30 protein-coding genes (2 of these 30 cut by a window edge) are annotated in these 57,671 nt (G+C 41.2%); 20 read left to right on the forward strand and 10 right to left on the reverse strand.

The window, feature by feature from the left end; genetic code table 11:
* Positions 1-216: the start of a hypothetical protein gene (locus tag H6G41_RS14170; RefSeq protein ID WP_190746822.1), read on the reverse strand. It extends 672 nt beyond the left edge of the window; 216 of the gene's 888 nt are visible here — the first part of the coding sequence; its start codon is at positions 214-216; the stop codon falls past the left edge of the window.
* A 222-nt stretch (positions 217-438) separates the two neighbouring features.
* Here H6G41_RS14170 and H6G41_RS14175 point away from each other — a divergent pair, with 222 nt between their 5' ends.
* Positions 439-1,371: a hypothetical protein gene (locus tag H6G41_RS14175; RefSeq protein ID WP_190746823.1), complete on the forward strand. Its 933-nt coding sequence runs from the start codon at positions 439-441 to the stop codon at positions 1,369-1,371.
* Between the two features lie 194 nt (positions 1,372-1,565).
* On the opposite strand, the gene H6G41_RS14180 is transcribed toward H6G41_RS14175, so the two are convergent.
* A complete protein-coding gene (locus tag H6G41_RS14180) occupies positions 1,566-1,970 on the reverse strand; it encodes a hypothetical protein (protein ID WP_190746824.1) in 405 nt (134 codons plus the stop codon).
* Positions 1,971-2,283: 313 nt separating this feature from the next.
* Between H6G41_RS14180 and ppsA the strand changes: the two genes are divergently transcribed.
* From ppsA to H6G41_RS14220, 8 genes are all read left to right on the forward strand, one after another.
* A complete protein-coding gene (gene ppsA, locus H6G41_RS14185; protein WP_190746825.1) occupies positions 2,284-4,737 on the forward strand; it encodes a phosphoenolpyruvate synthase in 2,454 nt (817 codons plus the stop codon).
* A gap of 402 nt (positions 4,738-5,139) precedes the next feature.
* Entirely contained in the window at positions 5,140-6,597 is a 1,458-nt protein-coding gene (locus H6G41_RS14190) for a dolichyl-phosphate-mannose--protein mannosyltransferase (protein ID WP_190746826.1), read from the forward strand.
* Positions 6,598-7,402: 805 nt separating this feature from the next.
* The gene (locus H6G41_RS14195) at positions 7,403-9,706 is read left to right on the forward strand and encodes an ATP-binding protein (protein WP_190746827.1); all 2,304 of its coding nucleotides are present in this window, start codon (positions 7,403-7,405) and stop codon (positions 9,704-9,706) included.
* On the forward strand, positions 9,654-10,100 hold the full coding sequence (locus H6G41_RS14200; protein ID WP_190746828.1) for a response regulator: 447 nt from the start codon (positions 9,654-9,656) through the stop codon (positions 10,098-10,100). Before H6G41_RS14195 ends, H6G41_RS14200 begins: the two co-directional genes overlap by 53 nt.
* Before the next feature lie 183 nt (positions 10,101-10,283).
* Positions 10,284-11,456, forward strand: a complete 1,173-nt coding sequence (locus tag H6G41_RS14205; protein ID WP_190746869.1) for a hybrid sensor histidine kinase/response regulator — start codon at positions 10,284-10,286, stop codon at positions 11,454-11,456.
* A 192-nt stretch (positions 11,457-11,648) separates the two neighbouring features.
* Complete coding sequence (locus tag H6G41_RS14210) at positions 11,649-15,029, forward strand: GAF domain-containing protein (protein ID WP_190746829.1); 3,381 nt, start codon at positions 11,649-11,651, stop codon at positions 15,027-15,029.
* Positions 15,030-15,034: 5 nt separating this feature from the next.
* A complete protein-coding gene (locus H6G41_RS14215; RefSeq protein WP_190746830.1) occupies positions 15,035-16,195 on the forward strand; it encodes an ATP-binding protein in 1,161 nt (386 codons plus the stop codon).
* Positions 16,196-16,972: 777 nt separating this feature from the next.
* On the forward strand, positions 16,973-18,655 hold the full coding sequence (locus tag H6G41_RS14220) for an iron uptake porin (RefSeq protein ID WP_190746831.1): 1,683 nt from the start codon (positions 16,973-16,975) through the stop codon (positions 18,653-18,655).
* 171 nt (positions 18,656-18,826) lie between these two features.
* Here H6G41_RS14220 and H6G41_RS14225 read toward each other — a convergent pair whose 3' ends face one another.
* The gene (locus tag H6G41_RS14225; protein WP_190746832.1) at positions 18,827-21,154 is read right to left on the reverse strand and encodes a VCBS repeat-containing protein; all 2,328 of its coding nucleotides are present in this window, start codon (positions 21,152-21,154) and stop codon (positions 18,827-18,829) included.
* A gap of 600 nt (positions 21,155-21,754) precedes the next feature.
* Here H6G41_RS14225 and H6G41_RS14230 point away from each other — a divergent pair.
* Positions 21,755-24,118 carry a hypothetical protein gene (locus H6G41_RS14230; protein WP_190746833.1) on the forward strand — a complete coding sequence of 788 codons (2,364 nt, stop codon included), beginning with the start codon at positions 21,755-21,757 and terminating at the stop codon, positions 24,116-24,118.
* Between the two features lie 184 nt (positions 24,119-24,302).
* Here H6G41_RS14230 and H6G41_RS14235 read toward each other — a convergent pair whose 3' ends face one another.
* On the reverse strand, positions 24,303-24,494 hold the full coding sequence (locus tag H6G41_RS14235; protein ID WP_190746834.1) for a hypothetical protein: 192 nt from the start codon (positions 24,492-24,494) through the stop codon (positions 24,303-24,305).
* 317 nt (positions 24,495-24,811) lie between these two features.
* On the opposite strand from H6G41_RS14235, the gene thrC reads away from it, so the two are divergent.
* Positions 24,812-25,903, forward strand: a complete 1,092-nt coding sequence (gene thrC / locus H6G41_RS14240) for a threonine synthase (protein WP_190746835.1) — start codon at positions 24,812-24,814, stop codon at positions 25,901-25,903.
* Here the strand turns inward: thrC and H6G41_RS14245 are convergent.
* Positions 25,900-26,721 carry a hypothetical protein gene (locus H6G41_RS14245; protein WP_190746836.1) on the reverse strand — a complete coding sequence of 274 codons (822 nt, stop codon included), beginning with the start codon at positions 26,719-26,721 and terminating at the stop codon, positions 25,900-25,902. The genes thrC and H6G41_RS14245 overlap by 4 nt on opposite strands.
* A gap of 290 nt (positions 26,722-27,011) precedes the next feature.
* Entirely contained in the window at positions 27,012-27,791 is a 780-nt protein-coding gene (locus H6G41_RS14250) for a DUF3120 domain-containing protein (protein ID WP_190746837.1), read from the reverse strand.
* A 393-nt stretch (positions 27,792-28,184) separates the two neighbouring features.
* Here H6G41_RS14250 and H6G41_RS14255 point away from each other — a divergent pair, with 393 nt between their 5' ends.
* Positions 28,185-29,147 carry an undecaprenyl-diphosphate phosphatase gene (locus H6G41_RS14255; protein ID WP_190746870.1) on the forward strand — a complete coding sequence of 321 codons (963 nt, stop codon included), beginning with the start codon at positions 28,185-28,187 and terminating at the stop codon, positions 29,145-29,147.
* Between the two features lie 59 nt (positions 29,148-29,206).
* On the opposite strand, the gene H6G41_RS14260 is transcribed toward H6G41_RS14255, so the two are convergent.
* Positions 29,207-37,621, reverse strand: coding sequence for an RHS repeat-associated core domain-containing protein (locus H6G41_RS14260; RefSeq protein WP_190746838.1), 8,415 nt, complete (start codon positions 37,619-37,621; stop codon positions 29,207-29,209).
* Positions 37,622-37,999: 378 nt separating this feature from the next.
* Here H6G41_RS14260 and H6G41_RS14265 point away from each other — a divergent pair, with 378 nt between their 5' ends.
* The 7 genes from H6G41_RS14265 (at position 38,000) to H6G41_RS14295 (ending at position 52,462) form a co-directional block, all read left to right on the forward strand.
* Complete coding sequence (locus tag H6G41_RS14265; RefSeq protein WP_190746839.1) at positions 38,000-39,328, forward strand: TIGR03279 family radical SAM protein; 1,329 nt, start codon at positions 38,000-38,002, stop codon at positions 39,326-39,328.
* Between the two features lie 249 nt (positions 39,329-39,577).
* Positions 39,578-42,418: a family 10 glycosylhydrolase gene (locus H6G41_RS14270; RefSeq protein ID WP_190746840.1), complete on the forward strand. Its 2,841-nt coding sequence runs from the start codon at positions 39,578-39,580 to the stop codon at positions 42,416-42,418.
* Between the two features lie 1,175 nt (positions 42,419-43,593).
* Positions 43,594-46,665: a PAS domain S-box protein gene (locus tag H6G41_RS14275; protein ID WP_190746841.1), complete on the forward strand. Its 3,072-nt coding sequence runs from the start codon at positions 43,594-43,596 to the stop codon at positions 46,663-46,665.
* 9 nt (positions 46,666-46,674) lie between these two features.
* On the forward strand, positions 46,675-47,868 hold the full coding sequence (locus H6G41_RS14280) for an EAL domain-containing response regulator (protein ID WP_190746842.1): 1,194 nt from the start codon (positions 46,675-46,677) through the stop codon (positions 47,866-47,868).
* 233 nt (positions 47,869-48,101) lie between these two features.
* The gene (locus tag H6G41_RS14285) at positions 48,102-50,420 is read left to right on the forward strand and encodes an NACHT domain-containing NTPase (RefSeq protein ID WP_190746843.1); all 2,319 of its coding nucleotides are present in this window, start codon (positions 48,102-48,104) and stop codon (positions 50,418-50,420) included.
* A 156-nt stretch (positions 50,421-50,576) separates the two neighbouring features.
* Positions 50,577-51,920 (forward strand): sorbosone dehydrogenase family protein, encoded by a 1,344-nt coding sequence (locus H6G41_RS14290; protein ID WP_190746871.1) that lies wholly within the window; start codon positions 50,577-50,579, stop codon positions 51,918-51,920.
* Positions 51,921-52,057: 137 nt separating this feature from the next.
* On the forward strand, positions 52,058-52,462 hold the full coding sequence (locus H6G41_RS14295) for a phosphomannose isomerase type II C-terminal cupin domain (RefSeq protein ID WP_190746844.1): 405 nt from the start codon (positions 52,058-52,060) through the stop codon (positions 52,460-52,462).
* Positions 52,463-52,592: 130 nt separating this feature from the next.
* Here the strand turns inward: H6G41_RS14295 and H6G41_RS14300 are convergent, their stop codons facing one another.
* From H6G41_RS14300 to H6G41_RS14310, 3 genes are all read right to left on the reverse strand, one after another.
* Positions 52,593-53,867 carry an O-antigen ligase domain-containing protein gene (locus tag H6G41_RS14300; protein ID WP_190746845.1) on the reverse strand — a complete coding sequence of 425 codons (1,275 nt, stop codon included), beginning with the start codon at positions 53,865-53,867 and terminating at the stop codon, positions 52,593-52,595.
* 117 nt (positions 53,868-53,984) lie between these two features.
* A complete protein-coding gene (locus H6G41_RS14305; RefSeq protein WP_190746846.1) occupies positions 53,985-55,382 on the reverse strand; it encodes a GumC family protein in 1,398 nt (465 codons plus the stop codon).
* A complete protein-coding gene (locus tag H6G41_RS14310; RefSeq protein WP_190746847.1) occupies positions 55,379-56,407 on the reverse strand; it encodes a polysaccharide biosynthesis/export family protein in 1,029 nt (342 codons plus the stop codon). Before H6G41_RS14310 ends, H6G41_RS14305 begins: the two co-directional genes overlap by 4 nt.
* Positions 56,408-57,085: 678 nt before the next feature.
* On the opposite strand from H6G41_RS14310, the gene H6G41_RS14315 reads away from it, so the two are divergent.
* On the forward strand, positions 57,086-57,671 hold the 5' portion of the coding sequence (locus H6G41_RS14315) for a polysaccharide pyruvyl transferase family protein (RefSeq protein ID WP_190746848.1). It continues 476 nt past the right edge of the window; only the first 586 of its 1,062 coding nucleotides appear in the window; its start codon is at positions 57,086-57,088; its stop codon lies beyond the right edge, outside the window.

Consider the following 57,671-nt stretch of genomic DNA (forward strand, 5'->3'; position numbering starts at 1 on the left):
CAGAGACTCAATATCAGCTTTAACCTGAGTTTTTAATTCCTCAGTTTGCTTTATTCTTTGTTCAGCTATATAGTCTAGTTTTTCAGCTAATGGGTTAACTTGTTTATCAAACAAGTCGTTTATTTCTTTACTACTAGAATTTACAAAATCTCGTGAAACTTTTTTTGCTGAACGCTCTAATTTTTTAACGAAACCACTAAAAACCCATCCCAGCATGTTGCATTTTTCCTGAAGTGATTGGTTACTGGTATACAGTCTCAAAAATAACACTCTTAAAAAAATGTGTCGAGTCAGGAGAAATATTTAAATATTTCAGTAAAATTGCGGTTGCAATTCACAGTGAAGATTATTAAAAGTTAGTAGATGATGTGGCGCGATCGCGTGGATTTGATATGATTGAGCATCAATTAACACATCGTCTCTGATCGATGCTCAATTATGCGCCTATCAGCAAAATTTAATCTATCTCGGTTCCTCAAGTTAGTCATCAGTTCCATAGTCTTATCAACACTGTTATTCCTCTGTCAGCGAGTTTGGGCGCAAGATTGGCTACCTGTGCGCGGTGGTATCCCATTTGGTATCAGTGGAATAGCGCTGATTGAACAACAAAGTGATTCCCTAAGTTTTCTTATTGTCCATGACAATAAAAAACCTAATCAAGGTCGTCTAGCAATTATTAATATTAAAGGTAAGCAGCAACCTGAATATTTAGAGTTAAACTGGCCAAGTAACGCAAAATTACCAGAAGATTTAGAAGCTTTAACATCCATTCCTGGGACAAATAATACTGCTTTTATAGCTTTAACTAGTTTAGGAAAAGCTTATTATTTAAAATTAGAGTCTGATAAAAAAACTATTTCTTTAGTTAAAGAGTTTAATTTACCACCATATCCAAAAGGTAGTAATTTTGAGGCATTTGCTCTACAGGATATAGATGGTAAATTAGTTGCAGTTTGGGCACATCGCGGCGAAGCAGAACAACCAGCAACTCTTTATTGGGGATTACTGGATTTGAATAAATATCAAATTGTTACCGCAGGTTATAACAATTTAGTAGTACCTTTTCCCTCTGGAAATGTGCGCCATATTTCCGATTTAAAAATAGATCCAGCAGGAGTTATATATATTAGTGCAGCTAGCGATCCTGGTGATAACGGGCCGTTTCAATCGGCTGTATATGTTGCGGGTTCTTTGGGATATCGTAATAACAAAATAGTCTTCAAGCAAAGTTTTCATTTTGTACCAATTTACCGGAATCATTATCACAAAATTGAAGCATTAGAGATTGTTGCTGGTGCTAAAGGCGGTATTGTTGTTGGTACTGATGATGAAAATTTTGGTTCTGCTGTGTATATTGTGGGCGGAGAATGAACAATTCAACACTCTTTAGTAATTTATAGGCTGAATTAACCTAATACCAATTCTAGAAAAAAATGAGACAGATACGTAGGTTGGGTAGAAGGTTGTGAAACCCAACAATTACAAAACTTTGGAGTGTTGGGTTTCGTTCCTCAACCCAACCTACATCCTGCGTAAGTCCTGACCAATTCTAGAATTTTGAATTGTTAATTATTCGGTTGAGCAATCCGCGCTTCGATATCTTCTAATGTTTGCAATAATAGACGCTTCGCTTGTAATTGCCAACCCCATTTTTGAATTCTAAAAGCACCGACAGAACCAGCGATGGCTGCTAATAATCCGATGGGTTGATTTAAAGAAATTCCTAATAATAAACCTAAGCCGGCGATTCCCCAAAATGGTAAGGCTACTACTTGTCTTTGTTCTTCAACAATTTGGGCTATTTGATTGGGTTGCATTATCGCTAATAATTCTGACTTGATTTGGCGTTGCTCGGCTAAAGATACTGATAAACCAATTTTGCGCCGCAGCTTTTCAATTTTACGAGCGTCAGTACTGTACTCAGTTAGCTCGTCTTCCGCCATTCTGAGGAGATTTTCTAATTGCGCCATCTTCAATTATATCTTTAATTTCCAATTTGTCTCAATAAGGTGATTATCTCAAATTATTGTTAATCTTTCTTGACTATATCTTGGTATTTTTATTACACAATCCCAAATTTAATCTTTAAAATTGAACATAGGCAAAATAAACTAGCACGCCAAGGCGCAAATAAAAGTTCTCGACAAACTTAGGAGAATTTCTGTAATGCTTGTTGTTCTCCTTGATCCCCGATGATTGCTGCTTGACTCTTATCCCCGGATGCTTAGGAGTACTAGCGATTTTGCACTTATAACCAGAGCATTTACTTGTGAGGTAATTCTGATGGTAACAGTAGCGAAGAATACTTTGTCTGTGGATACAAAAGAGCGATCGCTGATTCTTTGGTTTGATGAGGTGGGAATTGCGGATATTCCCTTAGTTGGTGGGAAAAATGCATCACTAGGGGAGATGATTCGGCAGTTGACACCTAAAGGCGTGAATGTTCCTACAGGGTTTGCAACTACGGCTTATGCTTATCGTTATTTCATCGAGTCTGCGGGGTTAGACGCCCAGCTACGGGAACTGTTTGCAGACTTGGATGTGGAGGATATGAAAAATTTACAAGAAAGGGGTAAAAAAGCACGCGCCCTATTAATGCACACACCATTTCCCCCAGAACTGCGTCAGGCGATCGCATCTGCTTACGAAACTCTCTGCGAACCTTACAATGCAGATACAGATGTCGCCGTCCGTTCTAGCGCTACAGCCGAAGATTTACCCGATGCTAGTTTTGCGGGACAACAGGAAACTTACCTCAATGTTGTTAGCGTTTCTGGCGTGTTAGCGGCTTGTCATCGTTGCTTTGCTTCTTTATTTACCGATCGCGCTATTTCTTACCGTCATACCAAAGGCTTTGACCATTTTAGCGTTGCTTTAGCTGTGGGCGTGCAAAAAATGGTGCGTTCCGATTTAGCCTCTGCTGGGGTAATGTTCTCTATTGAAACAGAAACGGGTTTTAAAGATGCAGCCTTAATTACCGCCGCCTATGGTTTAGGTGAAAATGTCGTGCAAGGTAATATTAATCCTGATGAATATTATGTATTTAAACCGACTTTAAAAGCTGGGTTCCGCCCAATTATTGATAAAAAATTGGGTAGTAAAGAACTCAAAATGGTTTATGATGATGGCTCTAAATTTACGAAAAATATTTTAGTTCCTCAAGTAGAAAGAGGTAAATTTGTTTTAAGCGATGACGAGATATTACAACTAGCAAATTGGGCTTGTGTAATTGAAGATCATTATTCGCGAGTCAATGGTTATTACACTCCAATGGATATTGAATGGGCAAAAGATGGGATTACCAATCAACTATTTATAGTCCAAGCTAGACCAGAAACAGTACAATCGCAAAAGCGGGGAAATATACTGCGGAGTTATCGCTTAGTTAAAACAGAAGAAGCTGCAAAATCTCCCCAGCCGCTTGTTACTGGGCGGGCTATTGGCGAAGCTATTAGTCAGGGAAAAGTTCGTCTAATTTTAGATGTAAATAAAATTGATCAATTCCAACCAGGGGAAGTATTAGTTACAGATAGAACTGACCCCGATTGGGAACCAATTATGAAACGGGCGAGTGCAATTATTACTAACTCAGGCGGACGCACTTGTCACGCAGCGATTATTGCCAGAGAATTAGGCGTACCGGCAATTGTTGGTTGTAATAAAGCTACAGAAATTTTAACAACTGGTCAAGAGGTAACAGTCTCTTGTGCAGAAGGCGATGAAGGACTAGTTTACCCCGGTTTATTACCTTTTGAAGTCCAGGAAGTGCTGTTAGAAAATCTACCCCGCACCCGCACACAAATTTTAATGAATGTGGGTAATCCTCAAGAAGCATTTAGTTTATCTGCTATCCCTAATGATGGGGTTGGTTTAGCGAGGACAGAATTTATTATCGCCAATCAAATTCAAATTCATCCAATGGCGTTAATTCACTACGATGATTTAAAAGATGAATTTGTCAAAGAAAAAATTAACGAAATTACTGCACTTTATGAAGATAAACCCCAATATTTTGTTGATAGATTAGCCCAAGGTATTGGCAGAATTGCCGCAGCATTTTATCCCAAACCTGTGATTGTGCGGATGTCTGATTTCAAAAGTAATGAATATGCCAATCTTTTAGGTGGTAAACAATTTGAACCTGATGAAGAAAACCCAATGCTAGGCTGGCGCGGTGCTGGACGTTACTACGATCCAGGTTATCGGCAAGCGTTTGCTTTAGAATGTCATGCGATTAAGCGAGTACGGGAAGAAATGGGTTTAACTAATGTAATTCCCATGATTCCTTTCTGTCGCACTCCCGATGAGGGACGCTTAGTGTTAGCAGAAATGGCAAAGAATGGTTTACACCAAGGCGCGAATGGGTTGCAAGTTTATGTAATGTGCGAGTTGCCAAATAATGTGATTATGGCGGAGGAATTTGCAGAAGTATTTGATGGCTTTTCTATCGGTTCTAATGACTTAACACAGTTAACATTAGGGCTAGATAGGGATTCTGCATTGGTGGCGCGATTATTTGATGAACGCAGCCAAGGCGTTAAACGTATGGTAAAAATGGCTATCCAAACGGCGAAAAAATGCGATCGCAAAATTGGCATTTGTGGACAAGCACCCAGCGATTATCCAGAATTCGCCCAGTTTTTAGTAGAAGAGGGAATCGACTCGATTAGTTTAAATCCCGATTCCGTCTTAAAAACAATGTTAGAAATTGCCAAAGTAGAGGCTCGTCAGATTTAACAACATTCCCTAATCGCTAAGTTACCCACCACCAATATCTCACTGATGCTTGGTGGTGGGTACTTCATGTTCACTTTCAAAATCACAATGGCAATTTGTAGAACTACATAATGGTAAGGTAGCAGTAGATAGCTTCCAAGCAGCATAAGTAAACAAATGACCAATGACGAATGCCTCAAGGCATAGCACCAACAAAATCAATTATGCCAAATTGTAGGGGCGGGATAACCCCGCCCTTACGAGTTACAGTCTTGGTAAAGTGATTATTGGAATGTGTTTTGATTTGTCAGTTACCAATAACAACTGACAACTGTACGGGCGGGTTTACAGATATCCTCAAATATCCATGACGATCTCCCATAAACCTGCCCCTACTAACAACTGACAACTGACAATTGACAAATGACTAAAAATTGGTTCCGAATTGGACTTGCGGCTATATTCATTTTCTCCTTTGCCTTGCGTTTCTGGGGATTAGATCGATTCAATACCCTAGTATTTGATGAAGTTTACTTTGCTAAATTTGGCAATAACTATCTCACTAATACTCCCTTTTTTAATGCCCATCCACCATTAAGTCAATACATTATTGGCATTGGCATTTGGTTGGGTAAACAATTTCCTTTTTGGCAGCAACCAGTTAATGGTTTAGCAGGTTCTTTACTATCGCCTTGGAGTTATCGTTGGATAAATGCTCTGACTGGTTCATTTATTCCCCTAGTAGTAGCTGGAGTTGCTTATCAAATTAGTCATCGTCGCAGTTTTGCTTTAATTGCCGGATTTTTTACAGCTTGTGATGGCTTATTTCTTGTTGAATCTCGCTATGCACTAAATAATATTTATATTGTAATTTTTGGTTTATTAGGGCAGTGGTTTTTATTATTAGCTTTAGAAAAAAATAAACAAAAACGTGCTTTATGGTTAATTGCTGCTGGTATTAGTTTTGGTGCGTCAATTGGCACCAAATGGAATGGTTTATGGTTTCTTTTAGGTGCTTATTTAATTTGGCTGACTGCTTGGGTATTCCGTTGGTTACATGCGTATTTAAATCGGCAATCTCGTGCTACTCATCAAGATGAAAAGGTACAAACACCACTACAAAAGCTGACGCAAATAAATATTTTTCAGATGGGGTTTTATTTAGGAATTATCCCAGCATTGATATACAGTCTAATCTGGATTCCTCACCTACAATTAGATACAAAATATGGTTTTATTGAAGTACATCGACAAATTTTAAACTTTCACTTGCAGTTGGGTGGTAATAGTCCAGATGTGCATCCTTATTGTGCGGCTTGGTATAAATGGCCGTTGATGACTCGACCAATGGCTTATTATTATCAAACTGCTCATAATTTTACCGATCCTTTACCTGTAATGGGGCCGAATTTATCTGCTGCTAATGGAAAAGTAATTTATGATGTTCATGCAATGGGTAATCCCTTTTTGTGGTGGACTGGGATGGTTGCTATGTTGTTTTTAGGAGGATGGCTATTATCAAAAGTCGTCATTCCTTGGAGAAAACATCAGCAATTGTCTGTACCTGCTAATCTTGCAGTTGATACTTGGATTGGTTTATTTATTGTCTTAAATTATGCTGCTAATTTATTACCTTGGGTAAAAGTCACTAGGTGCGTGTTTATCTATCATTATATGTGTGCTGTGGTGTTTGTATTTTTAGCGATCGCTTGGTTTGTCGATCAATGTCTGCGTAGCTATCATCGGGAATTCCGTGGAGTTGGGGTGACGATTATTTTTCTGATTTTGCTTGGTTTTATCTTCTGGATGCCGATTTATTTGGGCTTACCTCTGACTTCTGAAGGTTATAAACTGCGAATGTGGTTTACCAGTTGGATTTAATCAAACTGCTAGCAATTAACCAACTTTACAAAGATTATACAAATTCAAATAATGTTTGCGATAAATAAATTATTCGCCAGTACACAACTTTTTTGTGCATCTACTAATATGTTGCTTGATTTTCAGATGGGTAGCTTAAAATTACGGATAATTAATTGTTTTTTCCCATAAATTAGATAATTCACCGTAAAGCACCATTAATCAAACTCTTGGCGGTAAAATCAAATTATAAAAAATTATGTATTTTTTTAATCTTTTTCGGATTCATCTGTTAGTCGCTAAAATTTAGCGTACTCAACAATTAAAATGCTTAGTATTATGACATTATTGCCGATATAAATTTGTTGGCTTTCTTAATAGCAAACTTAGGTGTAACACAACTACATATTTAGCGGTTTATTTAATCACTTGTTTTTCATATATCTTATCCCTCGATGATGTGGCTGCCTGTTAAACTGTGAATTGCAAAGCAGAAAAGGGAGATACTGCGTGATGCTACTGAAAGTTAAAAAAATATCAGTATACAAATAATTAAGCTAGCGCAGTTAATGGGTCATGAAATATCAATAATTATATATAAAAGGTAATTTATAGTTTTTTAATTAGCTTTGTTTATTTCCTAAATCTAACAACTGGGAAATTTTGAAATCTATACTGCTGAAGACAAAATTCCCAATGAAGGTATTCATTTACCGAACTGTAACTTAATTGTAAACATCATCAGTAATGTGTAACCTTCAATAAGTAATTAACAACTTATTGATGCTTTACTTTTGATGCTCCCGCCCTATAGAGGAGAAGCGTAATGGTAATGGAATTAGATGTTCAAGGCATGAATGTTAGTAGCTTAAAAGAAGCAGCAATACACATTTCTAGCCGCATTCAGCCTCACGGCGTCCTGATGGTATTGGAGGAGCCTGAGTTAAAGATTCTACAAGTTAGTAATAATACATGGAATGTTTTCGGCATTGCTCCCGAAAATATTTTGCAAAAAAAATTAGAAGAATTACTCGACCCTTTCCAAATGGAGAGAATTAAAGCAGGGATATTGGAAGGGAATCTCGATTATATCAATCCGACTAAAGTTTGGGTGAGAAGAAAGGGCGATGACTATGTCGTATTTGATGCAGTTTTTCATCGCAATCCCGAAGGAATTCTAATTTTAGAATTGGAGCCAGCAATTTCTCAAGAAAATATCCCATTTTTAAGCTTTTACCATTTAGCAAGAGCTTCTATTAACCAACTAGAAAAAACCACAAACCTCCACGATTTTTGTCAAATAATCGTTCAAGAAGTCAGGAATGTGACGGGATTTGACAGAGTAATGCTTTATAAATTTGATGATGATGGGCATGGCTCTGTAATTGCCGAAGAAAAGTTAGATAGCATGGAACCTTACTTAGGGTTACATTACCCAGAGTCAGATATTCCCAAACCAGCGAGAAAATTATTTGCTTCTAATTTTATCAGGTTAATCCCAGATGCATATTCTGAACCTGTACAAATCATTCCCGTAGAAAATCCCAGTAGCCAACGTCCAATTGATTTAACTAATTCAATTCTCAGAAGTGCGGCTGCGTGTCATTTGGAGTATTTACATAACATGGGTGTAGGTGCTTCTTTGACGATTTCTTTAATTAAAGATGGCAAACTTTGGGGTTTAATTGCTTGTCATCATCAATCGCCTAAATATGTTTCTTACGAATTGCGGAAAGCCTGCGAATTTTTAGGTAGGGTGATATTTACAGAAATTTCTGCCAGAGAAGAAACAGAAGATTACGATTACCGGATGAATTTGGCATATATTCAATCAGTTTTGATGGAATATATGTCTCAAGAAGAGAACTTTATTGATGGCTTAATCAAACACCAGCCAAATCTTTTAGATTTAACTAGTGCTCAAGGTGCAGCTGTATGTTTTGGCGATAATTGTACAGTAATTGGTGAGACTCCTAACGAAGAAGACTTGAGTTTTTTAATTCAATGGCTCAAGAATAATGTGCAGGAAGAAGTATTTTATACAGATTCCCTACCCCAAATTTATCCGGATGCGGAAAAGTTTAAAAATGTCGCCAGTGGTTTATTAGCTATTCCCATTTCTAAACGGAATTACGTTTTATGGTTTCGACCAGAAGTAATTCAAACAGTAAATTGGGGAGGTAATCCCAATGAAGCTTTTGAAGTTAACCAATCAGAAGGAAATTTGCGCCTTGTTCCCCGAAAATCATTTGAATTGTGGAAAGAAACAGTTCGGTTAACTTCTTTACCTTGGCAATTTGCGGAAATCAAAGCGGCACTAGAACTACGCAAAGCCATCATCAATATTGTTTTGCGCCAAGCCGATGAACTAGCACAGTTAGCGCAAGACTTAGAACGTTCTAACGCAGAATTGAAAAAGTTTGCTTATGTTGCTTCCCATGATTTACAAGAACCATTAAATCAAGTAGCAAACTACGTGCAGCTATTAGAAATGCGCTATGAAGAAGAACTCGATGAAGACGCAAAGGAATTTATTAACTTTGCCGTTGAGGGAGTTAGTCTCATGCAAACGCTGATTGACGATGTACTAGCATACTCTAAAGTAGATATGCAAGCGATCGCCTTTGGGTTAACTGAGGTAGAAACACCTTTAAATCGTGCCCTCAGCAATTTACGTGGACGTATCCATGAAACTGGAGCGATAATTACCCACGACCCCTTACCCACTGTGATGGCTGATAGTACACAATTAATGCAGCTATTTCAAAATTTGATCGCCAACGCCATCAAATTCCGCAGCAAAAAACTACCACAAATCCATATCGGAGCCGAAAGATTAGAAGATGAGTGGTTATTCTCCGTGCGGGATAATGGTATTGGCATCGATCCCAGATTTAGCGATCGCATTTTCGTCATCTTTCAACGCCTACACACCAGAGAAGAATATCCCGGTACAGGCATGGGCCTAGCAATCTGTAAAAAAATTATAGAATGCCATCGGGGAAGAATCTGGGTGGAGTCACAGCTAGGTGCGGGTGCAAGCTTCTACTTTACGATTCCAGTCGGAGGCCGCGAGCGTGAGCGTAGAAACGGAAGAAAAACACAGAACAATCTTTTTGGTCGAGGATAATAAAGCCGATATCCGCTTAATCCAAGAAGCACTGAAAAAAAGTACAGTGCCACATCAAGTGGTAATAGTCAGGGATGGCATGGACGCCATGGCTTATTTACGCCAAGAAGGTGAATATGCTAATGCTCCACGCCCTGACCTCATTCTCTTGGATTTAAACCTACCCAAAAAAGATGGTCGTGAAGTACTAGCAGAAATTAAAAGCGACCCCAAACTCAAACGTATACCAGTAGTCGTACTCACAACATCCCGCAACGAGGATGATATTTTCCACAGTTACGACTTGCATGTAAATTGCTACATCACTAAATCTCGCAACCTGAGCCAGCTATTTCAAATCGTTAAGGGAATTGAAGAGTTTTGGCTCTCTACTGCCACGTTGCCGACAGAGTAGGTCTTAGGCAGAGAAGCAGGGACTCAGGAAGCAGAGGAAGCAGAGGAGGCAGAGGGAATAACTAAATAAATACTCAATGCCCAATGCCCAATGCCCCATGCCCAATGCCCCATGCCCAATGCCCAATGCCCCATGCCCCATACCTAATGCCCATTTTCAAAGAGGAGGTAGAACCAGAAAATGATGGCTACAGGCTCAGTAAAAATCTTGTTGATTGAGGACAACTTGGCAGAAGCGAGATTGTTACAAGAGTTTCTGAAGCAAGGCCAATCCCAAGACTTTAGTGTAGTTCATGTTCAACGCTTGCAGAATGCGCTCCAGGAATTAACTAGAGACCAGCCATTATGCTCTTATGATGTCATTTTGTTGGATCTGACTCTACCTGATAGTGAAGGATTGTCATCCTTGCCAACATTAATTAATTATGCGCCTAGCTTACCGATTGTTGTCCTCACCAATACCAATGATGAAGCATTAGCAATCGAAGCAGTCAGACAAGGCGCACAAGATTATTTAGTTAAGCGACAGGTAAATGTAGATGTGTTGATTCGCTCCCTACATTATGCGATCGCCCGCAAGCAAGTTTTAGAATCATTACGGTCAACTAATAAAACTTTAGAAACTCGCGTAGAAGAACGCACGGCTGAACTGGTAAAAGCTAAAGAAATCAACCAGTTCAAATCAGAATTTGTTTCGATGATTTCCCATGACATCCGCAATCCCTTAAACACTATTCTCCTAGCGGCTGGTTTGTTACAAAATAGCGATGATAAGTTGACAAAAGAAAAAAAAAGTGCTCATTTTCAAATGATTCGCTCAGCAATCAAAAACATGGCACAGCTATTAGATGAAGTTTCGTTAATTGGTCAAGCAGATTCAGGTAAATTGCATTGCGAACTCATCTGTCTAGATTTAGAGAATTTTTGCCGTCAACTTGTGGAAGAAGCGCAATTAAATCTTAAAGATAAGCAAATTAATCTTGTATTTACCAGTGCGGGAGAATTTACAGATGCTCTCTGGGATGAAAGCTTACTGCGGCATATTTTGGGTAATTTGCTGACGAATGCAATTAAATATTCCCTCCCCGGTGGTACAGTCAAATTTGAATTAATAGGTAAAGAAAAAGCGATCGCCTTTCGGATTCAAGATTATGGGATTGGCATTCCCGAACCCGACCAAAAACACTTATTCCAGCCATTTCAACGTGCAGAAAACGTCGGTTCTATTCCTGGTACAGGCTTAGGGTTAGCAATTGTGAAAAAATGTGTTGACGCACATGGCGGCGAGATTTTTGTGAATAGTACAGTGGGAATAGGTACAACCTTTACTGTTATACTCCCCCTACTAAAACTATAATCTCTGCATATGCGATCGCCTTGACTCTCACTTACCAGATACGGTTCTAACCAGGGTCAGAATCTGGAGACTTGACGCAAAAATGGTTAAATTTTTGATTGGTAACTGACTCCATCCACCAACAAACGTGGTAAAAGCTTAAGATCGACATCAAAATATACTCGTTCTTAAACTTATTGGAAGCTGACGATCATGAGCCGAGAGCAGTTATTGCAACGAATTTTGCTAATCGATGCTAACCCAGTCGATCGCGCTCTGATTGTCCAAGCACTGACTTGCGATTTACCAGGACTTGACATTAGAGAAATTGTTAATTCTGATGAGTTAACGCAGGCGATGGTAGAGCGTAACTTTGATTTGGTAATCAGCGATTATCAGTTAACCTGGACAACCGGACTAGAGGTTTTGCAGACTCTGAAAGCGCAGTTGGGCGATTGTCCTGTGATTATGTTTACAAATTCAGGTAACGAAGAAATCGCCGTCGCCGCCATGAAAGCAGGGTTGGATGATTATGTCATCAAATCGCCAACGAATCTGGCTCAATTGGTGCAAGCAGTTCGTAATGTCTGGTATCAAACTCAAACTCGTTGTCAAACAGCTAAAGCTTTACGCAAAAGCGAACGTCGCTTATCTACTTTGATTAGCAACCTACCTGGTTACGTGTACCGGGTTGCTAACGATCGCAATTACACTCCAGAATTTATCAGTGAAGGAGTAATTAACATCACTGGTTATTCTCAGGAGGAATACTTAATTGATCGCACAATTTCCTGTGGTCAGGAAATTCATCCCGATGACCGCGATCGCATTTGGCAATTGGTGCAGCGAGCAGTCGCACGCCAGCAACCCTATGAGTTTGAGTTTCGGATTATTACGAAATCGGGAACCCAGAAATGGGTTTGGGAGCGGGGACGGGGTGTATTTTCTGCCAGCGGTCAACTCCTGGCTTTGGAGGGTTTTGTTACAGATATTTCGGCGCACAAAGCTGCTGAAACTGCGCTGCAAGAATCGCAACAATTATACCAAACATTAGTGGAAAATTCTCCGGATATTATCGAACGTTTCGATACTCAGCTGCGGCATCTTTATACTAGTCCAGCCCTAACAAAAATTACAGGAATTCCCGCAGAGATGTTTTTCGGCAAAACCTGTCGCGAACTGGGAATGCCAGAGATGATGGTTAAAACCTGGGAAGCTGCTGCCCAAGCAGTCCTAACAACAGGACAAAAGCAGCTGATTGAATTTGAAACGCCAACCTTGAATGGAGTGCGTTGCTTTGAAATGGCGATCGCGCCAGAAGTGACTCGCGAAAACACCATCCAATCGATACTTTGTATTTCGCGAGATGTGACTGATCGCAAAGCAGCCCAAATTGCCTTGGAGCGTCAAGCAAAGCAAGAACAAAGCTTAAATCGAGTCATTCAAAGCATTCGCAGTTCCCTGGACTTAGCAACAATCTTCTCTACAACCATAGCAGAAGTCACAGAATTATTGGGCGTGCATCGAACTACTATCGTCCAGTATTTCCCTGAGCGCCAATGTTGGCAAGTTCTGGCGACCCATCGCCAAGATCCATCACTTTTAGATACAACAGGTTTAGAAATTCCTGATGAAGGCAATCCCTATGCGGCACAACTCAAGCAACTCCAAGTAGTACAGATAAATACTATTGATAGCGTTACAGATCAGATTAACCTGAAAATTTCCGAGATACTTCCGCCTGCTTGGTTGTTAACACCCATTATCGTTAACGGTACAATTTGGGGCAGCTTATCTCTGTCAAAGCCGATTGCAGAAGCTCCTTGGAGCCAGGAAGAGATAGAACTAGCGCATAAAGTCGCAGATCAATTAGCGATCGCCATTCAGCAAGCACAACTCTATCAACAAGTACAACAAGAACTCAGCGATCGCCAGCGCGCCGATGCTGCTTTACAACAACTCAACCAGGAGTTAGAACAGCGAGTTCAAGAACGCACTTCCCTACTAAAAATGGCGCTCTCTGCTGCCAAAATGGGCACTTGGCAGTTGAATCCAGAGACGAAAATGGTACATTGGTCGCCAGAAGAATATGCCTTATTTGGCTTTAAAACCGATGCCCAAGGACGTGTTCTCGATCAAAATGGCAGAGAAATTAGTCCCCATCCCACCTTCGAGTTATTTTTGAGTTGCGTTCATCCCGACGATCGAGACTATGTAGTCCAAAAAACTCAGCAAGCGATCGCACAAGGTTCTTCATTTGAAGTTGAGTATCGATTGCTACGCCGAGAAGGCTGTTGGTTGTACGCACGAGGTGCTTGTGTATTGAACGAACAGGGACAAGCTATTCGTCTAGCGGGAATTGCTATGGATATTACCAATCGCAAGCAAGCTGAAGAAATTCTCCGCCACCAAGCTAGACAAGAGCAAGTGTTGCGGCTAGTTACCCAAGAAATCCGTCAGTCTCTCAATTTGGATGCCATACTCACAACGGCTGTAACTGAAGTCAGGCAAACATTGCAAGCCGATCGGGTGGCAGTTTATCGGTTTAATGACGATTGGAGTGGAAATTTTATCGTCGAATCAGTTGCACTAGGCTGGGTTGAGCTAGTTAAACCCAATATCAAGAAAGTGTGGGAAGATACTTATTTGCAAGAAACTCAAGGAGGACGCTACAAAAATCGCGAAACCTTTGCCGTTGCCGATATTTACACAGTTGGGCATCAGGATTGTCATATTGCCCTGTTAGAACAGTTTCAAGCTAGAGCTTATGCGATCGCGCCAATTTTTAGCGGCGAAAATCTTTGGGGTTTGTTAGCCGTCTACCAAAACGCAGCTCCTCGTCATTGGCAGTCTTGGGAAATAGATCTGTTACAGCAAATAGCTAACCAATTGGCGATCGCTATTCAACAGTCTGAACTCTACAAGCAACTCCAAGTTGAACTGCAAGAACGCCAACAAATTGAAGAACAAATCCGCACCTCCCTCAAAGAAAAAGAAGTTTTATTGCGTGAAGTTTATCACCGGGTGAAAAACAATATGCAAATGGTTTCTAGCCTGTTAAGTCTGCAAGCCAGTAGCATTGACGATCCTGCCGTACTCAAATTACTCACTGAAAGCCAGGGTCGAGTCAAAACAATGGCACTGGTTCATGAACGGCTCTACCGTTCCCAAAACCTAGCCCGCATTAACTTTGCCACCTATGTGCAAAAACTTGCTCAAGACTTGGTGCGTTCCTATACATCAAGCAAATCATTTATCCGTGTTTTGCTGGATGTGGCAGACCTAGAACTAGACATAGATACAGCTGTTCCCTGTGGCTTAATCATCAATGAGCTAGTGTCTAATGCCTTGAAGTATGCTTTTCCCCAGCAAGCAGGCGAAATCACTTTGCAATTTTGGCAGCATGATACTGAGTATTATTGTCTAGTTGTCAAAGATAATGGAATTGGAGTACCTGCTCATATCGATCCCAAGCATACTACTTCACTAGGAATGCAACTTATCTACGGGTTAACAGAACAACTTGGAGGTAAGCTGCAACTAGATAGACAAGGAGGCAGTCAGTTTAAGATTTTCTTGAAAAAAAGGTTGTAATGTCTATGCCGCAAGTTTCTTCTCCGCCCACCATTTTGATTGTCGAAGATGAATGGGTAATTGCTCTAGATATCAAACAACATCTGCAAAAATTAGGCTATAGCGTTTCTGGAACTGCTAATTCTGCCGAAAAAGCTTTGGAACTTGTTGCTACCACCAAACCCGCTCTAGTGTTGATGGATATTTACCTGCAAGGCGACAAAAGCGGAATTGAAGCAGCAGAGCAAATTCGCCAACAGTTTCAGATACCTGTTGTATTTCTCACTGCCCATGCCGATGAAGCAACTTTAACACAAGCGATCGCTACCCATCCCTACGGCTATATCGTTAAACCTTTTGAAGAACAGGATCTGATTATTGCTATTCAGGTAGCCTTAGCCAACCATCTCGCCGAACAAGCTATCAGACAAGCACTACAGAAAGAAAAACAACTCAACGAGCTGAAATCTCAATTTGTTTCCATTGTCTCCCATGAGTTTCGCAATCCCTTAAGTTCCCTACTCATGACACTGGAACTGTTTGAACAGCCAGATCTTCTCACCCCCCAAAAGCGACAAGCTCATATCGAACGGGGAAAAGCGACTATCAAGCACATGGCGCAATTGATCACAGATGTTTTGGTTCTCGGCCAAGTAGAACAAGAGCAATTTCACTTTCAACCAACACTCGTCAATATTTCCCAGTTCTGCTCCTACCTAATAGAAGATATCCAATCCCGTTCGCAAAGCACAGATAGACTAGTATTTACCGTGAACGGATGCGACGAAACAGCAAATCTTACCTATGAGCTAGATCCAAATTTATTGCAACATATCCTCACCAACTTGCTGGAAAATGCTCTAAAATATTCGCCACCAACCAGCAAAGTTACCTTTAAGTTACGCTGTGAGCCAGATTACATTCAATTCGAGATTCAAGATCGAGGAATTGGACTAACCGATCAAGATCTGACAAAGCTATTTACGCCCTTTCATCGAGGAATGAATGTCAGCAACATTCCCGGTACAGGATTGGGGTTATCAATCACCAAAAAGTGTGTTGATGCACATAGGGGACAAATCTTAGTTGACAGTAATGTTGGTATCGGCACAACTTTTACTGTTATCCTACCAGCACTGAAAATTCTTAACTCCAATCCTAACCTCTACCAGCCCAACCATGATTAACTCTCATGCTCGATCAGGCTGTTGACCGTTGACCGTTGACAATCAACAGTTAACAGTCAACTTTTCCCCACCAGTAGTTGTGCAATTTTGACGCGCATTCGCTTACTAATTTTTACACGTCAAATCGGTTTATTTGATATAAAATATCACTGCTATAAACTAATGTTGTAAATATTAAATGTTCGTATAAGCCAAAAATCAAGCATATTTACCTCAAAATCAAAAAATATTAATGATAGGCTTTAAGTATTATTATCTATTACTGAGATATTCTTTTATTCATTGATACAATTTACCGATTGCTTTCGGGATTAAGAGAATATGTTTAATCAAAATTTTGTAAGTTTTGCTACAGAAAATCCAAATTGATTTTTTTGCATAAACCAAATGAATTTTCTGGAGAAAAAAAATGTATTTTGTGTAGAGAATAACTAATTTTTATGCATAATAGATACAAATATCAGGGGTGAAAAATTTTGATTCAGCAGAAGTTGCTAAGAGTTAATCGCTCTGTCTAGCTAATTTAAATGCGAATATTATTAACAACCCTTGGTAAAGGTTGCATGGAAGCAAATAAGTAAAATCAAGGATAAACAGCAGTTTACCTAAAGACGGTCAAAGCCAAGTTATTGGTCGAAACTTCATCTACTTAGGACTTGACTTTACATCGCAACCCAATGTAACATATACTACTTTATAGGTGTGCAGAAATTCCCACATTAATTGTTGCTTATAGCAATTAATTATGGATATTTCGTGGAGAGGAAAACGGAAAATATGTCTCATACATTGTGGAAGAATCTGGTATTACTACCAGTGTTTTTGGGTGCAAATGCATTAGCTTCGTCTAGTGTCATGGCTGCGGAAATATTAAATGCTTCTAACTCAGAAGCAGGAAAAAATACCATTGATACTGCCGTTGCAATAGAGCAACCAAAAGCTAGTCAGCAATTACTTGCTCAAGCGAAAACTGATGAGAACAAAGTTTTAATCAGTGACGCTAATAATCAAGATTCAATGTCTCAAGTTACGTCAGTTTCCCAATTTTCTGACGTACAACCAACCGATTGGGCATTCCAAGCATTACAATCTCTCGTTGAGCGCTATGGATGTATCGCCGGATATCCCAATGGAACTTATCGGGGAAATCGTGCTTTAACTCGGTATGAATTTGCTGCGGGTTTAAATGCTTGTTTAGATAGAGTTAATGAACTAATAGCCACAGCAACTGCTGACTTAGTCACCAAACAAGATTTAGCTACCCTCCAGCGTTTACAAGAAGAATTCTCCGCAGAACTAGCAACCTTACGCGGTCGAGTAGATTCTTTAGAAGCACGTACTGCGGAATTAGAAGCAAATCAATTTTCGACAACAACCAAGTTAATTGGTGAAGCAGTTTTTGTCGTCACTGATACCTTTGGCGAGAACAACAATAACAAAACTGTCTTTCAAAACCGGGTACGTTTAAACTTCCAAAGCAGCTTCACTGGTAGAGATACACTAAACACTAGACTTGCAACTAGCAATGCGGTGGGATTGACTTTACCAAATAACACATTTGAGGGTACTCAAACTTTTAACTTAGCACCCACTACCAATAACAGTGTTGCCGTAGACTGGTTGTCATACTATTTCCCTCTGGGTAACTCCCAAGTATACTTAGTAGCCACTGGCGGTATTCACTCCGATTACGCTCCTACCGTTAACCCCTACTTTGAGGATTTTGACGGCGGTAATGGTGCTTTGTCTACCTTTGCAACAGAAAGCCCAATTTACCGGATTGGTGGTGGTGCAGGTGCAGGTGTTAACTTCGTCTTTGGTGGTGAAAACAGTAGTTTCAAACCTTCCATTAGCTTAGGTTACCTAGCATCCCAAGGTAATAACCCAGCACCAAATGCAGGTTTATTTGAAGGTAATTATGCTGCTCTAGCACAATTAAACCTCAACCTTGGCAATCGTCTGAGCGTGGCTGCAACCTACGTTCACGGTTATCATAGCGCCAACAGTGCTTTATTTGATGCTGGTTTTATCAATAGTGGTGTAGTTGGAACTTCACAAGCCAACTTTGTCGGTGGTGGTAATCCATATCAGAGTAACTCCTACGGTTTTGGGGCGGCTTTCAAACCCAGCGACAAACTGTCAATTAGTGGCTTTTTAATGTACAGCGACGTTACAGACTTAATTGGCAATAATAATGGTGAAGTCTGGAGTTATGGCGTTGGTGTCGCTTTACCCGATTTAGGTAAAAAAGGCAACCTTTTAGGCATTTTTGCAGGTGCCCAGCCATACTTAGGTAGTGTAGGTGGCGATCGCCCTTACCACATTGAAGGCTTCTATAAATATCGTGTCAGCGATAATATCTCCATTACTCCTGGTGTGATTTGGTTAACCAGCCCTGGTCAAGTTCCCAATGGGGATAACGCCGTAATTGGTACTTTAAGAACCACTTTCACCTTCTAAATTCTCCACAAGGAAAAGTACAAAGGCGGTGAGGTTAATTCCTACACCGCCTTTAGTAGTAATTACGGCTGGGTTTAACCCAGAAATTTCCAGACCCCACCCTTTCTGTCAACCGTCAACACTTCGAGTGAGCTTCAGTGACCACCGTCAACCGTCAACAACCATAAATATTCAAGTAGTCGCAGACAATTTGACTTGAACAATTAAATCGTTGCAATCCCAATCGCTACTGGCTCCTACTGTATCCTCAAAAGCAAAGATGTTGTTTCCTAAGAGGCGAACATGACTGTTTTTTCCCGGATTCGCACCGATAAATGGGCTGTAAACTGCTAAGTCACTGGAATTACTATTTAAAATTGCTTCCACAGTGGTATTAGCAATAATATAAGGTGCAAACAGCCAACCTGATTCAAAACTGCTGCTGAAAGTAGCTGTACCTTGATTGCTTACCTTTAAATCAATACCCTCAACACGAGCGCGCAGCATTGCTTTAAGATAACCTGCATCCCCTGGACGGAAGTCAATTTTGCCATCGCGATCGCTATCAATTCCACCATCTGCATCGTCTATTCTACAGAAGCCTATCAAGTTGTCGTAAGCAGCTTCTCTGTGGACTATAAATTCTGCTTTTACTTTAGTTTTGGCTTCCCGTAAATCAATGACTTCGCCTTGATGTTTTCCTTGCAAAGCTGTACCTAGAGGGATGTCTTGATTAGTTTCCTTAAACTTAATGACTAAATCCCTACCTCCAATACCTAAACCTTTCCAAGCTAGAGAGAACCCCTCAGTTTCTGTGCTTACCACACTGAGATTGGTCGCAGATGAAAAGACTACCTCGGAGAAAGAAGTTTGTCCAGACAGCACAGAATAACTTGTGCTGCTTTTGATTGTGTAGAATCTCAAGTTTGTACCTGAGTTGAATTCTAATAAGTTTGGCAGATCGGCAGGATTAAAACCAGTGGGTGCATTAGCAATAGCAGAACAAACTATCTTTGCTCGCTTGAGAGCTACTTCTGCGTAACCAACTGCACTAGGAGCAATTCCGTCAATTGTACCTTGTGCATCGTCAACGACAAACACACCTATCTCATTGACTGTTTGAGAATTACTACCTTCAATTTTGATTGACAGTTTTGCTTTATCACCTTTAATTTTACTTTTGACAGTAAAGATATTCTCAGTAACATTAGTTATCTTGATAGTGGTTTTCACCTCAGAAGTTGTAAAAAACCCAAGCTGCTCAAAATTAATAGAAAAATCTTTATCAACGAAAAGTCCTCCACTGTCAGTAGTACGGACGCGGATATTGTAAATAGATTTAGTCGCAGAATATTTAATTTTTAGACGACCCTCTTCGATAATGAACGCATCATTATCAGTATCACCAGTGCCTTGAACTAAACTGTAAATGTGTTTCTCTGTTTTGTGTGTATCAGTGGTGCGGAAGATACCAATAAGTTTGTCATCATCGCCATAAGCATCATCACTGTCATCATCACCACTACCATCACCATATTCATCATCGTCGTCACCATCACCATATTCATCATCGTCATCGTCATCGTCATCGTCATCGTCATCGCTGACAGCGCTAAATATTAACTCTGTTGGGGCGGAATTATAATACAGTACTGAGATGCTACCAGACTCAGCATCTGCTACTACCAAGTCAGATTTGCTGTCATTATCTATATCTCCCACAGCAACGTAATCTAAAGATGTTTCTACTGTGAAATTAGTCGCAGTACTAAAACCCGCCTTACCGTCATTCAACAGCACCGAGACTTGCTTCTGCTCAGGGTTTGACAATACTAAGTCAACTTTGCCATCACCATCTATATCTTCCAAGACAACAGAATTAGAACTTGTCCCAATTGTGAAATTAGTGGTATTACCAAAGCCACCATTACCATCGTTCAACAGTACTGAGACATTACCAGAGGCATAGTTTGCTACTAACAAGTCAAGTTTTTGATCGCCGTCTATGTCTCCCACGACAACGCCAGAAGGTACAATCCCGACTGTGATATTGGTAGGAGGATCAAATCCGCCCATACCATCGTTGAAAAATACGGATACATTTTCCTTTTCAGCATCCCCCACTACCAAGTCAATTTTGCCATCACCGTTGATATCTCCTAGTACAACCATCGAAGGTTTAATATCTAACGCGATCGGGCTGGGAGTACTAAAACCACCTATACCATTGTTGGAAAATATAGAAATGCTTTTGTTTTCAGCGGACGCTATTACCAAATCAACTCGATCATCATTGTTTATAGCTCCCACCGCAATGGAAGTAGGAGTTGTCCCGACTGTAAAATTAATAGCTTCATCAAAGCCGCCACGATCATCGTTTAAGAATACTGAGATGTTTTCGTCATCAACGTTCGCCACCAATAAGTCAGGTTTTTTGTCACCGTTTAAGTCTTTGACTACGACAGAAGAAGGACGCGAATCAACTGGAAATTGATTAGCACTTGTAAATGATAGGCTCATGATTTTTCCGTGAAGCGTGTGTTGGCTTCCTCACCCGTTTATTTTTAGCTTGTAAAAGAGGCAGCAAATTTAATTTTATTCATTGCAATGGTGAGGAATACATCATCAGGTTATTGTGAAAATCATGAAAAAAGCTTCAGTAAACTTACTATGAATTTCTTCAGGAAAAATACTTAATACCTGGAAGATAAAGTTTGATATTTTGTGATAAAAATATCTTGACTGGTCAAAAAAAAACTTAAAAATAACTAAAAAATAAAAGTACTTTTAATAATGCTAATGATCGCTGGATATTGATTTTATCTATGATTGGTTGCTCAAATATGAATTATTGCACTAAGAGTCATGCAGGGAGAAATTTGCCACGAGCATCCAGCTTTTAATCTTATTTTGAATAATCATTCCCTAGTTCAACTGCTTCTACTCGATTTACTCATGCGAGTTTTAAGTGTATTTAAGTTTATTTATGAATATTTTGCGTAATTTTACTGATGTTGAGCAAATTAGACTAAAAAATGTCTGGGCAATATTTCCCCAGCGCGAGTATAAAAGATAAATTACTTAGCTCAAATATATTCTCTGGATAGAGCGAAAATTAGCATGGCAAATCGGTTGCGAAAACTGACATCCAAGCCTTTAGGGAAAAATCAGCCTCGTGCAGGTATGAAGTATCTGTTTGTGAAACCCCAAAACAATAGTCAGTTGGGAAATTGGTTAATATCAACACTAGCGATCGCTGCATTGGCTAGCAGTGTGGGATTAGTAATGACTTTTGCCTGGATTAGCATTCTCTTTATCTTCAATCCAGAGAAAATTATTTGGCTAAATAAATATTTACCAGAATGGGCGCAAATTACAGTTGTTAATGAGGGTGAACGACCTCAAACGCTCAAACAAATTAAAATCGCTCTGGGTCAAAAAAAGCTTGTAGCTGGGCAAACCCTAACTTTGGCTAAGGATAAAAAAAACTCTTTCTTACTACCAGTTATTCAACAGCGCTCCAATTGCCAATTAGATTGTCAAGTAATTGTCGAACTGAGGGTATATCAAGAGTCCCAAGATTTGGAATTTCAATCCCTACCGGAAAAATATTATCATCTGGTTTCCCAATTAAAGACGGCCGGGCCGGAAGAAGCCTTTGTTTTAGCTTCCACAGATGAAGCTAGTAGAGTAGACAATGCAGAAAACAGCCTTCCCTTACCCTTAAATGAGTTAGAAACCTTTCCCAGTGACAAGTCATCATCAGGTATTTGGTTTGATTTACAAGGTAAATTACCTCAAGGCGCAGGTGCGATCGCCTACGGTAAAATTGTCTACTACAATTCCCAACGCAGTCAGTTGCATGAGATGTTGGCGTGGAAAAGCCCCAATGGACAAGTACCTAAATGGCAGCAAGTAACTGGCGATGCTACCAAAGAATTAGTGATCGATCAAACAGTCGGGTTAGAACCACAGTTACGCATTTATCAAGTTAAACCTTTAAATTTGGCGGCTCAACCCATTGAATTAGCAGAAATTTCCCTGAAAATACCAGCATTCAAAGATAATGCTTACGAAGATGCTTTGCTACTCGCCCGCAATGGATTATGGACGCCAGCCTATGAATGGTTGCAATCTATCCAAAAACAGCGAAAACAAGCGTTTCCACCAGCAGCACAAGCACAAATGACTGTAATTCAACTGCATTCGCAAATCACTAAAAGCCAAGCCGATCAAATTTGGGCAATTCCTAGCCAAGAGGTACTCGCAGATTTGATTGATGGTCGCTGGGAGAAGGCTTTACAGGTATTTGCTGCATCATCAGAGAATGTCCAAGAAATTGCAACCCTACTGCAAATGGATGGCGGTAGGTTATGGAATCGCGCCACAACTGCATTGCGCGTCAATCCTAAACGCTCAGAAGTTGCAGCTTGGGGAGCATTAATTTTAGCAGTGCAACGAGGAGAAGAACGGGCAATTTCTTGGTTGCAAGCCCAACCACAAATTAGTTCCGATACTCTAACTCGCATTCAAGATTTATTAGTCATGCTCAATCATCAAGGAGTCAAACCGAAAATTATTTCCACTCATCCCAGCCGCATTGTTGGTGCAGTACAACCAATAACACAAGTTATTAGCAGCGATTGGCTAAGACCAAACCCCCAAGGAACTCTCAAACTTCCAGATAACGAAGTTTGGTATCAGATAGAGGTGAGTGCATTTCATGATGGTAAACGCTGGCTAAATTTTCCCTTTGCCAATTTACAACTACCAAAAATTTCTCCGGCGAAATTTCTTTGGGAAACTTTAGGTATTTATTCTGATCCAGGAATTTTACTCGTCATTTGGTTACCCAATGGCGAACAACAAATTACTACTGCCACAATTCAAGGGATAAAAATACAGGATGGAGTTTTACGCCTATTAGTAGCCGGACAAAAAATTGCTAACGACCAAAATAACTGGCTGCAACCCCAGCCATTAGCTTTGACAGATGCGGCGCTGGAATGGGTACAACCATCGCCCTTGACGGTGGAACAACTATCTCAACAAGATCCCGCCAGGGTGAAAATATTGCTACCTACGGTGTGGCGAACTTTACAAAAATCAGGGCAAATTCCCCCAGGTACTATGCCAAGCGTGCCACAGATGCAGCAACAACTAGGTTATTGGCCTGTACAGGTGATGAATTTAACCAATAATCCTCAGCCAGAAACTGTACTGACTATTTCCACAGAAGCGATCGCCGCCTTGCAGGAATCGCTGAAGCAGGAAATTGAACCAACAAAAAATTTATCTCGTCCCCGCACTCTTATCTTGTCTAATAGTGGTAAAGTACTTTATACTGATTTTCAATCAAATTCCGAGCAATCACTGACAGCGATCGCAAAGCTGTCAGACCTGTCATCTCTGGCATTGTTAGTGGAGAATGGCAATAAGTATAGCCTCAAGCGCTGGTCAAAGAAAAATCAACGCTTTGAATAACAGCAACAATCCGGCTGAAGTATGCAGACACCCGGAGGGTGCCTTATCGGAGGCTAATCATAAATTCAGTGGCAGTGAGTGCAACCTCATCAGTAAGGTTACTGGATTGAATCTTCGGCAGCTAAGAAATAAAGACAATTTCTTGATGTTGCCTTCAGCCTCCAGACTTCAGACTACGGTTTGCTTAACGTTCTTGGCTATTGCTAGACAGACGTTGCTCTTTGAGATTCTGCAACTGCATCAGCAAAGAGTCAATCTCTGCTTGCAAGTGCATAAATTTGATTTGCTGATCGTCTTGGTAATAAGACTTGTTTAACTTGCTTGCCCAAGCTTCTTGGGAAGAGCGGTCAGAAACACTAGATGAATAGGTAGACATAGTTAACTCGATCCACAACTCAACTCACACCATTAGAGATATTATAATAATGTAGTTTTAAGCTTTGTTAAATAATTGTATCGTTTCTATCACTTACTCTAATAGATTTGGAGTTATGTGATAAGAGACTCCAATTGTCACAGATGTGTTCCAGAGAAAACATCACAAAGCTGTGAGGAAAACGGTAAATAAAACTTATGGTAAAACGCCAAAGCCATAAGAAATTACTTGATTCTTGTGTTGAGCGCCGCTAGTGGTGCAAGATGTGTACCACTGGTATTTTTCTGTTTGCACTAAAAAAATTTGTATAAATCACCGTGACTGTAAGCCCGTCTGTTGCTAAATCTCATCGCCAACCTTGGCCTGGACTGATAGAAGCCTATCGTGAATACTTGCCTGTCAGCGAAAAAACGCCGGTTGTTACTCTGTTGGAGGGTAACACGCCTTTGATCCCAGTACCAGCGATCGCAGAACGCATTGGTAGACAAGTGCGCGTGTTTGTGAAATACGATGGTCTCAACCCCACTGGTAGCTTCAAAGACCGGGGAATGACCATGGCCATTTCTAAAGCGAAGGAAGAAGGCGCTAAGGCGGTGATTTGTGCCAGTACGGGTAACACCTCAGCAGCAGCCGCTGCTTACGCCAGACGGGGGGGAATGAATGCCTTTGTGCTGATTCCCGATGGGTATGTAGCTTTAGGTAAGTTAGCCCAAGCTTTGTTATACGGTGCGGAAGTATTAGCGATTAAAGGAAATTTTGACCGCGCCTTGGAAATTGTCCGGGAAATGGCCCAAAGCTATCCCATTACCTTGGTGAATTCGGTTAATCCCTACCGCTTAGAAGGGCAGAAAACAGCCGCATTTGAAATTGTCGATGTGCTGGGTAATGCTCCAGATTGGCTGTGTATTCCTGTAGGGAATGCGGGAAATATTTCTGCTTACTGGATGGGCTTTTGTCAATATCACCAAGCTGGGAAATGCGATCGCTTACCCAAGGTGATGGGATTCCAAGCCGCAGGTGCAGCCCCCTTAGTCAATGGCCAGCCAGTAGCGCACCCGGAAACCATTGCTACAGCGATTCGCATTGGGAATCCAGCGAGTTGGGAAAAAGCGATCGCCGTCAAATCAGCCAGTCAAGGAAACTTCCACGCCGTCACCGATGCCGAAATTCTTGATGCTTACCGCCTTTTAGCATCAACCGAAGGTGTATTTTGCGAACCAGCCAGCGCCGCTTCCGTCGCTGGACTGTTGCAAGTCAAAGACCAAATCCCCTCAGGAGCCACCGTCGTTTGCGTCCTTACCGGCAATGGACTGAAAGACCCTGATACAGCTATTAAGCACAGCAACAGTCAATTCAAACAGGGAATTGCCGCAGAATTAGGAGCCGTAGCCGAAGCAATGGGATTTTAAAAATCCGTAGGGGCGGGGTTTTCCCGTCCTGAAGAATTCAGATTTTGAGAAATTTGAATCTCTTGAATTGGCGATACGGATTCTCTAACTGTCTTGCTAAGCTTTAATTGTCCTATTACTTTCAATCTCAATTGAAATTTAAATGGGCTAAAAAGATTGATGTAATTACCATTAATCAAACGAATTTGACTAATCAGGTGAGTAGTGACAATTTTATTTGTTTGGTATTGGGTAACTGGATTATGAAAATTATAATTCTTAATTAATTCATCATTACTAGTGAGAAGAATCCCTAAGATTAAAGAAGAAAATTTTTCAATATTAGTTAGGCGAGCGTCCAATATATCTATAAAAAATTCTTGAATAAATTCCCGAATGACTAGAATACTCATAAACGAATAATCTATGAGAATTTTACTAGCTTTCGACAAATCTTTTTTCAAGGTAATTGTTGCTTGTTGATAATCAATAGTAAAATCAGTATCTTCCTCAAGAAGAACTTGTTCCTGATCAAAAATGAGATGACAGAGAGTGAAACCCCGAACCGGGGTTTTATCTAGTTGATAAGTCAACCCTGTTTGTTGAAGATCGATGATGATTTCTTGGTGCAGTTCTTGTAACTGTGGCTGATTAGAACTGCTTTCTTTAATATTTTGACTGATTTCTAAGCTACTAGGATAAATACCAATGAGTGGTAGGGATTCATCTGTGGTATCAGTAAGTGGTAAAGCCAGAATATGATTTGTTGGCTGGGGGATGAATCCAGCCAGTTCTGTTTGCAGCAATTCGCTAATGTTTAGCAGTAAATTTTGAATCACGGCTATTGTGCATTATTGTGCATTATTGATGGTTTCTAATATCAAGATCATACCTTTGATAAAAGCACCGACACCAGTGAAATTAGCTGCGGTCACTGTACCAGTAAAGACAACATTACCAGATTCACGCTATCTGCTTGTTAATCTCTAATTCTGAAATTGGGGATATCCAATTAAAAAATAACAAAATTTTAAAGTATAAATAATAACAAACTATATATTTTAAATCAGTTTGTAGTAAGCACCAAAGTGCTTCATAACAAAGGACTGAAGTCCTTACTACGAATTGATTAAGCCAAAATTGCCGCTAATAAAAATAGGCTGTCTACTAAAATAGTGCTTAAAACTGCCCCACCAAAAGCATACCAGTGTCGTTGCTGGTTGAATAAAGGTACAATTCCCAAACTTAACAGTAGCAAAGCGAGAATGACTGCCCAAGTTTGCCCCCAAGGTGTTTGTACTTGCATGAGAGCAGTTTGTAGAATTTCTGAGACTTCCTCAGGCTCTACTCGCATAATTTGCCGCCAATAAGGCATTAAATCTACTACATAAAAATATACATCCGTTAAGACTGTACCGAATAAAGAACCTAAATAAAACCAACTACCAACTTTGTTCCAATTCCGCGCCAAACACCAACAGGCAAAAGGTAATCCTATCGACTCTACTGGTAAATGCCATAAGGGTTCCCAGCGTAACCATCCCCAGTAAATCGCGCCTGCTAGCCAACTCCAGCTGAAACCTAAGAGCAAATCACCCCAAAGATAAGTTGCTGAACGTGACATTAAGGTAAAACTCAGCCATACCCAAAATCCTGTCATCGCCAAACTTAAACTAGGAAGCGATCGCACTAACGGTGCTTCAATAAACACTGGTACAGATACCAAAAATACAGCCGCCGCTAACACTAGCCAAAGCTTTGTCGCAGCAGGAGAAATTGGCAGATTAGGCGATTGCGAGAGTGTTGTCTCTAATTCACCTATACCTGTATGTCCCTGAGTAATGCTGTGTAACTCAGTATCTATAGGGTTGGTAGAAGTACCGTAAGATGACAATGTATTATTAATCAACGTTTTTAATAATTGTTACTAAACTTTATCTTACTTAAGATATCACACGAAAAAATCCCCCCCTGGGGCATATTTATCTTACCTGATTTTGCGGAAAACGGATGAGGGGACAAGGGAGGCAAAGGAGACATGCCCCATGCCCAATGCCCAATGCCCCATGCCCAAACTATTCGCGATCGCACAAACTTTAAAAGATAATCGTCAAGCCTTAATCTATTTGAGCGCAAAGCTAGCCATTAACCGCTACTCTCTGAATTGGAGAGTGCTAAATTAATGGCGCGGCTTCGTGGGGATAAATAAAAACCCGCAGCTTTGTTTTGTATTATCCTGGCAAGTTCGCCAGATAGTTGATTTGTGTAATTGGTTGTAGTCTCAGCGATCGCAGGTAAGCTAATGGCTTTATTTAAACGTCAAAGGTTCTTAATGTTGAGTGCGGTATCTGCTACTGTTTCCGTAGCCGCATTTCCGCTGCAAGTTCTCAGCGCCCAGCCTAGCCCAGTGGATGAGGGGGTGCAACAAATGAATATTTTGCAAGCAATTATTTTAGGTTTTGTCCAAGGGATGACAGAATTCCTCCCGATTAGTAGTACCGCCCATTTAAAAGTTGTACCTGTGGTGCTGGGTTGGGGCGATCCGGGGGTAGCTTTTACAGCAATTATTCAATTGGGTAGTATTGCAGCAGTGCTGTGGTACTTTTGGCCTGATTTGTCACGCATTATCAAGGGTTCGGTCAGAGCAATTTCCCTGAAAGATTATTATGATTATGACTTGCGGCTAGCTTTGGGGATTATTTTGGGAACAGTACCCATTGTTTTTTTTGGACTGTTAATCAAAAAATTTATCCCAGATTTTGATAATTCTCCCATTAGAAGCTTAAGTGCGATCGCTGTGGCTTCGATCGTCATGTCACTGTTGCTGGGATTAGCAGAACAGGTAGGTAAGCGTCAGCGCAACTTTGAAAAACTGAACATGAATGACGGGCTATTGATGGGTTTAGCGCAAGCTTTAGCATTAATTCCTGGTGTATCGCGTTCTGGTTCTACCCTCACAGGGGGGTTATTTATGGGATTAGAACGGGAAACAGCAGCCCGGTTTTCATTTTTGCTGGGTATTCCCGCCATTACCCTAGCGGGGTTAGTGGAGTTAAAAGGTGTTGTCGAAGCAGGGTTAAGTAGCGCCAGCATAATTCCCTTAGTTGCAGGCGTGATTTCATCTGCTATTTTTTCTTATATTGCGATCGCTGGATTACTGCGCTTCCTCAAAACCCGCAGTACCTGGGTGTTTATTTGGTATCGATTAGTATTTGGTGTATTAATCTTGGGGGCCATTAGTGCTGGTTTCTTGAAGAATATTTAAAAAAATCAGTGGTCAGCTGGGCTGACCACTGTATTATTCAAAAAAATTACCGCTTATGCTTAAGCAATTACAAGGATGTCACTATAACTCAAAGCAGGTTTAGAACTGAGTACAGCAATTTGTGTAGCTGCTAGACTACCTGTACCATCAATGTCAAACAATAAATTTCCAGTAGTCGAGTTATAGATAAAGCGATCGGAAACATCACCCGCAGCTGTGCCTAAGACAAATTGCTCAGATGTAATTGTTGCACCTGCTACTAAACCACCGCCAAAACCAGAGGCAGAAACATAAATTTTGTCGCCTTGACTACTCAAGAAATCAGTAATAACATCAATCCCTTGATTAGCAGCATTGACAGTAAATTTGTCTGCTCCACTGCTACCTGTTAGCGTATCATTGCCTAAGCCTCCAACTAGAATATCGTCTCCAGCCCCACCATTAATGCGGTCATTGCCTGCACCACCATTGACGGTGTCATTGCCTGCACCTGTAGTGATGATGTCGTTTTTACTTGTGCCTGTGACTTGGAACCGATTGATATTGTAGAAAGAAATGTAGTCCAAAAAGTTGCTGCTGGCGGCTTGATAGCGTTGGGCAACACCAGAGGACTCGCCATTATTTTCGTAGGCATAAAAGTTCATCTCCCTACCCACATCATCGACTGAGTAGTCCACAATCAGCAGGTCATCGCCACTGCCGCCATCAGCTTGGTCGGTTGTACCTAATCCCAGGTTGATGGTATCGTTGCCTGCACCTGTGTTGAAGGTTTCGTTGCGACGATAGATGGCTGAGTTGACTGTGGTCGGTTGGTTAATTGTGTCGTTACCGGAACCTGTGGTAATGGTAAATTCTTCAAAATTTGTGGCTGTGACTCCGCCCAAGGTGAGGTTACTGCCCAGTATGCCAATGGTCTGGTTACTGGTTTGACTGGACAAATCCAGGATCAGTCGGTCAATCCCTGCACCGCCATCGACAATATCAGTACCGCCACCACCATTAATGTAATCGTTGCCATCGCCGCCGTTGATGCTGTCATTACCTAAGCCACCATTAATGTTGTCATTGTCTGCACCACCGAGTATGGTGTCATCACCAGCCCCAGCATTAATGTAATCATTGCCTGCACCACCGTTGACGGTGTCATTGCCTACACTTGTGTTAATGCTGTCGTTTTTACTTGTACCTGTGACTTGGAAACGGTTGATGTTGTTGAAATAAATGTAGTCCAGATAGCTGCTTGCGGTTGCTGAAAAACGGTAGGCACTACCAGATGATTCACCATTACTGCTGGAAGCACTAAAGTTCATCTGTTGACCCACGTCGTCAACGGAGTAGTCCACAATCAGCAGGTCATCACCTGTGCCACCATCAGCACGGTCATCTGTACCTAACCCCAGGTTGATGGTATCATTGCCTGCACCTGTGTTGAAGGTTTCGTTGCGACGATAGATGGCTGAGTCAACTGTGGTTGGTTGGTTAATTGTGTCGTTACCGGAACCTGTGGTGATAGTGAATTCTTCAAAGTTTGTGGCTGTGACTCCACCTAAGGTGAAATTACTGCTCGGTAAGCTCAAGGTCTGGTTACTGGTTTGGCTGGACAAGTCCAGGATCAGTCGGTCAATCCCTGCACCACCATCAATGATATCGGTTCCGCCACCACCGTTGATAGTGTCGTTGCCATCGTCGCCATTGATGCTGTCATTGCCTAAGCCACCATTAATGTTGTCATTGCCTGCACCACCGAGTATGGTGTCATCACCAGCCCCACCATTAATGTAATCATTGCCTGCACCACCGAGTATGGTGTCATTGCCTGCACCTGTAGTAATGTTGTCGTTTTTACTTGTACCTGTGACTTGGAAACGGTTGATGTTGCTAAACGAGATGTTGTCCAGATAGCTGCTGGTGGCTGCTTGATAACGGTAGGCACTACCAGATGATTCACCATTACTGCTGGAAGCACTAAAGTTCATCTGTTGACCGACATCGTCAACGGAGTAGTCCACAATCAGCAGGTCATCACCTGTGCCGCCATCAGCACGGTCATCTGTACCTAACCCCAGGTTAATGGTATCGTTGCCTGCACCTGTGTTGAAGGTATCGTTGCGACGGTAGATAGCTGAGTCAACTGTGGTTGGTTGGTTAATGCTGTCGTTACCTGCGCCTGTGGTGATAGTGAATTCTTCAAAGTTTGTGGCTGTGACTCCACCTAAGGTGAAGTTACTTCCTAGAAAGCCCAAGGTCTGGTTACTGGTTTGACTGGACAAGTCCAGGATCAGTCGGTCAATACCTACACCGCCATCGATGATATCTGTACCGCCACTACCAACTATGGTGTCGTTGCCGTCGCCGCCATTGATGCTGTCATTGCCTGTACCACCATTGATGCTGTCATTGCCATCGCCGCCATTGATGCTGTCATTACCTGCACCACCATTAATGCTGTCATTGCCTGCACCACCATTGATGCTGTCATTGCCTACACCTGTAGTAATGTTGTCGTTTTTACTTGTACCTGTGACTTGGAAACGGTTGATGTTGCTAAACGAGATGTAGTCCAAAAAGCTGCTGGTGGCTGCTTGATAACGGTAGGCACTGCCAAATGACTCGCCATTACTGCCGGAGGCATTCAAGTACATCTGTTGCCCCACGTCGTCAACGGAGTAGTCCACAATCAGCAGGTCATTACCTGTACCACCATCAGCACGGTCATCTGTACCTAACCCCAGGTTGATGGTATCGTTGCCTGCACCTGTGTTGAAGGTTTGGTTGCCACGGTAGATGGCTGAGTCAACTGTGGTTGGTTGGTTAATTGTGTCGTTACCGGAACCTGTGGTGATGGTGAATTCTTCAAAGTTTGTGGCTGTGACTCCACCTAAGGTGAAGTTACTTCCTAGAAAGCCCAAGGTCTGGTTACTGCTTTGACTGGACAAGTTCAGGATCAGTCTGTCAATCCCTGCACCGCCATCGATGATATCTGTACCGCCACCACCAACTATGGTGTCGTTGCCGTCGCCACCATTGATTCTGTCATTACCTGCACCACCATTGATGCTGTCATTACCTGCACCACCATTAATGCTGTCATTACCTGCACCACCATTAATGCTGTCATTGCCTGCACCACCGTTGATGGTATCATTACCAACACCTGTAGTAATGTTATCGTTTTTACTCGTACCTGTGACTTGGAAACGGTTGATGTTGTTGAAATAGATGTTGTCCAGATAGGTGCTGGTGGTTGCTTGAAAACGGTAGGCACTGCCAAATGACTCGCCATTACTGCTGGAGACATTCAAGTACATTTCCCTACCCACATCATCGACTGAGTAGTCCACAATCAGCAGGTCATTGCCTGTACCGCCATCAACACGGTCATTTGTACCTAACCCCAAGTTGATGGTATCGTTGCCTGCACCTGTGTTGAAGATGTCGTTGCGACGGTAGACAGCTGAGTTGACTGTGGTGGGTTGGTTAATTGTGTCGTTACCGGAACCTGTGGTGATGGTGAATTCTTCAAAGTTTGTGGCTGTGACTCCGCCTAAGGTCAAGTTACTGCCTAATAAGCCAATGCTCTGATTACTGGTTTGACTGGACAAATCTAGGATCAGTCGGTCAATACCTGCACCGCCATCGACGATATCTGTACCGCCACCACCAACTATGGTGTCGTTGCCATTGCCCCCATTAATCGAGTCATTACCTGCACCACCATTGATGCTGTCGTTGTCATCGCCGCCGTTAATGGTGTCATTACCAGCACCACCGAGTATGGTGTCATTACCAATACCACCATTAATGTTGTCATTACCTGCCCCACCATTAATGCTGTCATTGCCTGCACCACCGAGTATGGTGTCATTGCCTGCACCTGTAGTGATGTTGTCGTTTTTACTCGTGCCTGTAACTTGGAAACGGTTGATATTGCTAAACGAGATGTTGTCCAGATAGTTGCTTGCGGTTGCTGGAAAACGGTAGGCACTGCCAGCTGATTCGCCATTACTGTTGCTGTAAGCACTAAAGTTCATCTGTTGACCCACATCGTCAACGGAGTAGTCCACAATCAGCAGGTCATCGCCTGTACCGCCATCAGCACGGTCATTTGTACCTAACCCCAGGTTAATGGTATCGTTGCCTGCACCCGTGTTGAAGATGTCGTTGCGACGGTAGACAGCTGAGTTGACTGTGGTGGGTTGGTTAATTGTGTCGTTACCGGAACCTGTGGTGATGGTAAATTCTTCAAAGTTTGTGGCTGTGACTACACCGGGAATAGTTAGATCGCCATTGATGAGACCGAAGGTGCGCCCAGTTGTTTCAGTAGATAAATCCAAAATTAGGCGATCGCTACCTAATCCTCCATCTACTGTATCGTTACCTGCGCTAACTGTAATAGTGTCGTTGCCATCACCGCCATTGATGCGATCGTTGCCTAACCCACCATTAATTGTGTCGTTACCTGCACCACCGTTAATGGTATCGTTGCCTGCACCTGTGGTAATGGTGTCGTTTTTGCTTGTACCTGTGATTTGGAAACGGTTGATACCACTGAAGGAGATTGAATCAATCCAATTTCCTGTGGTCGATGTCCGTCCTGCACTGCCGGTAGATTCTTCAGTTACTGGGTTGGAACTAAAAATCATCCCATTTCCGACATCATCAATGGAGTAGTCGAGGATCAGCAGGTCGTCTCCTGTACCACCATCAGCGCGATCGCTCACACCTAAACCTGGATTAAGAGTATCATTACCTGCGCCACCGTTGAAAGTATCATTGCTGCGGTAAACTACTCCCCCGATTAAGGCCGCTTGCACTATTTGGTCGTTACCACTACCTGTAGTAATCGTGAAATTCTCAAAATTAGTGGCTGTAACAATTCCTGGTAAATTAATTCCCCCACTGGGGTTGGTAATTGTCAGATTAATAGTTTGACCTGATAAATCGAGATTGACAGTATCATTACCACTGCCACCATCCAGGGTATCAATTCCTAATCCACCCCTGATAACGTCATTACCATCATTACCACTAATTTTGTCATTACCAAATCCGCCATCTAGGTCATCATCGCCACTACTACCACTAATTACATCATCTCCGTTACCACCGTTAATGCGATCGTTGCCTAACCCACCATTAATAATGTCATTACCGGATGTGCCGCCAATTACGTCATTGGTGATGCTGAAAACGTTAGGCTGACGCAAGGCATTGAGATAACCTGAAAGTTGGCTAGAAGCTAAAGCTTGGTTGATTTTTTGGTCATATTCGGTTTGTGTTAGCCCAAAGCGGTTTTCATAAGCATCCAAACCAGCTATGACAAAACTCCAGTAAATAATTGCCTGATCGCCATTAGTAGGTGCATTAGCAACTAAACTGTTGAGAACAGTGTTTAAATCTGTGCTGCTTTCTAGGCTGTCATTGGCAAGGTTGTAAGTTGTATGAGGAAAGAAATTGCGTAATGATCCTTGAACCAACAATCGCCCAGTCAACTCACGGAATAAATCGTTCCAAATGCCTTGCAAAATTCTAGATGCTTGCGGGCCAGGATTAGGATTAGAACCATACTGAAGGAAACTGTCACCAAAGAAAGTTTCTAGAAATGCTAACTTGCGGCCATCAATTCCTCCACCACGACTATTAACAGCGACATTTTGCACACCAGCCCAGCGATAAAACAAAGCTTCAACTTGAGTTAAGAACTGGCTGTAAAACTGTTCGTAATTACTAGTATCTAGCAATACTAAATCTCGCATCATGCTGAGCAAGGTTGAATCTTTGCTCATGGCGATGTAGAGGTTTGGTAAGTTGCCGTAGCCTTTGAGGATGGGCAAAAATAAGGTTTCAGTTTTGAGTTGATAGTCTTTGGTGTAGTAACTTGTTAGCTGATCTAAAGTGAACCAGACATCAACAATTTCTCTTGTTGTCCCATTGGCGAGGGTATAGGTGCTGGTACTGCTGATGCGGTTGCCTTCATTGGTAAGATTAACAGTTTGGTAATTGAGGTTAATACTTTTAATTCCCCAATCGTTTAAGCTTCTGAGTTCCCCTAAATCACTAAAACCATCCCCATCTCTATCTCGCCAAATTCTAAGATTAGCAAACTGAGCATCACTGGCATTGATGATATTGTCATTATTACTATCTAGTTGTTTTAAGATGATGAAACCATCTGTTGTAGCGTTACCAAATAGTTCGGTGATATCGTCAATCTGATAATTGTTGTTTTTATCGAGTGCCAGAATTCCATCATCGGGTTTAACCCATCCTGTTCTTTCTGCAAATCCATCCGCATCAAGGTCGAAGAAAGCTGTAGAGTTTTGCAGAGATATTAATTCGATACCATCATTGTCCAGATCAAGGACAAGGGGAGAAATGGCATTTTTTGCTCCTCCCCATGCATCAGCAGCCCCTTCTGTCCCACCTGAGCCACTTGTACCACCTGAAGTGTCACCTCCTGGAGTCAAACCACCTCCGTCTATGAGGTCTTTGATATTTCTCAGACCCGTCAACGGACTTCGGCTACCTGGATTGGGCAATTCTTGGATAAATCTGGAACTACTATCTTGAATCCTTCTGCCTGCGTCATTGTACGCAGCTGGATCGAGATTTTCTATCGCTGTTTGGCGATCGCGTATACCTCTAGCAAAATCGAACCCACCTCTATTATTTGTATTTTGTTGTAGTCCTAAAGGGTCAAGAAAATTAACTGGATCGTTGAGTGAGTAAGCATACAAGTTCAATCCACCCGCCTGACCAAGGGGATCGGGATTCATAAATCGACCGAATGCAGGTGAATAATATCTTGCCCTCATGTAGTCGAGTCCACTGGCATCATCCATTACACCCCATTGGCCAATATATTCAAAGGGGTTGGCGACTCCTTCAGTTTTTGTTATGGCTTCACCAAAGGGACGATAACTATAGCGGTTAACGTAACTTCCTGATGCACCTGTTAACCCAACTGTGGAACCGATCGCATCAAAATCATAATAATTAGCTACACCACCACTGCCAAAACGCCCGACTAAACCTATGCCATGCGTGTAATTGGCAATTAACCCACCACTACCGTTATACTCACCAACTATATCTCCTAATCCTATGGGATCGACTAAGTATTCTGTGCGTTGCCCGTTAAACACAACAGCAGTGCGGTTTCCCAAGGCATCATATTCATAAGCAAAAGTCCCTTGGGGTGTTGTGCCACTAATTAAGCGGTTTTCATCGTTGTAAACGTAAGTCCAAGTCTGAGTGCCATCAACAACCTTAATTAAATTCCCATCTGCATCATAGGTATAAATTGCACTACCAACCTGAGTATATTGATTGAGATTATTTGCGGTATAGTTTGTTGTTACTCCATTGACAGTGCTACTAATGCGATTCCCCGCCGCATCATAGGTGTAACGCAAATCTTGATCTGTCAAACTCGCATTAGTGTAATCCAAAAAAGCACGAGTTAACTGTCCTGAGGCATCATACTCATAGGTTGTTTTTCCTTCTGCTGTGGTGACGCTGGTTTGACGACCTAAACTATCGTAGGTGTAGCGGAAATAGGAGTTTACCGTACCATTGACAGCATAATTCGAGATATCGGTAAGTTGATTGGCAGCATCATAGCTATAGGTTGTGTAAGTGCCGTTACCGTTGGTTTCTCGGCTCAAACGCCCTACTGCATCATAAGTGTAAGTAATTAGGCTCGCACCAGTGGCATTAGTTAACCCAGTTAACCGATCATCTGCATCGTAGCTATAGTTAACGGTGAATCCACTCTGATCCACCATTTTTGTCCGCTTTCCCTCACTGTCGTAGCTATATTGCAGCCAGCGTCCATTAGGATAAGTAATTTTAGTGAGGCGATTCTCTGTGTCATAGTCGAAGCTAATTGTGTCACTTCCCTTGGTAATGGCACTAATCTTCCCGTTAGTGTTGTAAGTGTAACTTTCAAAAGTGCCGTCATCAAAGGTCTTGCGCGTCACCTTCCCCTGACTATCGTATGTATATTGGAATGTATCGCCACTGCGTTCTTTGGCTTGAGCTAAATTACCTGATAGATCGTAACTAAAAGTTTCCGACGTTCCATTGGCATGAGTAATTCCACTCAACTCACCATAGGTGTTATAGCTATATTGAGTTACTTGTCCCTTCTGATCTGTTACTGTAGTCGGCGAATCCAAATTTCCTGTATAGGTAAAGCTTACCTTTTGATTCAAGGGGTCTGTTTGACTCAACAATCGCCCTTGAGCATCATAGCTAAATTTAGAAATGCTATTTCCTGGTGCAGTGATTTGACTAAGATAGTCATTGGCATCATAACTAAATTGAGTTACGCGATTGAGTGGATCTTGTATGCTTTGAACCTGACCTGTGCTGGTGAAGCGGATTTGTGTCGTAGAGCCATTTGCATCCTTGATGTTAATTACACCAGGAGAAACGTAATTATAAGTAACTGGACTATTGTTATTGGTCATAAACTGTTGTTTCGGTTATTTGAGAGTGAAATTTGATACTTTGACAAAGTCTCACTATTTATACGTAAACAGCCTCTGGTATTCCGTAAAAACTTAAGTTCTTTAGATAAGAGATTTACAGCTTATGCAATACCATTTTCATCTCAGTCAAAAATGGAGAACGAGAATAAAATCGATCTCACAGGTTGCTGGGAGTAAGTTAAAGAATGTGTAAAGTTATCAAAACATTTTTATGAAGATTTCATAAATTAAGATGAGTATTTGGCTAAATTTTCTTCTATGAGTACTGCAATTTGTCGCAGACAGAGAGCTTTATAGAAATTTCATAAAACTCTCTGCCTTGCCTAGATAATTAATAAACGATTTCGGATTAATATTATGAGTGCGCTTACCATTCGTCCTGCCCGAATTAGTAAAGTCTTACCAGATTCCATAGCTGCTGAAATTGGCTTTGAAGCGGGAGATGCGATCGTTGCAATTAACGGTACACGCCCCCGCGATTTGATTGATTATCAATATTTATGTGCTGATGAAGTTTTGGAATTAGAAGTTTTAGATGCGGCTGGTAAAACCCATCACTTGGAAATAGAAAAAGATTACGATGAAGACTTAGGGCTAGAATTTGAATCGGCTTTATTTGATGCTTTAATTCAGTGCAATAACCACTGCCCATTTTGCTTTATCGATCAACAACCACCGGGTAAGCGTTCTAGCTTGTATTTTAAAGATGACGATTACCGTTTAAGCTTTTTGTACGGCTCTTATTTAACTTTGACTAATTTACCAGAAAGGGAATGGCAGCGGATTGAACAAATGCGCCTGTCTCCTTTATATGTTTCTGTTCATGCTACAGAACCGGAAGTTAGAACTAGATTGCTGAAAAATCCCCGTGCTGGGCAAATTTTGTCACAGTTGAAGTGGTTCCAAGAAAGACGGCTACAAATTCATGCCCAAGTGGTGGTTTGTCCGGGTATAAATGATGGTATACATTTGGAACAAACCCTCAAAGACTTAGCGTCATTTTATACTGGTGAAGTGCCAACAGTCGCATCGGTGGCTGTGGTACCGGTGGGGTTAACGCGGTTTCGTCCCCAAGAAGACGAACTGATCGCGGTAACGCCCGAAAAAGCGCAAGAAGTGATTTCCCAAGTGCGATCGCTCTCCCAAGACTTTCGGCAAAAATTCGGTTCCAGTGTGGTTTGGTTGGCTGATGAGTGGTTTTTAATTGCCGGTGAGGAATTGCCTAGTGAAGCAGAATATGAAGAATATCCGCAAATTGATAATGGTGTTGGTTCGATTCGATTATTTCTCAAGCAATTCGCCGCCGCCGCAAAATCACTACCATCCGAAATTTCTCCCCAGAAAAAATTAACTTGGGTAGTTGGTAATGCAGTAGAAAAAGCATTTCAACCAATTCTCCAACAGTTAAATACTGTAGCGGGTTTGCAAGTAAATATGCGGGCATTAGCTAGCGATTATTGGGGACAAAAAATTAGCGTTACAGGCTTATTAACAGGGCACGATCTACTTTTAAATTTACAAGGCCAAGATTTAGGCGATGGCATTTTGCTGCCAAATGTCATGCTTAAACATGGTGAATTGTTATTTTTAGATGATATGAGTATTGAAGCAGTCGCCAGTAAACTGGGAACTAAAATCTTTCCCGTAGCAGGAATTGAAGAATTAATCGATACCTGTATTGCTTAAACGACTCTGCGTCTAGAGATTTTGGATTGGGAAGAAAAAATCTTTGCATCTAAAAATTTTCAGATGCCAGGATTTGTTCAGCTTACGCCTATAGATGAACCTAAATCATCTAAAATCTAAAATCGAAAACTTGAAATTGATCCGGTCAAAATTCAAAAGTCAAAAGTATAAAACTTAACTGTTGACGGTTGATGGTTGACCGTTAACCGTTGACCTTTGACAAATAACTAATAAAGTGAGGAGTGAGGAGTGAAGAATCAGGAAAATCGCATTACAAATATACAGTTAATAATTAAAAAAGCCGGATTCTTCATTTTTAATTTGCAATTTTTATTAATAAATAGTTTGGGAATTCTACCAGCAACAGCGGCAGATGAAGAACCAGTATTGAGTATAGTCTATAGTCAAGATAATAGTAATCAATGGTCTACAATCGCTAGCCGCTTGCAAGCAGCAGGGGTGAAATATTGTGTAATTGCACTGGATAATGTTAGAAGTCCGGCAGATTGGGGCGATCGCCGGGTATTATTTTTGCCGAATGTGGAGACTTTAACGCCAGCCCAAGCGATCGCCTTAGAAGAATGGATGAGTAAAGGCGGACGCTTAATTGCTAGCGGCCCTGTAGGTAGTCTGTCTGCATCAGGAGTGCGTCAGCTATTGCGGACGCTGTTAGGCGGTTACTGGGGATTCAGCCTCAGTCAAACACAACAGTTACAACCCACAAAAACCAAGCTACCAGAAGAATGGCTCAACCAAGAGAGACTTTATGGTAAAGTGCATGGCGGTGTATTAGTCGGGGAAAGCTTGAGTGCACCGGCGGCTGTTTGGAATGCCCAAGATAGTCCCGCCGCTGTGGTGACAACCGACCGATCTACTTTGTTAGGTTGGCGTTGGGGAGTGGATACAGTCACCTCCGCCGAATTAGATCGGGCTTGGTTACAAGCTTCTATTCAGCGTTACATGAAATTACCTCCCAGCGCTAGCAGAAAAGTCGAAGGTGGCTCACCTAGCTGTGCTAATTCCGTAGAAGTGGCGCTCAAAAAGTCTAATCCCCAAACCCCAGCATCGCCCACAGCCTTACAACCAACCACACCCAAACCACCGACATCGCCCACAGCCTTACAACCAACTACACCCAAATCGCCAACTCCCACCCCGCAAAACTCCCCAGCCAAGAATCCCCAACCAGCTGCGATTGCCACTGCTCCCCAACCCAGACCCCTGGGAAATATGACACCCCAGCGATCGCGAGAAGCGATTGACGAACTAGAAGAAGCAGTGCGTTTGGATGTGGTACCCAATTCCAATGCGCCGATTGGGAGAGTGGAAGCGATCGCCCTTCAGCAAGAGTTAGAAAATCTCATTGGACGGGTACAAAGCGCTCATATCGCCGCCACCGTTTCCGCTTCTGGTGAGGGAGAAAACACAGCAAGTAGCACCCCAGGACTAAAAGTAGATCGGACTGGTTTCGTTGCCAGTAGATCTGGGATAGCCATCCCAGATAGCGAACAAGCGATCGCCCAAGCCAGAGAAATTGCCAAAAACATACCCCAGTTGATTGCTCAAGGAAACTATGCTTTAGCCCGTCAGCAGTGGCTGAAAGCCAAAGCCATGTTATGGAAACAGTTTCCCCTCGACCGTCGATTAGCTCAACCGGAAATCCGTTCAGTGTGGTTGGATCGGGGAACAATTGTCCGTGCGGGTAGCGAACAGGGACTCGCCCAAATTTTCGATCGCCTCTCTCAAGCAGGGATTAACACTGTATTTTTTGAAACAGTTAATGCTAGTTATCCCATTTATCCCAGCCAAGTTGCACCCCAACAAAACCCCTTAATTCGCGGTTGGGATCCCTTAGCATCCGCAGTCAAATTAGCTCACGCTAGAGGTATGGAATTACACGCCTGGGTGTGGGTATTTGCAGCGGGAAATCAACGCCACAACGAAGTTCTCAACCAGCCATCTAATTATCTCGGCCCAGTACTAGCAGCTAATCCCGATTGGGCGAATTATGATAATCGAGGCAACATCATTCCTGTCGGTCAAACTAAACCATTCTTCGACCCAGCTAATCCCCAACTACGGCAATACTTACTCAAACTTTACGAAGAAATTGTCACTCGTTATCAAGTCGATGGGATTCAATTAGACTACATTCGCTATCCCTTCCAAGACCCAGCCGCCGGGAGAATGTACGGTTATGGTAAAGCAGCCAGAGAGCAGTTTCAGCAACGTACAGGCGTAGATCCGTTGAAAGTTTCGCCAAGCGATCGCGATTTGTGGCAAAAATGGACAGCATTTCGTACCGAACAAGTAAATACATTTGTTGCCCAACTGTCACAGCAGTTACGCCAAAAGCGACCAAACCTAATTTTATCGGTTGCTGTATTCCCCTTACCAGAAATAGAACGGGTACAGAAAATCCAACAGCATTGGGAAGTTTGGGCGAGACAGGGAGATATAGATTTAGTTGTACCCATGACTTACGCTTTAGATACTCCCCGTTTTCAACGACTAGCACAACCTTGGATTACTTCCACAAAATTAGGGGCAACTTTATTAGTACCAGGAATTCGCTTACTTTCCTTGCCCACAGTTGGAGCCTTCGATCAACTGCAATTAGTCAGAGATTTACCTGTCAGCGGTTATGCACTTTTTGCCGCCGAAAACTTGAACAACGAGTTACAGCAACTCTTTAGTAATACCCAAGGAAAATTACAACCGATAACTAAAGAACCCATTCCTCACCGCCAACCTTTTCAAACTGCGGTCGTGCGTTACGCTACCTTACAACGGGAATGGAAGCTGATTTTGCAAAACGAACAACTCAGCATGTCTGCAACGGAGATTGCTCAGTTTAATAATCAAGCACAAGCTTTACAAACAGCTTTAAGTCAGCTTGCGGCTGCACCTTCAGCCAGTAAATTTATTGCAGCCAAGGCTTCCCTAACTCGTTTCCAGTCTCAATTGCGAATCTGGATGCGCCAAGAAGCCATCAACAATCCCTATCAAGTCAAAGTCTGGGAAAATCGCTTAGCAACTATTGAAAGGTTATTGCGTTACGGCGAACGACACATGTTATCGCGTCCTTAAAAGGGTATTGGGTATTGGGCATGGAGCATTGGGCATTGGGCATTGGGCATTGGGCACTTGTACTGAGTTTCGACTATGCTCAACTACCGCGAAGTCGTACTCCTGCGGAGAAGCAAGCTACGCGGAGCGTCTCGTAAAGCCTACGGCATAGCGCGCAGCGTCTCCCCTTGGGAGAAGAGAAGTATTGGGCATTGCTTCATTATTTCTCATCCCCCCTGCCTCCTGCCCCCTCTAGCCCCTATTTTCAAGTTAGTCAATCATGGAAAAAATCCACAACCAAGCATGAAAATCTGTCTTTCCCATGCCCAATGCCCAATGCCTCATGCCCATTTTCAAGTTAGCCATTCACGCCAGGTTTTGGCATAATCAAGCATGAAAATCTGTCTTTCCCATGCCCATTTTCCCAGCTCTAGTAAATTCACTGTACCAATTTCTCAAAAAAAACTACAAATATATTTGTAGGGGCTGAATTTCTCTCACCTTGATGAGATTGAATTGCTAATAGTTCAATCAACTGCTGATAAACGCTCATAAACGCTGGTATTTATCTGCGTGCATGTATATTTATCTAGAGTTGACTGTTAGAAGGATTAGCTTATACTATTTTTGTCATTTCTATCAACCACGCTTTGTCAGTAGGTTCCGTATTATCTAGAATTATTAGATTATCTTTGATATCAAGTCTATCTAAGTAGCGATCGGTTCCCAATCTATGCCAACCCTCTACTCACTTACTCCTATGCTGCCTGAGCGATCGCTCTTGAAGCAGAGACAATATAACTTGCTATATCTATGGTCAGCCAAGTTCATAAAAATTGACAATTTATGAGATAAAAAATGCTAAATTCTAAAAACATCAATTGTTTTTTATACCAAGATTATTTGCTGCCTAAATTCACCAGATTTACTAATTGACAGTCACTAAGCTATTCTGCTTTTAAGTTGCACAATCCATCGTGAGGGCTGTTGACAGATGACAATTAACAGTCAACACTTCGATAGGCTCAGTGCGGCGCTGTCAACACTTAACAGCCCTTATTAGGGCTTATGCAATCTAGACGCCCATTAGCTTACTGTTATCTTGATTGCTTGTAAATATCCCAGACGAAAGAGCTAGTTTACTTAATAAAATCCAAAACCAAAACACACTAACAAGAATCTGCTTGAAATAACATATGCAAGCCATCCCGCAGCTTCTATGGCTAAAATGCTTAGAGTCAATAATTGATTTTTCACCTTTAACGGTTGAACCAGAAACATCATTGTTTGACGCGATCGCCTTGATGGCGCAGCAAGGTAAAAGTACTGTAATTGGCTCAGCTGCACAAATAGTCGGATGGTTGACAGAGAAAGAAGTCGTCAGGCTTGTAGCTTCAGGAATCGATCTCCAAAGCACCAAAGTCGATCAAGTAATGCACCCTCTAACGATCGCCCTCAAGCAATCGCAACTAGAGGATCTCACAACAGTGCTGTCCCAATTGCGTCAATCAGCCTTGGGTTTGCTTGTCGTTGTCGATGAACAAGGTCAACTAATTGGTACAATCTCCAAGGAAAGTATTTATCAACTTTTAGACAATAGTATTAATATTAACCAGCAGCCAGCAGGATTAAGCGATCGCCAACTTACCCTAGAAGCACTCAGAAATAGTGAAGAACGTTTCCGCAATTTAGTAGAAACCAGCAGCGATTTAATTTGGGAAGTAGACAAAAATGGCTGCTATACCTACGTCAGCCCTAAGGTAAGAGATATTTTAGGCTATGAACCAGAACAAGTCCTAGGAAAAAGCCCCCTGGAGTTTATGCAATTGGATCGTCCAGATATTGCAGAAAACTTTACGGCCATTTTTCTCACACCCCAAGCATTCCAATATCTGGAGAATACCCAGATTCATCACAATGGCAATTTAGTTTTGCTAGAAATTAGTGGTGTCCCCTTCTTTGACTCGGAAGGTAAATTCCAAGGTTACAGAGGTATAAGTCGCGATGTTACCCAGCGTCAACAAGCGGAAACATCATTACACAACACTCAACAGCTGCTGCAAGCAATTTTAGATAACTCTCCCACAATAATTTATGTAGTAGATACTGACAATAAATACCTATTAATTAATAAGCAATATGAACAGCTGTTTAATATTAAACAAGAGCAAATATTCGGTAAAAGTATTTATGAGATTTGGAGTCAAGAAATTGCCGATCAGTTTGCAGGTAATCACCAACGTGTAATTAGCAACGGTATAGCCATAACTGTGGAAGAAGTCGTCCCCCACGCTGATGAATTACGCAGTTATTTAACAATTAATTTTCCGTTGAAAGATGCTTGTGGCGTAACTTATGCTATTTGTGGCATCTCTACTGATATTACCGAACGGCAATCAGTTGAAGAATCATTATTACGGTTTCGCAAAGCTATTGAAAGCGCCAGTGATGCTATTTGTATGGGCAATATTGGTGGGGAAACTTTTTATATTAACCCAGCATTTACCAAACTGTATGAGTACACTTTAGAAGAATTACAAACCATTGGGGGAATATCCGCTATTTTCACCGAGCAAGCAGATTATGAACAAGTACTGCATACTCTCGAAAGTGGTAGATCTTGGCGTGGTGAAGTAACAATGCAAGTCCGTAGTGGCAGGCTTTTACAAGTATATTTATGTGCTGATGCCCTCAAAGATGCTACGGATAAAACTGTAGGCATAGTCTGTATCTATAAGGATATTACCCAACGCAAGCTATCAGAGGAAAGTTTAAGACTGCGCGATCGCGCGATCGCCGCTAGCAGTAATGGCATTATTATTGCTGATGCTAGCATCCCTAACGGCCCAATCATCTATGTCAATTCTGCTTATGAGCAAATGACAGGCTACAGTGCAGCCGATGTTATTGGACAAAGCTTTGGTTTATTCCACAATGATGAAATTAATCTCCCAGATTTACAAAAACTCAATGCCGCAATGCAAACCGGTCAAGATTGCACCGTAATTCTCCGTAACTACCGCAGAGATAGGGGAGTCGCTTGGCATGAGTTAAACATTTCTCCAGTTTATGATGTTACGGGCACCCTGACCCACTACATCGGCATTCAAACAGATATTACCGAACGCAAACTTTCAGAAACTGCACTACTTGTCAGCCAACAACGGCTGCAATACTTACTCTCCGCTACTCCCGCCGTCATCTACACTTGCAAAAATTCAGGCGATTTTGGTGCAACTTTTATCAGTGAAAATGTCAAGGTAATGATGGGCTATGAAGCCAGGGAATTTATTGAAGATAGCAGTTTTTGGTCGAGTCATATCCACCCAGATGATGTATCTGGGGTGTTTGCTCACCTTTCCCAACCTTTAGAGCAAGGTGACTACAATTTAAAATATCGCTTCTTACACAAAGACGGCAACTATCGTTGGGTGTATGATACAGGTAGGTTAGTCAAAGATGAGGCTGGTAAGTCAGTAGAATTTGTTGGCTACTGGGCAGATATTACAGAACAAAACCAATTAGAACAGGAGCTGATTGTAGCTCTAGAAAAAGAAAAAGAACTCAACGATCTCAAATCTCGGTTTATTTCCATGACTTCCCATGAATTCCGCACGCCGTTGAGTACCATTCTTTCTTCCGCCGAGTTATTAGAACATTATCGCCATAAATGGACTGAAGAAAAACAAATTATTCATTTGCAACGTATCCAAACTGCTGTCAACCGCATGACTGAAATGTTGCATGATATTTTGTTTATTGGCAAAGCAGAATCGGGAATATTGGAATTTAAACCCACAGCTTTTGATTTAGTTGAATACTGCGGTCAATTGGTGGCAGAAGTTGAGCTAGAACACAATGCTCAGCAGATGATATTTTTTACTAGCCAATTGCCAGTTATCCAATGCTTTATGGATAAAAATTTGTTAGGACATATTCTGACTCATTTACTGAGAAATGCCATCAAATATTCCCCCTCTAATAGCAATATAGAATTCACTCTCAATTGCCAAAATGGGCAAGTAATATTTGAAATTCAAGACCAAGGTATAGGTATTCCTCCTGAAGACATACCACATCTATTTGAATCATTCCATCGGGCAAGTAATGTAGATAATATTCTGGGTACGGGATTAGGGCTAGCAATTGTTAAAAAGTGTGTGGATATTCATCGGGGAGAAATTTCTGTTGACAGCATGTTAGGAGTTGGCACAAAATTTAAAGTCATAATGCCATTAAATAAACCACAAATAAACAACTTACCATAGGTTAAAACTATGACAAAAATTTTAGTTATTGAAGATGAAGAATTAGTTAGAGAAAATATTTTAGATTTATTAGAGGCTGAAGATTTTGATACTATTGCCGCAGCTAACGGCAGAATCGGGCTAAATTTAGCAGCATCGGAAAATCCCGATTTAATTTTATGCGACATGATGATGCCAGAAATTGATGGTTATGGCGTGTTAACCACATTACGTCAAGACCCCTTAACGGCAACAATTCCCTTTATCTTTCTCACGGCTAAATCTGCTAAAGCTGACTTTCGCCAAGGGATGGATATGGGAGCCGATGACTACCTCACTAAGCCATTTACCCGCGCTGAATTATTGAGTGCGATTGTCAACCGTCTGGAAAAACAAGCTGCATTAAAAAAGTACTTGTTATCAACTCAGCCTGCACCTATGGCTAACTCACCAAAGATGCAATTATTAGAAGTTTATCTCCAGCGAGTAGTGAAACAAGATAAATTTCAAGAATTTGAGTTGTATTATCAACCAATAGTAGATATTGCTTCCGGAAAAATTATTGCTGCTGAAAATGTATTGCGATGGCAAAGTCCAGAATTAGGTTCAGTACCGCCACTAGAATTTATGGAAGTTGCAGAAGCTAAGGGTTTAATTTTACCCCTCGAAAATTGGGTCTTTAGCAGTATCTGCGAACAAATTAAAATGTGGCAGTATAATCTAGATTTTTTGTCATTAACAATTAACATCAATGTTTCTGCCAGTCTATTTTACTGCCCAATTTTTATCGAAGATATTTCCGCGTTATTAATCAAAAATAAATTAGCACCAGAACGCTTAGAAATAGAGATTGGCGAAAATATAATTATGCAGAATTTAAATAAAGCGATCGCTATTATGCAGAAATTATGTTCTTTAGGCGTCAAAATTGCCATTGATGACTTTGGTATTGGCTATTCTTCCTTAACCAACCTCAAAGAATTACCTATTAATACATTAAAAATAGGGCGATACTACATTCACAATGTAGACTCAAATGATGAAAAAGCCGCACTTACCAAAGCTGTAATTCAAATGGCTCACAATCTTAATTTGCGAGTCATAGCTGAAGGTGTAGATACAGAAGCAGAACTTGATTTCTTGCGCCAAAATAACTGTGATGCTATGCAAGGATTTCTTTTGAGCCGTCCGCTACCAGCAGCAGAATTGGAAAATTTTTTCTAAATAACATCAACCTGTTTAAAATAAAAAGCTTCGGCATTGCTCGACAAGGCAAAATATTGTTTAGCAATGCCATAAGCTAGTTGGGTATGTAGAATTGGCTGACTTGAGACTATTATAAGTAAGTTGTCTTGGTGATTGTGTTATGTTTCCAGTATCAGTTAACGTCCAACTTGTATAACTTGTCTATTTTGTATACGAAAAACTAAAACATTATATATTTCTCGATTAGAAGAATGGCAAAGCGATCGCTACAAGCATCCGTAGAAGGTATTAGAAAAGCTAAACTGGCGTTTAAGCGTAAAGGCTGGACGCAAGAGTATTTAGCTGCGACTGTTGGCTTGGAAACTCGTCAGCCTATTTGGAAGTTTTTTACTGGTAAACCCATTGATCGCCAAGCCTTTAATGAGATTTGCTTGGCTTTAGAATTAGATCCAGCAGAAATCTTACAAAAGTCTCCAGAAGAAGAAGTTATTCCTGTAGAGAAACCAGCCCAGGAAGCTTTCCAGAACAATTTAAATATTCACAGTCTAGTAGACAGGCTGCGTTCTATTCACTATGGCAAAATCCAAGCCCAGTGCGGGACTTTGCATCTTCTAGATATTGCCCGTCCCATTGCCTTAAATGAACTTTACGTAGATGTCAATATCTTGGAGGAAATGAGTAGTAAAACCTGGGTAGATATTCATGAACTACAACAGTCTGACTCCGATAAATTTGATAGATTTGGCTTAGGTAAAGTCCGACAACAGCGAGTGGGTGGACTAGAAGCGGTTTTACAATATTCTAAGCTGATGGTTTTAGGCAAACCCGGCTCTGGTAAGACGACATTTTTACAGTCAATTGCTATTAGCTGCAATCAAGGATTGTTCCAATCAGATTGCTTGCCAATTTTTATCAATTTGAAAAACCTAGCTGAAGATACTAAAGATTTACCCCATACTAATTTAGTCAGTTATATTCATAATAGTTTTGCACATTTTAATATTACCGAACAGGAAATTATTACAATATTATCTCAAGGAAAAGTATTAATTCTTTTAGACGCTTTAGATGAGGTTTCTGAAGAAGATAGCGAAAGAATTACCAAAAATATCCGCCAATTTATTGAAAATTTCCATCAAAATAAAATTATAATTACTTGCCGTATCGCCGCCCAACATTATAGATTTCAAGGTTTTATTGAAGTTGAAATTGCGGATTTTACAAAATTACAAATTATCACCTTTGCATACAAATGGTTTTTAGTAATAGCTAAGAAACCTCCAGCCAAAGCCCAGGAATTGGCACATAAGTTTATGCAAAAATTGGAACTGCCAGAAAATGCTCCCATTTTGGAATTGGCAGCTACACCAATTTTATTAAATCTCACCTGTTTATTATTTCAGTTTGCTGAAGATTTTCCGGCTCAACGTGCTGAACTGTATAAACAAGGATTAGATTTATTACTTATTCGTTGGGATGAAGCCAGAGGAATTAAACGCGATCGCGTTTATCGCAATTTATCACTACTGCAAAAAATTAAACTCTTGAGTCACATAGCCGCAATTACTTTTGCACAAGGACAGTATTTTCTCCCAGAAAATAAAATGAGGCAACTCATTGCTGACTATTTATCTCAGCTTCCCCAATCAACAAAAGATGCAGATGCTTTAGAATTAGAAAGTGAGGCTGTATTAAAATCAATTGAAGCCCAACATGGATTGTTAATTGAAAGAGCTAGAGGAATTTATTCCTTTTCTCATTTAACATTTCAAGAGTATTTCACAGCCAGAGAAATTTCTGCCAATGCTAATATTCTCACCCTCCAAGAACTAGTTGATCGCATTAATGAAGAACGGTGGAGAGAAATATTTTTACTCACTATAGGGATGTTAAAACCTGCTGATGATTTGTTGCAGCTAATGAAGCAAAAAATTGATTCTTTAGCCAGCACCAAGGGAAAATTAAACAATTTTATTAATTGGGTAATAGAAAAATCTTCTGCTATCAAGGAATATTATCATCCAGCTAGTATCCGTGCCTTTTACTTTACTATTGCTTTACCACCAGAACATCCCCTAGCTCGCAATCAGATTTTTGCCATATCTTTAGATGGGCGGTTAGCAGGAAATCTCTCGAATGATTTAGCCTTAGATTTAGCCTTAACTCATGCCCTTGCAGTCAGCTTAACCATGACTGCTGACATATTTTTCCAACGCTTGTTTGCTTTAAGTTTAGCTCTTGATCTAAAACATTTGTTGAAGGAACAGCCATCTTTACAAACATCGCTACAAGATTTAGAAAAACAGCTACCCTCACAAAAACAAAGTAGAGAAACATTAAAAATATGGTGGCAAAATAATGGAGAAGCTTGGATTGAACAATTGCGAACTCTGATGATAAATTCACGCCAAATTGGACAGGCTTGGCAGTTTAATCAACAAGATTGGCAAGAATTACAACAGTATTGGTATGCTAATCAACTACTATTAGATTGCCTCAATAGTTCTGCTGAAGTCACCCCAAACCTGCGGGAATCAATTAAAAATAGTTTACTGTTGCCTTTTAGTTAATGGTTATGATTATGGGCATAGGGCATGGGAAATTTCTTAATTTTGAATTTTTTGCCCCTTTCCCCAGAGGGATGGATAATTTCAACATTTTCGCTACACTCAAAAGTAATATTTACTAGCTAGCGATTCTGTTGCCACTTTTGCAAGCCTCTAATGATGAAATTCCCTCACCATTTGTTGCCACTATTATTGTTATTTACTGCACTTACAGCCTGTAACCAGACTCGCGCTTCCTTGGATGATGTCACACCGCAACCATCTACATCTTCAGTTCCAACAGCAAAAAATTCAACAGCATCAAAAAATATTATCCGTACTGAACCGCTTTCACCCACACCAATCCGGATTAACCTGAAAAATTTACCCGCGCCTTTTGCTACAGATAGCGCTTCCAAAAGTCCGGAGGTTGTGCCTATTCCAGAAAATCCAGTGCTGAGCGTCCCACCAGGATTTACAGTGAATATCTTTGCTGAAGGTTTAAGTGCGCCGCGTTGGCTGGCTTTAACTCCGAATGGGGATGTCTTAGTAACGGAAACTAGGCAAAATCGCATTCAGCTGTTACGGGATAGCAACGGTGATGGGGTAGCTGATGTGCGCCAGACTTTTGCCAGTGCGACAAATGGAGTAAATATACCTTTTGGTATGGCTTTTGCTGGTAATTCCTTCTTTTTGGGCAATACAAACGCTGTGCTACAGTTTCCCTACAATCAAGGTCAACAACAACTCACTGGTACAGGTAAAAAAATTGCTGATTTACCTGGAGGCGGGTATAACCAGCACTGGACAAGGAACGTAGTAGTTTCACCTGATGGTAAAAAACTATATGTTTCTGTTGGTTCAGAATCGAATGTAGATGAAGAATCTTTACCTAGGGCTTCAGTACAGCAGATGAATTTGGATGGTTCGCAAAAGCAGATTTTTGCTTATGGCTTGCGTAACCCAGTCGGTTTGGACTTTCACCCTGTAACCCAGGAACTTTACACTACGGTTAACGAACGGGATGGAATTGGCGATGACTTAGTACCAGATTACTTGACACGCCTGCAACAGGGAGAATTTTACGGCTGGCCTTATGCTTATCTGACACCAAATAATCTCGACCCCCGTCAGACAACCAATAACAAAAGCAAACGCCCTGATTTGGTAGCCCAGACTCGAACACCAGATGTGTTGTTTCAGGCGCACTCAGCCGCCTTGGGTTTGCAGTTTTATGATGGTAAAACCTTTCCTCTGAAATATCGTAACGGTGCTTTTGTCGCTTTTCGTGGTTCTTGGAACCGCGATCGCGGCACTGGTTATAAAATTGTATTTGTCCCTTTCGATAATAATGGGCGATCGCAAGGTTACTATGAAGACTTCCTGACTGGATTCTTGCTAAATCCATCTATACCAACTACTTGGGGACGACCAGTAGGCTTACTTGTATTACCTGATGGCAGTTTATTAGTCACTGAAGAAGCCAATAATCGCATTTATCGGATTCAGTATACGGGGGGTTAGGGGCTAGAGGCTAGGGGCTAGGGGCTAGGGATTAGGAAATGCTGGTGATGTTTTAATATCCTTTGATTGCTTCGCCTGTTTTAGGCTAAATTATGGAAAAAACATATAGTGAAAACTATTAGGTGGAAAAATTAGATATGACACAGCATGAGAACAACAATCAATCAAATAGTACTCAATCTTCTGACCATTCCGGTGCAAGATACTGGGGAAATGTAGAGGTTGTAGAAGAGGGTGATAACTATAGAATTAGTCGTGTAGAAATCAAACCGAGACATGGTATTAAACCACAAATCCATTATCACCGCCATGAACATTGGGTTGTAGTCTCTGGTGTTGCCAAGATTACTTGTGGTGAGCAGGAAATATTATTGAATCGCAATGAGTCTACCTATGTTCCGGCGGCAACACTCCATAAAGTAGAAAATCCCGGTTCGATTCCCCTGGTAATTTTGGAAATTCAAAATGGTGAATATTTAGGTGAGGATGATATTGAGCGTCCTTACGATTTAAATTTGGTGAAACCTGTAAACGAAGTATAAGACAATTCATTGAATTTTAGATTTTAGATTTTGGATTTTGGATTGAAGATTCAAAATCTAAAATTTAAGTTCTCCTTGTTTTTTCTATTTTCTACATGGTGATGAAACAAATTTTATCTGGACTGACTTCTCATTCTTGACAACCAATGCCCATTACCAACAATCCCGGCCAATATAAATAAACTAATATTTCTAAATTCTCTCCAAAGGTATAAAGAAAAAGAATCATTACAATACTTAGCCCCACTTTTGCAGTTGGGCGTCTACTATCCATTGACCTAATTAATAAATAGAAAAAACTTAAAGCCATTGGGATAGCAAGTGCCATAAATCCCACAATTCCTTTAACAAATAATACTCCAGCCCATGTATGGTGTGAACCAATAGGCATATGTTCAACAATGTGGGGGCCATCTTCAACTACACCATGTCCCCAAATTGGAGCTTCAGCTTTCCAGCGCTCTACAGCAATTCGCTTTAGCGCCATACGCACCCTTGTAGATCCCGCTCTTGCTGCTTTGAAATTTTCCCAAAAGTTATTGACAGCCATAATAATAGATGGAGAAAAAATACCACCTAGGTAGCTAACAAATCCTAGTCCAATTAATATTTGTGGACGATTTAAACTAGAAAGAATTTTTGTGAGTAAGGGAATAATGACAATGCAAACCTGAGCCAAACGTGACTTACATACAAGACACATTAGTACTGAACCAATTAATCCAAACCAACGCCATTTTTTATCTTTTTCTTGCAAGGCGAGCATAAAATTTACATTACCAACAAAACCCAATGCGGGCCCCCAAGGGGTAAATAGCCGCCAACGTAAATCACCTGTGCTACCGTCAATTTCATAAAGAGGGACATCAAAAAATTCATTACCTGGCCCCCCTACAGCTTTTAGTGGTGAGACATAAAGAATTTGGGGTAAATGCAAAGAAGGAGTTAACAGTAAAAAAGGGGTAATCAACAGGGTATGAAAACCAACAATGCAAACTGCTCGATAAACTACTTGTGGACGAATCTTTAAACATCCTGCTAAAGGGTAAAGCGCAAGTGCAGCCCAACCTTTAGCCCAGCCAATAGAAGATTTAATAATTAAACCAGTTGGGAGATTGTAATCTAAATGACCAGCTATTAAAGCTATTTCCATCACTATCATCCCAATCACCCAAACCCAAAGAATCCAAGATATAGAAATTTTTTCTTCTGGTGGCGTGTCTTGAGTTTGCGCCAGTATTTTAATTAATAGAAATAGTAAAAGTATCCAACCCATGAGAGCGCCAACCACATACAGCCCACCGAAAATCCAGATAAAATAGGTGTTAGAAACTGCCCACCAAACTACTTTTTCTGGTACATTTTGCGGATAAATATCATCTGGATTAATCTGCTTTTTTTTCATCTCAGTTGGCGCGTCTCCCCTCCTGTTTTTTGTCTATTTTTTAGCTAGAATTTTATGTAATAAATCACAAGATGTTGTCATGAAAATTGCTCATCCCTAGCCCCTAAGCCCCCATTTTCAGGACAACCACTTAGATAACTTATCTATCCAAGGTTTACGAATCCACAGCAAGGCCAAACCAACGGTAGAAAATATAGAACCGGCTGCGGCTCCAGCTAGAATAAAGCCTTTTTTGGGAGCCGTTGGTTCAGTTGGTAAATCAGGCTTTACCGCCATTTCTACTAATGGATAGGCGGAAAAAATATCTCCTTGGCCTAAATCCAATTTGGTGAGGGTGGAAGCAAACACAGCTTCGGCAATTTGTGCATCTCGCTTTAAGTTATCTAAGGTAGATTGGCGTTGAGAGAGAAGATCTAAGCGATTTTCTAGGCGCTTAATTTCCGAATCTAGGGTTTTTACCTGAGCTTTTAGCCCTTGTTGCTCAGATTGGTAAGATACTAAACTTTGAAATAATGTATCCCTGCTAGAACCGTTAACAGCTAGAGCTAAACGCTGAAGTAGTTCTATCGTCATTGGTTTCCTTAACAGAGATTCACCACGTTGGAGTAGAGCAGCCAAAGCCGCCTCTTGTCGTTTGGTTTCTTTCACCATTTGGGGATGATTAAGGCCAAACTTAGTGATTAAAACTTCCAGCTTTGATGTTGCTTCACTATAATCTTTGAGATTTTGTTGAAAGATTTGATCTGCATGGAGCATAAAAGCATTTGCTGCTTCTTGGGGAGATAGTTCCAAATCGTTGACTAGCTGTTGTAGTCGTATAGTTGTTTGCTGTTCTTGGGCTTTAAATTCTGCTCTTTGGCGGCGCAACTGCTCAATGTTGGTAGATAGGTTACCCACTTGCTCAGGATAACTGAGGCCAGAACGGATTTTGTACTCTGAGAGCTTTTTCTGAGCTTCCTGTAACTTCTGCTGGGCGCTCAGCAAGATTTGCTGTGTGGGTTGCTTGCGTTGGGTGATTTCTCCAGTTCGTAAGGCATTAATTTGATGAACCATAGCTTGATACAAAGCTAGAGATTTATTGTGTGCTTCTGCGGGACTTTTGCCAGTAACCTCAAACTTCATGATGGTTGTGTTATCTATCAGTTTGATACGGGGTTTGCCAAATTTATCTTCGGGAATTTTAGCGATCGCAGCTGCTGCCTTTAAAACTTGATCGCTAGTAAAAATATATTCATAGTTAGCTCTAGGGTCATAAGTAGAACTACCGAGGGCAGAACCACTAGAAGATGTGGCCTGACCAATTCCCGGCAGGTTAACGTTAACGCCAAAACTAGCACCAGTCAATATCAGAGCGAATTCGCTGGTATAGGTTGGTTTGGTAACTTTTAAATACTGGAGTGATGACCCCCAAATAAATGTGTTGCCTAGCAAACTCAGGATGGTATAACGAAGCCAACGGCCTTTAAGCAGACGGATGATTTTTACTTTGCTGAAAATCGCACGCCGCTTTATCATCTGAATAAATCTCGTATGATCTGAATAGGGGATAAAATGGTGTTGATGATATCTCGAAATTGCACAACTTTTGAGTCATAACAGACGACAATATCATTTGCTTTTAAAAAGGGATTATTTGTATCATCAGTTGATTTTGTCAATAGCGCATTCACATAACTCTGCAAGTAAGTAGTTTTCCCCGTTAACTGTTCAGTAGTCACTAGTAGTGCTTTACGTTCAGCATTGGTTCCTCTTGTTCCGCCAGCACAGTTACCTGCTGCTACTGCATGGGAAAAGCGCGTACCATAAGGAAGGGATGTGGCATCACGACTAATACCAGAGCTGGCATTGCCCGTAGCTGGTACAGTCAGATTGGAAAGAAAGATTTTCACCTGTGAAGGTGTAATTTGTGAGAGACGCACGAGTTCATTGTGCATTTGTCCAGAATCTGGGACAACTATGCGATCGCCCGCCATCAGGGGTAAATCTTCAAAGGGTTCACCTGTCAATACACCTGATAAATCAATCACACGAGTTTGACCATTGCGGATCAATTGTACATTTTTGACATCAGCAGTAGGTTTGACTCCCCCAGCATCGCGGATAGCAACCGCTAAGTAACGCTGAGGTGGATATTGTCCATTTACCGCTATCGGGGGTTGTGTTTTCTCAGCTGGCGAGAGGTCATTGATTAACACCCGCCCTGGTAAAAATGTTGCGCCACTGACAAATACCTCAATTGGTGCCCACTGCACTACGCTAATATTGACCCTTAAAAACGAAGGCTGGAAAAAACCGCCATCAATCAAAGCCTTAGCCAGGTTCATCTGCGCCTCTTGAGGTTCTAACCCAGCTACAGGTAAAGGAGATAAATAAGGAATTTCTAATCTACCGTCTAAGTTGACCTCAAAAATACCGCTGAACTCTTCGCCTTCAGGAATGCTTACTTTTAAGCGATCGCCTGGAGACAGAGGTAAAGCCAAACAAGGTGTTACAAAGCATAAAGTGGAAAATATAGTATTCAAAATTAACCGTTTCAGCATTGCTCAATCATTTACCTCAGTATTTAATAGAGATAAAAGCAGTAATTTTAATCCTTGTCTACTTAAAATTACTTAAAAAAATCCAAAGTCTCTAGAGTGTAAATATATACGCTAAATTCCGAAATTACAAGTCGATAATCAGGATGAATTTTAGATCTTATTTAACTAAAGATGAAAACAGAATTCAAGGCGAAAATTTAGCAATAATCAGGATAAACCTGCAATAATTTCCATTGAATTATGTAATTTACCGCTAATTTCAAGCGATCCGTAATCAACAAAAAACAAGAAAAATTATACTAACATTCGACATCAGCCTTGAAAATAGATTATAAAAATAATACATTGGTTGATATTGGCATCATCCACCGATCGCCAAGCAAGCTATTTGCTACTTGTGGGCGGTCAGAACTGATGCATAAGTGAGGGGAAATCAGGGATTTAGGCAAGGTATGTAGATTTTCACAACCCTCGCACTTTGACACTTAGCCACAACGAAGAAGTTGTGTGTCTATGTGGAAATTTTAGGTATCTACCAGTGATTTTAAGTATAGGGCGTTGTATATTTGCAGGCTGAATTGGCGACTGTAGCCATCTAAAACTTCGATTCATATTTTGCTAAATCATTCTCTGATTCAGCAACGCTAACTATTGGATTCATAATTTTGTTAATTCAACATGGGACGCACCATCGGTCTAGTAAATACCTATTCAACTTTAAATATTGGTGATGCCGCAATTTATAGCGCCTTGACGGCTCTAGCATCTGAGGCTAAAGTTGTAGCTCAATTTCCAGATTTAGAACCACAATATATTCCTGGATTGCAAATCCTACCGCAAATTGGCACTTGTGATGCATACATAAGTGTAGGTGGCGATATTTTCAATAATGCTCGCGAAGGGTTGATTACAAAAGCTTTTATCAAAAATCTCCTGCAATTGCAGCGGAAGCCCCGGCATACCTTTGTGTTTGGCCAGTCAATTCCGCGATCGTGTCATGGGTTGAGTTTTCAGGCTTTGGCTTTTTGCTGGCGGCGGTTGGCGGCTGTTTGTGTGCGAGATGCCGAAAGCCATAAACGTTTAACTCAAGCTGGGGTCAAGGCTATTTTGTCTTTTGATGTCGCCTTTAGTCTCTGTGTCAGTGAAGAGGCGAAGACAATAGCAAAACAGGTATTACAAGCTCTAGATGTTCCCCCAGAATCAGCCGCCTTGATTTCTTTGCGTGCTTTTGACTCGATGTATAGCCATGATAATCAGCAGTTTC

Origin of the sequence: Tolypothrix sp. FACHB-123, from assembly GCF_014697075.1 — a bacterium.
GTDB lineage: Bacteria > Cyanobacteriota > Cyanobacteriia > Cyanobacteriales > Nostocaceae > Aulosira.

Bases quoted from the DNA above. Each gene is read 5' to 3' on its own strand.
- H6G41_RS14175 (WP_190746823.1), top strand. From the start codon at position 439: ATGCGCCTATCAGCAAAATTTAATCTATCTCGGTTCCTCAAGTTAGTC.
- H6G41_RS14180 (WP_190746824.1), bottom strand. From the start codon at position 1,970: ATGGCGCAATTAGAAAATCTCCTCAGAATGGCGGAAGACGAGCTAACT.
- ppsA (WP_190746825.1), top strand. From the start codon at position 2,284: ATGGTAACAGTAGCGAAGAATACTTTGTCTGTGGATACAAAAGAGCGA.
- H6G41_RS14190 (WP_190746826.1), top strand. From the start codon at position 5,140: ATGACTAAAAATTGGTTCCGAATTGGACTTGCGGCTATATTCATTTTC.
- H6G41_RS14195 (WP_190746827.1), top strand. From the start codon at position 7,403: ATGGTAATGGAATTAGATGTTCAAGGCATGAATGTTAGTAGCTTAAAA.
- H6G41_RS14205 (WP_190746869.1), top strand. From the start codon at position 10,284: ATGGCTACAGGCTCAGTAAAAATCTTGTTGATTGAGGACAACTTGGCA.
- H6G41_RS14210 (WP_190746829.1), top strand. From the start codon at position 11,649: ATGAGCCGAGAGCAGTTATTGCAACGAATTTTGCTAATCGATGCTAAC.
- H6G41_RS14215 (WP_190746830.1), top strand. From the start codon at position 15,035: ATGCCGCAAGTTTCTTCTCCGCCCACCATTTTGATTGTCGAAGATGAA.
- H6G41_RS14220 (WP_190746831.1), top strand. From the start codon at position 16,973: ATGTCTCATACATTGTGGAAGAATCTGGTATTACTACCAGTGTTTTTG.
- H6G41_RS14225 (WP_190746832.1), bottom strand. From the start codon at position 21,154: ATGAGCCTATCATTTACAAGTGCTAATCAATTTCCAGTTGATTCGCGT.
- H6G41_RS14230 (WP_190746833.1), top strand. From the start codon at position 21,755: ATGGCAAATCGGTTGCGAAAACTGACATCCAAGCCTTTAGGGAAAAAT.
- H6G41_RS14235 (WP_190746834.1), bottom strand. From the start codon at position 24,494: ATGTCTACCTATTCATCTAGTGTTTCTGACCGCTCTTCCCAAGAAGCT.
- H6G41_RS14255 (WP_190746870.1), top strand. From the start codon at position 28,185: ATGGCTTTATTTAAACGTCAAAGGTTCTTAATGTTGAGTGCGGTATCT.
- H6G41_RS14260 (WP_190746838.1), bottom strand. From the start codon at position 37,621: ATGACCAATAACAATAGTCCAGTTACTTATAATTACGTTTCTCCTGGT.
- H6G41_RS14265 (WP_190746839.1), top strand. From the start codon at position 38,000: ATGAGTGCGCTTACCATTCGTCCTGCCCGAATTAGTAAAGTCTTACCA.
- H6G41_RS14275 (WP_190746841.1), top strand. From the start codon at position 43,594: ATGCAAGCCATCCCGCAGCTTCTATGGCTAAAATGCTTAGAGTCAATA.
- H6G41_RS14280 (WP_190746842.1), top strand. From the start codon at position 46,675: ATGACAAAAATTTTAGTTATTGAAGATGAAGAATTAGTTAGAGAAAAT.
- H6G41_RS14285 (WP_190746843.1), top strand. From the start codon at position 48,102: ATGGCAAAGCGATCGCTACAAGCATCCGTAGAAGGTATTAGAAAAGCT.
- H6G41_RS14290 (WP_190746871.1), top strand. From the start codon at position 50,577: ATGAAATTCCCTCACCATTTGTTGCCACTATTATTGTTATTTACTGCA.
- H6G41_RS14295 (WP_190746844.1), top strand. From the start codon at position 52,058: ATGACACAGCATGAGAACAACAATCAATCAAATAGTACTCAATCTTCT.
- H6G41_RS14300 (WP_190746845.1), bottom strand. From the start codon at position 53,867: ATGAAAAAAAAGCAGATTAATCCAGATGATATTTATCCGCAAAATGTA.
- H6G41_RS14305 (WP_190746846.1), bottom strand. From the start codon at position 55,382: ATGATAAAGCGGCGTGCGATTTTCAGCAAAGTAAAAATCATCCGTCTG.
- H6G41_RS14310 (WP_190746847.1), bottom strand. From the start codon at position 56,407: ATGCTGAAACGGTTAATTTTGAATACTATATTTTCCACTTTATGCTTT.